The 56,962-nt window shown below is 47.5% G+C and carries 51 protein-coding genes, 23 tRNA genes, 1 rRNA gene, 1 other RNA gene, 1 pseudogene and 1 other annotated feature (1 of these 78 cut by a window edge); of the genes and pseudogenes, 12 read left to right on the top strand and 65 right to left on the bottom strand.

Going from position 1 to position 56,962, the window contains the following annotated elements:
- Both F6I03_RS00375 and F6I03_RS00370 read right to left on the bottom strand, forming a co-directional pair.
- Positions 1-452 carry the 5' portion of a carbohydrate ABC transporter permease gene (locus tag F6I03_RS00375; RefSeq protein ID WP_224788477.1) on the bottom strand. Its footprint begins 436 nt before the window's first position, so 452 of the gene's 888 nt are visible here — the first part of the coding sequence; it begins with the start codon at positions 450-452; its stop codon lies off the left edge, out of view.
- 73 nt (positions 453-525) lie between these two features.
- On the bottom strand, positions 526-1,881 hold the full coding sequence (locus F6I03_RS00370) for an ABC transporter substrate-binding protein (protein ID WP_070430991.1): 1,356 nt from the start codon (positions 1,879-1,881) through the stop codon (positions 526-528).
- Positions 1,882-2,084: 203 nt separating this feature from the next.
- Here F6I03_RS00370 and F6I03_RS00365 point away from each other — a divergent pair, with 203 nt between their 5' ends.
- From F6I03_RS00365 to F6I03_RS00355, 3 genes are all read left to right on the top strand, one after another.
- On the top strand, positions 2,085-3,632 hold the full coding sequence (locus F6I03_RS00365) for a Ppx/GppA family phosphatase (RefSeq protein WP_070430992.1): 1,548 nt from the start codon (positions 2,085-2,087) through the stop codon (positions 3,630-3,632).
- Between the two features lie 27 nt (positions 3,633-3,659).
- The gene (locus tag F6I03_RS00360) at positions 3,660-5,801 is read left to right on the top strand and encodes an RNA degradosome polyphosphate kinase (protein WP_070430993.1); all 2,142 of its coding nucleotides are present in this window, start codon (positions 3,660-3,662) and stop codon (positions 5,799-5,801) included.
- Positions 5,802-5,888: 87 nt separating this feature from the next.
- Entirely contained in the window at positions 5,889-7,517 is a 1,629-nt protein-coding gene (locus tag F6I03_RS00355; protein WP_070430994.1) for an ABC-F family ATP-binding cassette domain-containing protein, read from the top strand.
- Positions 7,518-7,570: 53 nt separating this feature from the next.
- Here F6I03_RS00355 and coaA read toward each other — a convergent pair whose 3' ends face one another.
- The 3 genes from coaA to F6I03_RS00340 all read right to left on the bottom strand — a co-directional run bounded on the left by coaA (position 7,571) and on the right by F6I03_RS00340 (position 10,528).
- Positions 7,571-8,506: a type I pantothenate kinase gene (gene coaA / locus F6I03_RS00350; RefSeq protein ID WP_070430995.1), complete on the bottom strand. Its 936-nt coding sequence runs from the start codon at positions 8,504-8,506 to the stop codon at positions 7,571-7,573.
- 12 nt (positions 8,507-8,518) lie between these two features.
- Complete coding sequence (locus F6I03_RS00345; protein WP_070430996.1) at positions 8,519-9,250, bottom strand: acyl-[acyl-carrier-protein] thioesterase; 732 nt, start codon at positions 9,248-9,250, stop codon at positions 8,519-8,521.
- Positions 9,251-9,355: 105 nt separating this feature from the next.
- On the bottom strand, positions 9,356-10,528 hold the full coding sequence (locus tag F6I03_RS00340) for a GTPase (RefSeq protein WP_070430997.1): 1,173 nt from the start codon (positions 10,526-10,528) through the stop codon (positions 9,356-9,358).
- A 79-nt stretch (positions 10,529-10,607) separates the two neighbouring features.
- Between F6I03_RS00340 and trhA the strand changes: the two genes are divergently transcribed.
- From trhA to rnjA, 3 genes are all read left to right on the top strand, one after another.
- Positions 10,608-11,282 carry a PAQR family membrane homeostasis protein TrhA gene (gene trhA, locus F6I03_RS00335; RefSeq protein WP_168160472.1) on the top strand — a complete coding sequence of 225 codons (675 nt, stop codon included), beginning with the start codon at positions 10,608-10,610 and terminating at the stop codon, positions 11,280-11,282.
- A 133-nt stretch (positions 11,283-11,415) separates the two neighbouring features.
- Positions 11,416-11,634: a DNA-dependent RNA polymerase subunit epsilon gene (locus F6I03_RS00330; protein WP_070430999.1), complete on the top strand. Its 219-nt coding sequence runs from the start codon at positions 11,416-11,418 to the stop codon at positions 11,632-11,634.
- The gene (gene rnjA, locus F6I03_RS00325) at positions 11,634-13,307 is read left to right on the top strand and encodes a ribonuclease J1 (RefSeq protein WP_150983029.1); all 1,674 of its coding nucleotides are present in this window, start codon (positions 11,634-11,636) and stop codon (positions 13,305-13,307) included. The genes F6I03_RS00330 and rnjA overlap by 1 nt, the downstream gene beginning before the upstream one ends.
- A 569-nt stretch (positions 13,308-13,876) precedes the next feature.
- Here the strand turns inward: rnjA and F6I03_RS00320 are convergent.
- The 12 genes from F6I03_RS00320 to mnmA all read right to left on the bottom strand — a co-directional run bounded on the left by F6I03_RS00320 (position 13,877) and on the right by mnmA (position 27,434).
- Positions 13,877-14,521, bottom strand: coding sequence for a response regulator transcription factor (locus F6I03_RS00320; RefSeq protein WP_070430406.1), 645 nt, complete (start codon positions 14,519-14,521; stop codon positions 13,877-13,879).
- Positions 14,522-15,571 carry a sensor histidine kinase gene (locus F6I03_RS00315; RefSeq protein WP_070430405.1) on the bottom strand — a complete coding sequence of 350 codons (1,050 nt, stop codon included), beginning with the start codon at positions 15,569-15,571 and terminating at the stop codon, positions 14,522-14,524.
- The gene (locus F6I03_RS00310; protein WP_070430404.1) at positions 15,568-16,284 is read right to left on the bottom strand and encodes a LiaF domain-containing protein; all 717 of its coding nucleotides are present in this window, start codon (positions 16,282-16,284) and stop codon (positions 15,568-15,570) included. Before F6I03_RS00310 ends, F6I03_RS00315 begins: the two co-directional genes overlap by 4 nt.
- Before the next feature lie 787 nt (positions 16,285-17,071).
- Positions 17,072-17,554 (bottom strand): transcription elongation factor GreA, encoded by a 483-nt coding sequence (gene greA / locus F6I03_RS00305; protein ID WP_070430403.1) that lies wholly within the window; start codon positions 17,552-17,554, stop codon positions 17,072-17,074.
- Positions 17,555-17,638: 84 nt separating this feature from the next.
- Positions 17,639-18,256, bottom strand: coding sequence for a uridine kinase (gene udk / locus F6I03_RS00300; RefSeq protein WP_070430402.1), 618 nt, complete (start codon positions 18,254-18,256; stop codon positions 17,639-17,641).
- A gap of 11 nt (positions 18,257-18,267) precedes the next feature.
- Positions 18,268-19,464, bottom strand: coding sequence for an endolytic transglycosylase MltG (mltG, locus tag F6I03_RS00295; protein ID WP_083290506.1), 1,197 nt, complete (start codon positions 19,462-19,464; stop codon positions 18,268-18,270).
- A gap of 208 nt (positions 19,465-19,672) precedes the next feature.
- Positions 19,673-19,954 (bottom strand): DUF1292 domain-containing protein, encoded by a 282-nt coding sequence (locus F6I03_RS00290; protein WP_070430401.1) that lies wholly within the window; start codon positions 19,952-19,954, stop codon positions 19,673-19,675.
- Positions 19,955-19,961: 7 nt separating this feature from the next.
- Positions 19,962-20,387, bottom strand: coding sequence for a Holliday junction resolvase RuvX (gene ruvX / locus F6I03_RS00285; protein WP_070430400.1), 426 nt, complete (start codon positions 20,385-20,387; stop codon positions 19,962-19,964).
- Complete coding sequence (locus F6I03_RS00280) at positions 20,387-20,653, bottom strand: IreB family regulatory phosphoprotein (protein WP_067971750.1); 267 nt, start codon at positions 20,651-20,653, stop codon at positions 20,387-20,389. The genes ruvX and F6I03_RS00280 overlap by 1 nt, the downstream gene beginning before the upstream one ends.
- Before the next feature lie 86 nt (positions 20,654-20,739).
- Positions 20,740-23,391, bottom strand: coding sequence for an alanine--tRNA ligase (gene alaS, locus F6I03_RS00275; protein ID WP_070430399.1), 2,652 nt, complete (start codon positions 23,389-23,391; stop codon positions 20,740-20,742).
- Positions 23,392-23,679: 288 nt separating this feature from the next.
- A complete protein-coding gene (locus F6I03_RS00270; protein WP_070430398.1) occupies positions 23,680-26,130 on the bottom strand; it encodes an ATP-dependent RecD-like DNA helicase in 2,451 nt (816 codons plus the stop codon).
- A gap of 116 nt (positions 26,131-26,246) precedes the next feature.
- The gene (mnmA, locus tag F6I03_RS00265) at positions 26,247-27,434 is read right to left on the bottom strand and encodes a tRNA 2-thiouridine(34) synthase MnmA (protein ID WP_371325721.1); all 1,188 of its coding nucleotides are present in this window, start codon (positions 27,432-27,434) and stop codon (positions 26,247-26,249) included.
- A gap of 145 nt (positions 27,435-27,579) precedes the next feature.
- Here mnmA and F6I03_RS00260 point away from each other — a divergent pair, with 145 nt between their 5' ends.
- The gene (locus F6I03_RS00260) at positions 27,580-28,116 is read left to right on the top strand and encodes a hypothetical protein (RefSeq protein ID WP_070430397.1); all 537 of its coding nucleotides are present in this window, start codon (positions 27,580-27,582) and stop codon (positions 28,114-28,116) included.
- A 77-nt stretch (positions 28,117-28,193) separates the two neighbouring features.
- On the opposite strand, the gene F6I03_RS00255 is transcribed toward F6I03_RS00260, so the two are convergent.
- From F6I03_RS00255 to gshAB, 3 genes are read right to left on the bottom strand one after another with little or no spacing between them, the layout of a single operon-like run.
- Positions 28,194-28,547, bottom strand: coding sequence for a hypothetical protein (locus F6I03_RS00255; protein WP_070430396.1), 354 nt, complete (start codon positions 28,545-28,547; stop codon positions 28,194-28,196).
- A gap of 10 nt (positions 28,548-28,557) precedes the next feature.
- Positions 28,558-29,688 carry a cysteine desulfurase family protein gene (locus F6I03_RS00250; RefSeq protein WP_070430395.1) on the bottom strand — a complete coding sequence of 377 codons (1,131 nt, stop codon included), beginning with the start codon at positions 29,686-29,688 and terminating at the stop codon, positions 28,558-28,560.
- 13 nt (positions 29,689-29,701) lie between these two features.
- The gene (gene gshAB, locus F6I03_RS00245; RefSeq protein ID WP_070430394.1) at positions 29,702-31,981 is read right to left on the bottom strand and encodes a bifunctional glutamate--cysteine ligase GshA/glutathione synthetase GshB; all 2,280 of its coding nucleotides are present in this window, start codon (positions 31,979-31,981) and stop codon (positions 29,702-29,704) included.
- Between the two features lie 166 nt (positions 31,982-32,147).
- On the opposite strand from gshAB, the gene F6I03_RS00240 reads away from it, so the two are divergent.
- The 3 genes from F6I03_RS00240 to F6I03_RS00230 all read left to right on the top strand — a co-directional run bounded on the left by F6I03_RS00240 (position 32,148) and on the right by F6I03_RS00230 (position 34,280).
- The gene (locus F6I03_RS00240) at positions 32,148-33,431 is read left to right on the top strand and encodes a replication-associated recombination protein A (protein WP_070430393.1); all 1,284 of its coding nucleotides are present in this window, start codon (positions 32,148-32,150) and stop codon (positions 33,429-33,431) included.
- A gap of 61 nt (positions 33,432-33,492) precedes the next feature.
- A non-coding RNA gene (gene ssrS, locus F6I03_RS00235) (6S RNA) lies at positions 33,493-33,682 on the top strand.
- A 130-nt stretch (positions 33,683-33,812) separates the two neighbouring features.
- Complete coding sequence (locus F6I03_RS00230; RefSeq protein ID WP_070430392.1) at positions 33,813-34,280, top strand: universal stress protein; 468 nt, start codon at positions 33,813-33,815, stop codon at positions 34,278-34,280.
- Positions 34,281-34,388: 108 nt separating this feature from the next.
- On the opposite strand, the gene F6I03_RS00225 is transcribed toward F6I03_RS00230, so the two are convergent.
- The 16 genes from F6I03_RS00225 to F6I03_RS00155 all read right to left on the bottom strand — a co-directional run bounded on the left by F6I03_RS00225 (position 34,389) and on the right by F6I03_RS00155 (position 47,487).
- On the bottom strand, positions 34,389-35,576 hold the full coding sequence (locus tag F6I03_RS00225; RefSeq protein WP_070626278.1) for an acetate/propionate family kinase: 1,188 nt from the start codon (positions 35,574-35,576) through the stop codon (positions 34,389-34,391).
- A 55-nt stretch (positions 35,577-35,631) separates the two neighbouring features.
- Positions 35,632-36,657, bottom strand: coding sequence for a class I SAM-dependent methyltransferase (locus tag F6I03_RS00220; RefSeq protein WP_070430390.1), 1,026 nt, complete (start codon positions 36,655-36,657; stop codon positions 35,632-35,634).
- Positions 36,658-36,731: 74 nt separating this feature from the next.
- Positions 36,732-37,016: a 50S ribosomal protein L27 gene (gene rpmA, locus F6I03_RS00215; RefSeq protein WP_070430389.1), complete on the bottom strand. Its 285-nt coding sequence runs from the start codon at positions 37,014-37,016 to the stop codon at positions 36,732-36,734.
- 22 nt (positions 37,017-37,038) lie between these two features.
- Positions 37,039-37,374, bottom strand: coding sequence for a ribosomal-processing cysteine protease Prp (locus tag F6I03_RS00210; RefSeq protein ID WP_070430388.1), 336 nt, complete (start codon positions 37,372-37,374; stop codon positions 37,039-37,041).
- A gap of 2 nt (positions 37,375-37,376) precedes the next feature.
- Positions 37,377-37,685, bottom strand: coding sequence for a 50S ribosomal protein L21 (gene rplU, locus F6I03_RS00205; RefSeq protein ID WP_067971788.1), 309 nt, complete (start codon positions 37,683-37,685; stop codon positions 37,377-37,379).
- A gap of 14 nt (positions 37,686-37,699) precedes the next feature.
- Positions 37,700-37,771: a sequence feature (ribosomal protein L21 leader region), on the bottom strand.
- 56 nt (positions 37,772-37,827) lie between these two features.
- The gene (gene citG, locus F6I03_RS00200; protein ID WP_083290505.1) at positions 37,828-39,531 is read right to left on the bottom strand and encodes a triphosphoribosyl-dephospho-CoA synthase CitG; all 1,704 of its coding nucleotides are present in this window, start codon (positions 39,529-39,531) and stop codon (positions 37,828-37,830) included.
- Positions 39,532-39,638: 107 nt separating this feature from the next.
- Entirely contained in the window at positions 39,639-41,180 is a 1,542-nt protein-coding gene (gene citF / locus F6I03_RS00195; RefSeq protein ID WP_070430387.1) for a citrate lyase subunit alpha, read from the bottom strand.
- On the bottom strand, positions 41,177-42,070 hold the full coding sequence (locus F6I03_RS00190; RefSeq protein WP_083290508.1) for an aldolase/citrate lyase family protein: 894 nt from the start codon (positions 42,068-42,070) through the stop codon (positions 41,177-41,179). Before F6I03_RS00190 ends, citF begins: the two co-directional genes overlap by 4 nt.
- Positions 42,067-42,360 (bottom strand): citrate lyase acyl carrier protein, encoded by a 294-nt coding sequence (citD, locus tag F6I03_RS00185; RefSeq protein ID WP_070430385.1) that lies wholly within the window; start codon positions 42,358-42,360, stop codon positions 42,067-42,069. Before citD ends, F6I03_RS00190 begins: the two co-directional genes overlap by 4 nt.
- A gap of 42 nt (positions 42,361-42,402) precedes the next feature.
- A complete protein-coding gene (locus F6I03_RS00180) occupies positions 42,403-43,788 on the bottom strand; it encodes an oxaloacetate decarboxylase subunit alpha (protein ID WP_070430384.1) in 1,386 nt (461 codons plus the stop codon).
- Positions 43,772-44,371: a citrate lyase holo-[acyl-carrier protein] synthase gene (gene citX, locus F6I03_RS00175; RefSeq protein ID WP_070430383.1), complete on the bottom strand. Its 600-nt coding sequence runs from the start codon at positions 44,369-44,371 to the stop codon at positions 43,772-43,774. The genes F6I03_RS00180 and citX overlap by 17 nt, the downstream gene beginning before the upstream one ends.
- On the bottom strand, positions 44,361-45,386 hold the full coding sequence (gene citC, locus F6I03_RS00170; protein WP_168160459.1) for a [citrate (pro-3S)-lyase] ligase: 1,026 nt from the start codon (positions 45,384-45,386) through the stop codon (positions 44,361-44,363). Before citC ends, citX begins: the two co-directional genes overlap by 11 nt.
- Before the next feature lie 54 nt (positions 45,387-45,440).
- Positions 45,441-45,569 (bottom strand): OadG-related small transporter subunit, encoded by a 129-nt coding sequence (locus tag F6I03_RS09900; RefSeq protein WP_371325720.1) that lies wholly within the window; start codon positions 45,567-45,569, stop codon positions 45,441-45,443.
- A gap of 15 nt (positions 45,570-45,584) precedes the next feature.
- Positions 45,585-46,703 carry a sodium ion-translocating decarboxylase subunit beta gene (locus tag F6I03_RS00165; protein WP_070430381.1) on the bottom strand — a complete coding sequence of 373 codons (1,119 nt, stop codon included), beginning with the start codon at positions 46,701-46,703 and terminating at the stop codon, positions 45,585-45,587.
- Between the two features lie 20 nt (positions 46,704-46,723).
- A complete protein-coding gene (locus tag F6I03_RS00160; protein WP_070430380.1) occupies positions 46,724-47,122 on the bottom strand; it encodes a biotin/lipoyl-containing protein in 399 nt (132 codons plus the stop codon).
- Positions 47,123-47,148: 26 nt separating this feature from the next.
- Positions 47,149-47,487, bottom strand: a complete 339-nt coding sequence (locus F6I03_RS00155) for a hypothetical protein (RefSeq protein WP_070430379.1) — start codon at positions 47,485-47,487, stop codon at positions 47,149-47,151.
- Positions 47,488-47,810: 323 nt separating this feature from the next.
- Here F6I03_RS00155 and F6I03_RS00150 point away from each other — a divergent pair, with 323 nt between their 5' ends.
- On the top strand, positions 47,811-49,187 hold the full coding sequence (locus F6I03_RS00150) for a CitMHS family transporter (RefSeq protein ID WP_070430378.1): 1,377 nt from the start codon (positions 47,811-47,813) through the stop codon (positions 49,185-49,187).
- A 150-nt stretch (positions 49,188-49,337) separates the two neighbouring features.
- Positions 49,338-50,468 (top strand): PTS transporter subunit EIIC, encoded by a 1,131-nt coding sequence (locus F6I03_RS00145; RefSeq protein WP_070430377.1) that lies wholly within the window; start codon positions 49,338-49,340, stop codon positions 50,466-50,468.
- Positions 50,469-50,546: 78 nt separating this feature from the next.
- Here F6I03_RS00145 and F6I03_RS00140 read toward each other — a convergent pair whose 3' ends face one another.
- The 29 genes and pseudogenes from F6I03_RS00140 to rrf all read right to left on the bottom strand — a co-directional run bounded on the left by F6I03_RS00140 (position 50,547) and on the right by rrf (position 56,953).
- Positions 50,547-51,218 (bottom strand): amino acid ABC transporter ATP-binding protein, encoded by a 672-nt coding sequence (locus F6I03_RS00140; RefSeq protein ID WP_070626274.1) that lies wholly within the window; start codon positions 51,216-51,218, stop codon positions 50,547-50,549.
- Between the two features lie 16 nt (positions 51,219-51,234).
- Positions 51,235-51,858 (bottom strand): amino acid ABC transporter permease, encoded by a 624-nt coding sequence (locus F6I03_RS09805; RefSeq protein WP_070430408.1) that lies wholly within the window; start codon positions 51,856-51,858, stop codon positions 51,235-51,237.
- Between the two features lie 48 nt (positions 51,859-51,906).
- A pseudogene (locus F6I03_RS09800) lies at positions 51,907-52,659 on the bottom strand (amino acid ABC transporter substrate-binding protein); the annotation flags it as partial.
- A gap of 572 nt (positions 52,660-53,231) precedes the next feature.
- Entirely contained in the window at positions 53,232-53,768 is a 537-nt protein-coding gene (mreD, locus tag F6I03_RS00130; protein ID WP_070430375.1) for a rod shape-determining protein MreD, read from the bottom strand.
- Positions 53,746-54,645, bottom strand: a complete 900-nt coding sequence (gene mreC / locus F6I03_RS00125) for a rod shape-determining protein MreC (protein ID WP_224788476.1) — start codon at positions 54,643-54,645, stop codon at positions 53,746-53,748. The genes mreD and mreC overlap by 23 nt, the downstream gene beginning before the upstream one ends.
- Before the next feature lie 154 nt (positions 54,646-54,799).
- A tRNA-Glu gene (locus F6I03_RS00120) sits at positions 54,800-54,871 on the bottom strand.
- A 15-nt stretch (positions 54,872-54,886) separates the two neighbouring features.
- Positions 54,887-54,959: transfer RNA gene (locus tag F6I03_RS00115), tRNA-Phe, on the bottom strand.
- Positions 54,960-54,971: 12 nt separating this feature from the next.
- A tRNA-Asp gene (locus tag F6I03_RS00110) sits at positions 54,972-55,044 on the bottom strand.
- A gap of 20 nt (positions 55,045-55,064) precedes the next feature.
- Positions 55,065-55,137, bottom strand: a tRNA-Met gene (locus tag F6I03_RS00105).
- An 11-nt stretch (positions 55,138-55,148) separates the two neighbouring features.
- Positions 55,149-55,238: transfer RNA gene (locus F6I03_RS00100), tRNA-Ser, on the bottom strand.
- Between the two features lie 21 nt (positions 55,239-55,259).
- Positions 55,260-55,331, bottom strand: a tRNA-Glu gene (locus F6I03_RS00095).
- 18 nt (positions 55,332-55,349) lie between these two features.
- Positions 55,350-55,438, bottom strand: a tRNA-Ser gene (locus F6I03_RS00090).
- Between the two features lie 14 nt (positions 55,439-55,452).
- Positions 55,453-55,526 (bottom strand) — tRNA-Ile (locus tag F6I03_RS00085).
- A gap of 6 nt (positions 55,527-55,532) precedes the next feature.
- A tRNA-Gly gene (locus F6I03_RS00080) sits at positions 55,533-55,603 on the bottom strand.
- 16 nt (positions 55,604-55,619) lie between these two features.
- Positions 55,620-55,692: transfer RNA gene (locus F6I03_RS00075), tRNA-Asp, on the bottom strand.
- A gap of 12 nt (positions 55,693-55,704) precedes the next feature.
- A tRNA-Met gene (locus F6I03_RS00070) sits at positions 55,705-55,777 on the bottom strand.
- Positions 55,778-55,791: 14 nt separating this feature from the next.
- Positions 55,792-55,881: transfer RNA gene (locus F6I03_RS00065), tRNA-Ser, on the bottom strand.
- Positions 55,882-55,898: 17 nt separating this feature from the next.
- A tRNA-Ile gene (locus F6I03_RS00060) sits at positions 55,899-55,972 on the bottom strand.
- Between the two features lie 16 nt (positions 55,973-55,988).
- A tRNA-Met gene (locus F6I03_RS00055) sits at positions 55,989-56,062 on the bottom strand.
- Between the two features lie 15 nt (positions 56,063-56,077).
- Positions 56,078-56,150, bottom strand: a tRNA-Ala gene (locus tag F6I03_RS00050).
- A 5-nt stretch (positions 56,151-56,155) separates the two neighbouring features.
- A tRNA-Pro gene (locus F6I03_RS00045) sits at positions 56,156-56,229 on the bottom strand.
- Positions 56,230-56,231: 2 nt separating this feature from the next.
- Positions 56,232-56,305: transfer RNA gene (locus F6I03_RS00040), tRNA-Arg, on the bottom strand.
- A gap of 14 nt (positions 56,306-56,319) precedes the next feature.
- Positions 56,320-56,405, bottom strand: a tRNA-Leu gene (locus tag F6I03_RS00035).
- 22 nt (positions 56,406-56,427) lie between these two features.
- A tRNA-Gly gene (locus F6I03_RS00030) sits at positions 56,428-56,499 on the bottom strand.
- A gap of 3 nt (positions 56,500-56,502) precedes the next feature.
- Positions 56,503-56,575: transfer RNA gene (locus tag F6I03_RS00025), tRNA-Thr, on the bottom strand.
- Between the two features lie 12 nt (positions 56,576-56,587).
- Positions 56,588-56,669: transfer RNA gene (locus F6I03_RS00020), tRNA-Leu, on the bottom strand.
- A 7-nt stretch (positions 56,670-56,676) separates the two neighbouring features.
- Positions 56,677-56,749 (bottom strand) — tRNA-Lys (locus F6I03_RS00015).
- Positions 56,750-56,757: 8 nt separating this feature from the next.
- A tRNA-Val gene (locus F6I03_RS00010) sits at positions 56,758-56,830 on the bottom strand.
- 7 nt (positions 56,831-56,837) lie between these two features.
- Positions 56,838-56,953: ribosomal RNA gene (rrf, locus tag F6I03_RS00005) — 5S ribosomal RNA — on the bottom strand.
- Between the last annotated feature and the right edge of the window lie 9 nt (positions 56,954-56,962).

Raw genomic sequence — 56,962 nt, 5'->3', positions numbered from 1 at the left:
ACAGTCATTTTGAAGGCCTGGTTGATGATCCCGATGGAAGGGTTTAACATGACCTGGAAGATCATGGCCATCCCCGCTGAAGCAATCGCCATAGGCATGGCATAGGAGGTGGAAAAGAATTTTAAATCAGGAAAAGTTTTTTGACAGAGTAAGGCGGTTGTAAAGCCGATAATAACACCCGTCGCTACAACAATCAGTACAAATTTTAGGGTGACAATAATACTATTCCAAAAACTGGCGCTTTGGAATAATTCAAGATAATTATCCAAGAATATAAATTCTGTGCTCCGCCCCATGCCGTCAGTTAAGAAACCACTGCGCACGATAGTTTGGATAAAGGGCCAGAACATAAAGAGCACTAAGATTAAAATAGCTGGAATAAGGTAAACATAGCCCTGGAGCTTCTTCCAAGTGCTCTTTTCTTTTTTTACCATAGGAATTTTTGCTTCCAATCCGATCTCTCCTTCTAAAAGAATAAATAGCTGAGAGATGCACCCAGCTATTTATGACGCGGTCAACAGTTGATTATTTATTCACTTTGTTATAGTTTTCAAGGGCTGAATTGGTTTGGTCGGCCATCCGTTTCACAGCATCAGCTGGCTTGTCCGATCCATTGAGCAGAGCTTCTAATTCAGCTTCATAAATTTGACGTGCTTCTTGGTTGACCCCTGAAATAGCGCCTTGGTCTGAAGGCTTAGAGTCGTGTAATTGGTTAATCGCTGTTTCAAATTGTGGGAATTCTTCCAAGTTCTTTTTGAATTCTTCTTCTTCGTGAGAATTCAAGTTAACGGGGAAGTAACCTGTCGCAGCATTCCATTTGGCTTGAACTTGAGGTGATACCAGGTATTCGATGAACTTCCAGGTTGCATCTTTCTTGGCGTCATCCCCTGAATCGATCATCCAAAGGGAAGCCCCTCCGATTGAGACGCCTTGGTCATCTTCAGCAGTTAAGCCAGGATAATAAGCCGTCCCAACTTCAAAACGATCATTAACTTCCGTTAGGATCTGACGTAAGTTAGCAGTAGAACCGACTGTCATTGCAGCTTGTCCCGAAACGAATTCAGGTTGGCCCCCTTCACGGCCTACGTTTGGCATATAGCCCTTCTCTTCCCCTTCATTCCACATTTCAAGGACACGTTCCATGGATCCGTTGTCATCGAAAACCACTTCGGTTGGAGCTGCTTCCCGGCCATTGCCATTATTGAACATGTCTTCGCCCATCTTGTTGATCCATTGCTCAATGTACCAACCATAGACCCCGACAGAAATTGGCATGGTCACGCCCTCTTGTTCGGTTAACTTATCCGCATTTTCAAAGATTTCTTCCATAGTGGAAGGCGCTTCTGACAAGCCCGCTTGCTCTAGGACATCTTTGTTGTAGTACAAGATTGGTGTGGATGAGTTAAAAGGCATAGAGTGTAGCTTGTCATCCAAGGTGTAATAGGCCAAGAGATTGGGTTCAAGCTGGTTCATGTCAAAGTTATTCTTGTCCACATAGTCTTGAACTGGAACCGTCAGGCCAGAGTCAATCATGAAGGCTGTTCCCTGCTCGAAGACTTGAACGAGGTCTGCCCCTACAGCTTCGCCCGAAGCAGATGATCTTAACTTGGTCAGGGTTTCATCGTAAGTCCCTTGGTATTGGGCGTTAACGAAGACTTCATCTTGGGAATTGTTAAAGTCTGCCACTAATTCGTCCAAGGCCTTGCCTGTTTCCCCACCCATACCGTGCCAGAAAACAAGTTCAGTCTTGCCTTCACTATCTGCAGAATTGCCTTGGTTGGAAGCAGAATCGCCCGCTTCGCCGCCATTGCCGCATCCTGCTAAAAGCAGACTGAGTCCTGATAAAATCGCCGTAGATTTTAATAATTGTTTAAATTTCATTTTTGATCTTTCCTCCAAAGATTTATTTAAGCTATCTGTATTGTAACCAGTCATTATTAATTCAATGTAAATTCAGCGTAAATTTTACATGAATATGTAAAAAATATGTAAATCCTCCTAGCTTTTTACTACAGACTTGCTAGAGTCTCCGTTATACTATGCTTAGACAGTGAAAAAAGTCTAGAAATGGAGTGACCCTATTTATGAAAGAAAGAATTGGCCTCGTCGATATCGGTTCCAACACCATCCGGCTGATTGTCGTAGACATTGATGACCATTTCATCCTGCATGAGATTCAAAATATCAAGATCCCTGCCCGGCTCTACCATCATTTGGACGAAAACAATATCATGGACCAAGCAGGAATTGACCTTTTGTGTCAAATTCTCGATAACTTTGCCCATGAAGTCCAAATCCTAAAAGCAGACAAACTCCTGCCCAAGGCGACGGCTGCTATCCGCCAGTCCGAAAATTACCAGGAAATTTTAGATACCGTGAAGGAAAGAACAGGCATCACGATCGATATCATATCAGGCAACCAGGAAGCTTATTATGGCTACAATGCCATCATCCATACCATGTCTGACCGTGATGCCCTTACCGTCGATATCGGTGGGGGATCGACGGAAATCACCTATTTCAAGGACAAAGAAATCCAAGCCTCCCATTCCTTCCCCTTTGGTGCGGTCTCCTTAACCGAAAAATTCTTCTCAGATAAGGACCATGACGATAAGTCTGCCATCAAAAAAGCCCGCAAATTTGTGCGCAAGCAATTTGCTGACTTTGACTTTATTAAGGATGCCAAACTTCCTATTATTGCTGTGGGAGGGTCCGCCCGTAACGTCACCCGGGTCCACCAATTACAAAATGACTACCCCTTAGCTGGTCTCCATAACTATCAAATGACTGAGGAGGACCTGGAAGAAACCCTCGACCTCTTCCTCTCCCTATCCGCTAAAGACTTGCAAAAATTAGATGGTCTCAGTTCCGACCGGGCTGATATTATCACCCCAGCCTGCTTGGTCTTCCAAGAATTGATGAGCTGTGTCCAAGCTCCTTGCTTTAAGTTTAGCCAATACGGTCTGCGCGAGGGCATCCTCTATGAATATATCGAAGACCACTACCCCGCACCCTATGACATCTTCCACATCCAAAGACAGACCATTGAGGGCTTGACTTCGACCTACCACTTCTCCATGGCCGACCATGCCCAACGTGTCGACATTGCCCGGCAAGTCTACACCTGCCTCGAGCAGAAGGACTTTATCAATTGGAACGAACAAGAGAAGCGCTTAATGATCTACGGGGCCTATCTCTATTTCTGCGGCCGCTTCATCGAGCGGGGATCGGCTTCCCAACACAGCTTCTACTTACTTTCAAATTCTAATATGAACGGCTTTGACCACAAAGAAAGAGTAGCCATCAGTCTCATTGCTTCCTATAAGAATAAGTCCCTATTCAAACAATACGCCGAAGAGTTCGAAGATGTTTTTACCGAAGAGGAACTTGACCGCATCCAGGCCATGGGCGGTTTAATCAAGTTTTCTGAGTCTCTCAATGACTCTCACTTTAACATCATAAGCTCAATTGATATGATTATCCAAAATGATACATTAATTTTACGTATTTTTTACAATGGTACGTTAATATCAGAAGTGTACCGTGCGGAAGATCAGAAGAAACATATTGAGCGAATTATTGACCGCGATATCCAGCTCGATTTCATTCCAACGACTTCGCACAATCTATAAGTTTAGACTTAGGAAGGGTTGTAAGCTATGACTGAAGACAAACAGAAAGATATTAAGAATCCCGATTACTATGACAACCGGGAAGTTTCCTGGTTATCCTTTAACTACCGCGTCCTCCAAGAAGCGGCAGATAAACGGAATCCCTTGCTCGAACGTTTGGGCTTTTTAGCCATTGGCAGTTCCAATCTCGATGAATTTATGATGGTTCGGGTAGCTGGTTTACAGGACCAATCCCATATGCAAGGGGATACCCGAGACTCTAAGAAGCACTGGACCCCTGACCAACAGCTCGATGCCATCGCTAAGGCTAACCGGGAAAATGTTGACTACCAGTACAAACTCTTGGACCGGGTCCTACGCACCTGTGCCAAACACAATATTCACTTCTCTCCAATTGATGCTTTAGAGGACAAGGAAATTGACCAGCTTAAACAATATTTTAATGAACAAATTTTCCCTGGCCTAACTCCCCTAGGCATTGATGCCTACCGTCCTTTCCCTAATTTAAATAACAAGGTCAGCAACTTATTCGTCAACCTCCAGAGCGACCAAGGGGAAGAAATTGCTATTGTCCCTATTCCCCAACTCCTCGACCGCTACTACCACTTCGAAAAGAATGGCAGCCACTATCTTGTTGACCTCCATGACATTGTCCAATACTTCGTTGGGGAACTCTTCCCTGGCTACCAAGTGCTCTCTAACTTCTACTTCAGAGTCACTCGGAATGCTGATCTGGAATTGCATGAAGAAGGAGCCCAAGACCTTCTCGTCGTTATTGAAGACTATCTTAAGAAGCGTCGGAACGGCATTGCTGTCCGTGTGGAATTCGACCAGCGGCAAGTAGATCCCGAAAGCTTCCACCAAAATGTGGCCTTCCTCATGGATGAATTACAGCTTAAGGACCGGGATGCCTACTTCCTGAATGGTCCGCTTGATTTAACTGGGCTGAACGAAGCGGTGGACCTCTTGGAAGATGCCTTCCCCGAAATGACCTTCAAAGACTTCAGCCCGGTTTATCCGCCTGAATTGGAGCACGAGGACCTCTTTAACTATATTGAGAAAAAAGACCTCTTCCTCCACCATCCCTATGACTCCTTCGATCCGATTGTTGAATTTATCTCCCAAGCAGCGGATGATCCAGCAACCATCGCCATTAAGATGACCCTCTACCGGGTATCTAGTGACTCGCCTATTGTTAAGGCCCTCAAACGGGCAGCCGAGAATGGCAAGCAGGTTACGGTCTTAGTGGAGCTCAAGGCCCGCTTTGACGAAGAAAACAATGTCCAATGGGCCAAGGTTTTAGAAGAAGCAGGCTGTCATGTGATCTATGGCAAGTCCCATCTCAAGACCCACAGTAAAATCTCCCTTGTCGTCAAACGCCAAGGCAAGCAACTCAAGCGCTATGTCCACCTGGGAACAGGCAATTATAATGATAAGACAGCGCGGGGCTATACGGATATGGGCCTACTCACCACCAATCCTGAAATCGGTGAGGATGCCACTAACTTCTTCAACTACCTGAGTGGCTATGCCGAACAGCCCGACTACCACCACCTCCACGTCTCGCCTTTCGATATCCGAGACTCCTATATTGAGGATATTAATGACGAAATCGAAATGCACAAAAAATATGGGAACGGTAAGATTATCGCTAAGATGAACTCCTTGACCAGCCTGGATATTATTCGCAAGCTCTATGAAGCCAGCCAAGCCGGTGTCCAAGTTGACCTGATCATCCGCGGCATCTGCTGCTTGATTCCAGGCATTCCAGGCATTTCCGACAATATCCGTGTCATTTCCGTAGTAGGACGCTTCTTAGAGCACAGCCGGATCTACTACTTCCACAATAATGGCCAAGAGAAGCTCTTCCTCTCGTCAGCTGATATGATGACCCGCAATATGATCCGTCGGGTGGAAATCGAATTCCCTATTCTTGACCCATCCATCCACAATGAGATCATGAACATCCTCAAGGTCTATTTTGCTGACAATACCAAGGCCCGCTACAAGCTCCCAGACTCTTCCTATGCCTACGTCCAAAACGACAAGGCCGAAGTTTCTGCCCAAGAAGAGTTCATGAAGAAGGCCCTGGCCAAGAAGTCCAGCCAGCACCCCGCCCAAGCCAAGAAAAAATGGTTCCAACGTCTCCCATTCTCTTTTAGAAAGTAGGGAAATAAACAGTAAGTATTGATTTCCTGCCTTCTTTCGTGTAATATTCGAGAGAAACAATAAATCAAAAAGCGAGGTAAAGCATTCATGTTAACTGTCAGCAATGTCAGTTTGCATTTCTCAGATCGCAAACTTTACGACAATGTGAATTTAAAATTTACGCCCGGAAATTGCTACGGCATTATTGGGGCCAATGGTGCAGGAAAATCTACTTTTCTTAAGATTCTTTCTGGAGAAATCCAACCCTCTACGGGGCAAGTCAACTTAGATCCTAATGAACGTTTATCAGTTCTCAGCCAGAACCACTTTGGCTTCGAAGACTATACGGTGATTGATACAGTCATCATGGGAAACAAAGAACTCTATGACATCAAGAATGAAAAAGATGCCATTTATGCCAAGGCTGACTTCACGGAAGAAGATGGTATCCGTGCCGGTGAACTAGAGGCACAATTTGCGGAGATGAACGGTTGGGAAGCCGAGTCTGAAGCGGCCCAATTATTGACCGGCCTAGGTATCGAAGAATCGGTCCACAATCAATTGATGAGCGAATTAGACGAAAAGGACAAGGTTAAAGTCTTACTGGCCCAAGCCCTCTTCGGAAATCCCGATGTCTTGCTCTTAGACGAACCGACCAATGGTTTAGATGCCGCATCCATTGAATGGTTAGCAGACTATCTGATTGACTACGAGAACACTGTTATCGTAGTTTCCCACGACCGTTACTTCCTCAACCGGGTATGTACCCATATTTGTGATGTTGATTTCGGTCGCATCCAGCTCTATGTCGGTAACTATGACTTCTGGAAGCAATCGTCTGAATTGGCCGCTAAATTACAGGCAGACGCCAATGCCAAAAAAGAAGAAAAGGTTAAAGAGCTCAAAGAATTTATCGCCCGCTTCTCCGCCAATGCCTCCAAGTCTAAGCAGGCCACGTCGCGTAAGAAGATGCTCGATAAGATTGAACTCGACGATATCCAACCATCTAGCCGTAAATATCCTTTTGTTGGTTTTGAACCTGAGCGCGAAATCGGTAACGATGTTCTTACTGTGGAAGGCCTCTCTAAAACCATCGATGGGGTTAAAGTCCTTGATAATATCACCTTTAACCTCAAAAATGATGACAAGGTAGCCTTTGTGAGCCGTAATGATGCTTCCGTCACTGCTCTTTTCAAGATTATCATGGGGGAAATGGAGCCGGATACGGGAACTTATAAGTGGGGTGTCACGACCTCCCAGGCCTACCTACCCCGCGATAGCTCAAACGAGTTTGATGGCCGCCAAGATACCATCCTGGAATGGCTGCGCCAATATGCCAAAACCCCAGAAGAACAAGATAATACCTTCCTGCGTAGCTTCCTGGGACGGATGCTCTTTTCAGGAGATGATGTGAATAAGCAAGTGGACGTCTTATCGGGTGGGGAGAAAGTTCGCTGCCTCCTCTCCAAGATGATGCTTTCTAAGGCCAATGTCCTGGTCATGGATGATCCGACCAACCACTTAGACTTGGAATCCATCACCAGCCTCAACGAAGGACTCATTCGCTTTAACGGCGTCCTCCTCTTTAGCTCTCACGACCGGGAGTTCCTCTCCACCATCGCCAACCGTGTCATCCACGTCAGCGGCCAAGGCATGGTTGACCGTATCGATACCGGTTTTGAAGACTATCTCAATAATGCCGATACTCAAGAGCGGGTCGACCAACTCTACCAATAAAAAACAAAAGCGTGAGAGCACGAGCATGGTATGCAAGTGATTTCACGCTTTTTCTAATATTTTTTCATCCATAATTGGTCGATATAGTGGTTACCCCGCTTGTGGATCACCATATCTGCCCGGTTGCGGGTCGGTAAGATATATTCATTAAGGTTGACCAAGTTAATATCTTGCCAGATTCGCTTGGCTTCTGCCATTGCCTGGTCTTCCCCCATCTGGCTATAGCGGTAATGGTGGTTATCCGGATTCTCTTCCGCCTTGTGCATAAGCATCTTGAAGCGCTCATAGTACCAACGTTCGATACAAGCCGTATCCGCATCCACATAAATAGATAGGTCCGAAAAGTCCCCGACAAAGACCTGCTCCTTATCATCTAATTGGAGCACATTAATGCCTTCCACAATTAAGATATTGGGATTTCGCAAGACCTGCTTGGCTCCCTTGACAATATCATAATTCTCGTGGGAATAGACAGGAAAGGGAATATTTCGTTTATTATTCTTCACATCCGTCAAAAACTGCAAGAGCTTGGGCATATCATAGCTTTCAGGAAAGCCCTTGCGGTTAAGGATTCCGCGTCTCATTAATTCCTCATTGGGGTAAAGAAAGCCATCCGTTGTAACTAAATCAACATTTAAATCAGGGAAGGCTTGGGATAAAAAGAGCCGCAACAGACGTGCGGTCGTCGACTTGCCAACTGCCACTGAACCGGAGATGGCAATCATAAAGGGAGGAATCTCAGCTTCGATACCAAGAAAATGGTTGCGCCGCCGTTGCAAGCGGGAGTAATTATCTCGGTAAATGGCAATCAGCTGGGTCAGCGGTTCATAAACCTCCAAGGCATCTGTCACGGATAATTCATCGTTAAGCGAAATAATCTTTCGCAGCTGCTTCTCCGTTAGATGAATTTCAATCGAGGGATGGACCCGTTCCCGGTAGTCCCGCCACTGAACCCGGTCAATAATATGATAGGTTTCTGCTTCAATCAAAACAATTCTCCTTTAATTTCCATCACGTGATAGCCAGTCCACATGGATCCGGGCGCAAGAAGTCTCCCCACTTAGGACCTGGTGCCAAGTTTGCGCCGAGTCCTCCTGTTCTTCTATCCGACTCGCTAGCTGGTAGGCTTGACCCAGCCCCAGTTCATGGTCATAGCTAATATCGAAAGCCTGGACCGCTCGGCTTGCTAAAAAAGTCCCAGCGACTTGGTTGATGACCCAGTTGAGGTAGACCGAGTTATTGACATGTTGGTTGGCGTCAATTTCTGTATACTGAACCCTAGCCTCTGAGCTGAGATCAGGCTCTCCTAAATTCTTTTTGAAACGATAAGGGCGTTCTGCCTTCAGCCCACTGTTCTCGGCTTGGAATTGGTCAGGTATGCGCACAATCTTGCGTGCTTCAAGATCCATCAAACTAAATTGAGACTGGCCCTTGATGACCACTTGGCCGTCAGAATTATAGAAGTGGTAATAGCGGTAGACAAAGAAACGGTTGACCTCAATAATTCCCGTTTCAAGGCGGACCTTGTCACCTAGGCGTGGCCGACTCTGGCAAGCAAAATGATGGGACAGGACAATCCAATTATAGCCCCTTAATTTATGCTCATAAGGCCAGTCGTATTCTTGGTTGGCCACTAATTGGAAGACCAAGTCCACAATGCCTTTCATGGTTACTTCCCCATTCGCATCACAAAATAATTCCGTTAAAATAAATTCCTTGCTGTAGGCTGCCATCCAAATTCCCACCCTCTCACAAAATGTTAGTCTGTTTTCACAATACTGTCATCATACCAAAAAAAATGATATCTGCCTAGGCCTAGCCTGCTAGGCAAAGCCTCCTTAGTGATCATTCTTCTCTTTTTCCTGCTCGGCCCGGATCGCTTGATAGTCCGGATCCTTCTTCCCCCGTTTGAGCCGGGCCCTGAATTCGCTCTGCATGAGCTTGCGGATGCTCTTGGCTGACAGCTTCTCATTGCGAATATCATGTTCAGCAATCACCCGGAGCACCGAGATATAAGACATAGCTAAAGCTGTTGTCACAATGGACGCCGTAGCCCCTGAGATGGCGCCACCCGCCAGACTCCCTAGGCCTGGAATCAGCTTAAAGATATTGCCCACTAAGGTCCGTCCCAAGAAGGTCGCACCTGTTGTTCCCCCGACGGCTCCCACTAGGCCCACTAGGGTTTGGTGTTCCAAAGAGACACCAAAAATGGCTGTGATATGGGCGAGCATCGAGATCTGCAGGGGCACAATTAGGGCAGCATCAGCAAAAGGAATCGGTGTAAAACCAACCCCAAATGTTGAAATAATATAACGGCGCGCCCAACGCCGCGCCAATCGTGCTTTGCGGTCCAGGTCTCCTTGTTGGGCATTGTTAAAAGCATCTTGGACGTCATGGGGGATTACAGCCAGGGTTTGTTCAATCAAATGGTCTAAACCATAAGCTGGGACAGTATAATCTGGGCTGACCGGATAGTCTTTGGCCATAATGGGGACAACAGCTTGAACCTTTAAGTTCAAGTTATCCAGGTACTTTTTGAAGTCTTGAGCGGGCTGTCCAATGGCCTGGGTTAAGACCAAGATCACCGGCATCTTATCGGCTAGTCCTTGGATAAAGGCTTTCTCCATGGGTTCGATCCGCGACGAAGAAGCATTGATGCAATAGTAAGCGCAGTGCATGGTCTCACCCTTGGCTTCTAATTGGTCGAGGCATTCATTAATTTCCCGACTCACCTGGTCTTGAATGCTGGCGTCCAATTCCAAGCCCCGAGTATCATAGAGGACCAGGGGAAGGTTGTCCTTCGTAATCTGACGCAAGTGCTTGGTGATAGGTTCACCAATCCCCGTTTCGACCAAACGCTCACGAAAGACGCGGTTGATCAGGGTTGACTTCCCTACTCCCGTCTTACCGACCACCAGAATATGGATGGGTTTCATTTTTTTGATTTCTTCTTGGGTCTGTTGGGTTAATTCCTCGATCAAAGAGAGGTCAACAGCTGATGCTTTCTTCATGATGGAATCCTCCTTGTCTTCCTTCGACTGTTTATATGGATATGATATAATATGATTAAAAATGATAGGATGTGTTAACGTGCCCAGCCAGCAAAATGTTTTCAAGGACCCTGAAATTCTCCAGTCCAAGTCTTACCAGATTACCAATGAGGTCTTCTGTGCCGTTAGCCACGGCATTGGACTTATCTTAGCCATTATTGCTTGCATTAGCCTCTGTTTCAAGGCCGTACGCCTAGAGAGCCCTGTCCACCTACTGGCCTACCTTAATTTTACACTGGCCATGTGTATGCTTTATTTTAACTCAACTCTCTACCATAGTCTAAAATTTACCCGTGTCGCCCCGCTTTTTCGTATCTTTGACCATTGCGCGATCTATCTCTTAATTGCGGGTTCCTACGCCCCCTACTGCCTCCTCGTCCTGCCAACAAAGATTGGTTGGCCTATTTTTATCTTGGAATGGCTGATCGCCGCTTGCGGTATCTTCCTCAGTTTAAGAGCGAGCGACCGCTTTAAGCGTTGGGAGACCTGGACCTATATCGCCATGGGCTGGTTGGTCCTCTTCACCGTCAAGCCACTCATTGACCACTTCCCTCTGCCTGGACTGGTCTGGACCCTGATTGGAGGAATTGCCTACACCCTAGGCACCTACTTCTATGTCAAAGATGACCAAGTTGCCTACTACCATGTGGCCTGGCACCTCTTTGTTATGGCCGGGAGTGCTTGCTTTTTTATCGCTATCCTATGCTACACTTAAGGCGAATTTGTAAAAAAAGGCCATTCTTTAGCATTCTTCACTTAGAATATGTTAAAATGTTAGAGTGGTAGAGAAGCTATTCTCCAAATTATTAATTAACAATAAATAAATATTATGTGAAAGAAGGAAAACTATGATTTATAAAGTTTTTTATCAAAAAACAAAAACTGAAGTGCCAACACGCGAACATACGCAGGCTCTTTACATCGATGCTGAATCGGTGACTGAAGTCCGCCGTATCCTCGCTGAAAAAACCCCTTACCATGTTGAGCACATCCAATTATTAGACGACGCTCACTTAGCCTATGAGCAAAAGAGTGACCGTTTCGAATTAACGGAGTTTGCTGATTAATGAAGTTAAAAATTAAAAACCATGAAACAGCTGTTTTCGCCATTGGGGGTTTAGGCGAAATCGGCAAGAATATGTACTGTATCCAATTCCAAGATGAGATCATTGTTCTGGATGCTGGGGTCATGTTCCCCGAGGATGATTTGCTAGGCATTGACTATGTGATTTCAGATTATTCCTATCTCATTGAAAACCAAGACAAGATTAAGGGCGTCTTCATCACCCACGGTCACGAAGACCATATCGGTGGTGTCCCCTTCTTGCTCAAGCAAGTCAATGTACCGATCTATGCTGGGGCCCTGTCCCTAGCCCTCATCCGCGCTAAACTAGAAGAACACCACTTACTGCGTGACGCTGAACTGCATGAAGTAGATGAAGATAGCGTCATCAAATTCCGTAAGACCCAGGTTAGCTTTGCCCGAGTGACCCACTCGATTCCCGATGCCATGGCGATCTGTGTGAAGACACCTTCAGGGAATATTGTTTTCACCGGAGACTACAAGTTCGACTTTACGCCAACCGGTAAGAAGGCCGACTTGCATAAGTTAGCCCGTCTAGGAGACGAAGGTGTCCTCTGCTTGCTCGGTGACTCCACCAACTCAGAGATTACGGGCTTTACCAAGTCGGAACGGGTCGTTAGCAGCGCCTTGAAAGATATTATCGATAAGATTGAAGGGCGGATTATCTTCGCTAGCTTCGCTTCCAATATCTCCCGCTTATCGGAAGCCATCGACATCGCCATCGCCAACCACCGCAAAGTGGCAGTCTTTGGACGATCGATGGAAAATGCCGTGCGCAATGCCCAAGAGATTGGCTATTTTGACCTACCTAAGGGTGTCTTAATTGATGGCAAGGATATTAATAAGTACCCTAGCAATGAGGTTATGATCATGTGTACCGGGTCTCAGGGTGAACCCATGGCAGCCTTGAGCCGGATTGCCAACGGGACCCACCGTCAGATCTCCATCCAAGATGGTGATACCGTTATCTTCTCCTCCTCACCTATCCCAGGTAATACCATCAGTGTAAACCGAGTAATTAACAAATTACTGGAGGCAGGGGCTGAAGTTGTTCACGGTAAGATCAACAATGTCCATACCTCTGGCCACGGCTCGCAAGAAGAACAGAAACTAATGCTGAGTCTCTTGAAACCTAAATACTTCATGCCAGTCCATGGCGAGTACCGGATGTTATCCATCCAAGCAGATACCGCTGTCAGCCTCGGGATTCCACGGGAGAATACCTTCATCATGGATAACGGAGACGTCCTAGCCCTGACGGAGGATTCTGCACGTCGGGCAGGCCATATCCCTGCCAATGATGTCTATGTTGACGGTAAGGGCATCGGCGATATCGGCAATATTGTTCTTAGAGACCGCCATAAGCTCTCTGAAGATGGCTTAGTCCTAGTGGTTGTCACTATCGACTTCGAAACAAATCAACTCCTAGCAGGTCCAGCTATCGTCTCGCGCGGCTTTATCTACATGCGAGAATCAGAAGACCTGATCAGCGATGCCCAACGCGTCATCCAAACAGCCGTCATCGGCCACTTGAACTCAGGCAACAAGGTCAACGAGAAAATTTTACGCGACAGCATCCAAAACTCGCTCCAACCCTTCTTATATAAACGAACCAAACGCAACCCACTCATCATGTCAGTCGTCATGTCTGTGTAAAACAGGGTGTGAGCAAGAGCGCTTAGACTTGAATGATTGGAGGCTCATCGAATAAGGCTGACCTCAGTCAGACGTTTCGATGAGCTGAAATCACTTCAAGTCTGCTCTTGCGAACCCGACTAAACAGGGTGTGAGGGCTGGCGCTTAGCTTTCCTTCACTGGAGCAAGTCACCAGAGCAGTCTGCAAGACTGCGGCGGAGACTTGTGAAGTGACAGGAAAGCTGCCAGACCGAACCCGACTAAACAGGGTGTGAGCAAAGGCGTCCAGAAAGGGATGACTGGAGGCAAAAGGGATAAGAGCGGCTAGCAGCCGGTCGTTCCCTTTTGCTGAAGTCACTCCCTTTTTGCCTTTGCGAACCCGACTAAAGGGTGTGAGAGCTAGCGGGAGAAATAGACCTCTGGAGCAAAGAACCAGAGAAGACTGAAAGTCTTCGGCGGGTCTTTGCGAAGAGGAGCTATTTCTGCTAGCCCGAACCCGACTAAACAGGCTGTGAGCAAAGGCATCTAGTCTATGCTCAAGCGAAATCAAAATTACTATGACAAAAAGGAGTAAGTCTTCAAATGAAGGCCTACTCCTTTTCTTCTCTCACCAGACCATGTTTAAAGGCATAGATGGTTGCTTGGGTACGGTCCGAGACTTCTAATTTAGAAAGAATATTGGAAACATGGGTCTTAACGGTTTTTAGCGTTATAAACAAAAGATCTGCAATTTCTTGGTTGGACTTACCTTCCGCAATTAAAGCGAGCACTTCCAATTCACGCTTGGTCAAGTCATCATGCAGCTGGCGTTCTTTAGCCTTGTGCTTGTCTTCTTGCATCTTCTCTGCCACGGCCTGGGTCATCACTTCTTGGCCTGCCATAACCTGGCGAATGGCTTGGGCAATTTCCTGGGCAGAGGAAGTCTTCAAGATATAGCCCTTAGCCCCTGCTTCTATAGCGGGATAGAGCTTATCGTCATCTAAGAAGCTAGTTACCATGAGAATCCGAGCTTCTGGCCAATCAGCAAGGATGGCCTGGGTTGCTTCTATGCCATCCATCTCGTCCATCACAACGTCCATCAAGATAAGGTCAGGGTGGAGGGACATAGCCTTGTCATAAGCTTCCTGGCCATTCACAGCCTCCGCTATGACCTCGATATCTTCCTGGATGGCTAAATAAGAAGCTACTCCGAGGCGTACCATTTCATGGTCATCAACAATCAATACTTTAATCATCTAAGTCTTCCTCTCTCTATCCTGGTCGAGGGCAATTTGAATCCTTACTTGGGTTCCCTGTCCCTCTTGGCTGATAATCTGTAAGTCCCCCGCCAGCTGGTCTACCCGTTCACGGATATGTTGGAGGCCATAACCTGCTCGTTGGCCGGGCTCTTGCTTGAAGCCCCTACCATTGTCTCGAAAGATCAAATAAAGCCGGTCCTGGCGGGTAAAAAGCTGGCACTCAATTTCACTGGCTTGGGCATGCCGCAAACTATTCGATAAAAGCTCTTGGACAATCCGGAAGAGATTATTCTCAATTTCTTTATCCAAGTCTCCCACATCAAAGCGCCTGACAAAACGAATGGCTAACTTCCCTTCTAGCTCAGCGAAGAGGTGCTGGATGCCCTGAGCTAAGCTGCGATTTTCCAAGGCGATAGGACGAAGATGAAGCAGAAGGGCTCGCAATTCATTCTGTGCATTCTGAGCCAGCTGAGCAATTTTCTGACGCAGGTCAGCTTCAGGCCCAGCCGTTTGTTCAGAGACCTGGTCGAGCGTCGCTAGCAGCATCGTCATCGCAAAGAGTTCCTGGCTAACGGAATCGTGGAGCTCTCGAGCCACGCGTTGGCGCTCAGCTTGGATAATTTCCGCTTCCGTCTTCCCGATGCTCGCCTGGTCTAGCTGGAGGTGAAGATTCTGCTGCTGGAGGCGTTCAGCTTGGTTATAAGCTTTTAACCGGTCCAGACTCGCCAGTAAGTCAGGGCTCAAATAGAGGTTCTCCTTCAAGTTCAGACGATCTAATTGGTGAATATGGCCTTGACTGAGCTGGTTGAGATAATAAAGCAATAGGTCTTCATCGCGAAAAATTAAGCCATACAAGCATAGGGAAAGGACAAAAGCCAAACAAGCTGGCAATAAAAGAAAGACCAAGCTAGCTGGCAAATCCTGCCAAGTCCACTGGATAGGAGTCAGCCAGCCTAGTTCCAAGCAAAAGTAGAGGATTAGGGCAAATAAGGCATAGGCAAAGATCAAACAAGCGATAAAAATGGAAAATAAACGTCGCCATTTCATAGGAAGACCACCTCTACTTCTCCCCAAAATTGGGTCAAGTCAATAATCACTTCCCGGTCATCATCCAAGTCATTATCCGTCCTTAAGGTCAAGCGTTGGTTGTTCAAGCAATAGGTCTGCCCCTGCCAAGTCAACTGGGTCCGATAGGCTTGGATGTTCAATTGGCAAGCCTGGGCTTGGGGGAGCACCAATTTAATCCGACCATGAAGCTGGCTAACCGCTAGCCACTGCTTACCTTTGACAGGTAGTTTCTCAGTCAGATCAATGAAACGGTAGGCATGGAGGGAATAATCATGGAAATTATTCCAATCATATGTCTTAACTGGAACTGTCTTGAAGCCAAACCAATCATCCAATTGAAAGAAAGCCCCTTGCCTTTGACCGATTCCCTCTTCTCCCTGAATCAATTGGAAGTCACTTGTATCCCGTCTTTCTTTCTGCCAGAGTTGAAGGCCAATGATCAAGCCAGTGAGCGATAGGATCAACCAAAAATGCGCCAGCTGGAACAAGGTCAAACAGAGGATAAGCAAGGCCAAAAAGAACAAGGGTAGACGGATATAGGCTGGCCATGTCTTCCCTGCCGGTAGCTGGAAGAGCAAGGCCAACAAACTAATCGCTAAGAAAAATATGAGAAAAATACCCAAGGCTTGAGAAAAATCATAAAGAAGCAGGCCCACAATAAAAACGGCCAATAACTGGCAAATGAACTTCAAAACCATCCCTCCTTTCTTTCTATTATAACAAATCCTGAGTCCAAAGAATAAAAAAAGCTGGAAGCTAAGTCCCAGCCTTCAGCCCCCTTTGTCGTTAGCTTTGCTTTCTTAATCCACACTCGAAAGTTCTGTTTGTGTGTTGAATGCCGCTAACCCACCCTGGGAGGCCCTATTGATATGTTGGTGGCTGCAAAAACACAATCGGGCGCTCTGTTTGTGCCCTGCCTCTTGCTAACCCACACTCAGACGCTCTGATTGAAGCTTGGCCAATTGTTTGAACCAGACAGCAGCCCTCACACCCTAATCGGGTTCGGTCGCGCAGCCTCCTTGCCACTTCACAAGTCTCCGCCGCAGTCCTTCAGACTGCTCTGGTGACTTGCTCCAGTGAAAGGAAGCTAAACGCGCGCCCTCTCACCCTGTTTAGTCGGGCTCAGGCTGGCAGAAATAGCTCCTCTTCACAAAGATCGGTCGAAGGCCTTCAGCCTTCTCTGTCTCTTTGCTCCAGAGGTCTATTTCTCCCGCCAGCCTTCACACCCTGTTTAGTCGGGTTCGCAAAGGTAGAAAGGGAGTGACTTCAGCAAAGTGGAACGACCGGCTTGCAGCCGATCTTTTCCTCTTTGCCTCCAGTCATCCCTTTCTGAACGCCTTTGCTCACACCCTTTTTAGTCGGGTTTGCAAGAGCAGACTTGAAGTGATTTCGGCTCATCGAAACGTCTGACTGATGTCAGCCTTATTCGATGAGCCTCCAATCATTCAAGTCTAAGCGCTCTTACTCACACCCTTGTCTTTACTCAGCTTTTTCTACTGCGGTTATTTTCAGGGCGAGTTCGCCGCCTGGGGTTTCGAAGCTGACTTGGTCGCCTACTTTTTTACCGATTAAGGCTTGGGCGATAGGTGATTCGTTGGAGATCTTACCTGACAGGGGATCAGCTTCAGCCTTACCGACGATGGTATAGGCTTCTTCATCGCCGTCAGGCAATTCAACGAAGCTTACCTTACGACCGATTGACACTTCATCGCTAGCTAATTCATCAGGATTAATGATTTCAGCATAGCGGATCATTTTTTCTAATTTAGCAATTTGTCCTTCGACAAATGCTTGCTCGTCCTTGGCTGCCTCATATTCAGAATTTTCTGAGAGGTCCCCATAGGAGCGTGCAATCTTAATCCGACTAACCACTTCTGGTCGTTTATTTACTTTTAAATCTTCTAATTCTGCTTCAAGGCGTTCTTTGCCTTCGATTGTCATTGGATAGCTTTCTTCTACCATGAATCTTACTCCTTCATCAATTAAATTAAAAATCAATAGCAATAGGGTACCACTTTCGTGGCCCTATTGCAATATAAGAATGGCTTATTTTAAGATATCTTTTATTTTAGTTTGTAATAAGTCGATGGCGACATAGTTCGAGCCACCTTCTGGAATAATCAAGTCAGCAAACCGTTTAGTTGGCTCGATAAATTCCTCGTGCATGGGTTTAACCACAGACATGTACTGGTTAATGACAGAGTCTAAAGACCGTCCCCGTTCGGCCATGTCACGCTTAATGCGGCGGATAATCCGAATATCCGCATCCGTATCGACAAAGACTTTAATGGTCATCAAGTCTCTTAATTCAGGGTCATAGAGAGAAAGGATGCCTTCTAAGATAATAATCTTCTTAGGTTCTACATGGACAGTTTCCTGGCTTCGATTGTGTTCAGCGAAATCATAGACCGGCATATCGATGGCTTGCCCTTGACTCAACTGGCTGATATGTTCCTTCAAGAGTTCCATATCGAAAGCCAGAGGATGGTCATAGTTGGTCTGCTGACGTTCTTCCATGGTCAGATGGCTCTGGTCCTTATAGTAGGCATCTTGCGGAATATAGACGATTGAAACGTCTTTAAATTCTTCCATAATGCGATTGGTAATAGTCGTTTTTCCGCTCCCGGTTCCCCCGGTAACGCCGATAACGATTTGTTGTGTCATAATGTCTCCCCTTAATTGCTTGTACTTGGTGCTTGTGATTGACTCTGGCTCGTCGCTTGACTGGTCTTAGGTTGGGCGAGCTTAGCATCCTCTTCGCTCACGTGTTCGTCCACTAGCTTGAGGTGGTCTTCATAGGTCTTGGAATAATAAACTTCACCCGTTGATAGGTCAGCCACAAAGTAATAGTAGTCATTTTCTTTAGGGTTGAGTACCGCCTTGAGCGATTCAGCCCCTGGGTTGTTATAAGGCCCGGGTCCTAAGCCTGGGTTCTTATAAAGATTATAAGGCGAATCAACCTGGGTATCCTTGATGGTCACATAAGACTTGTGCTCCCCTAAGGCATAATTGACCGAAATATCAGATTGGATAGGCATCTTATCCGCTAAGCGATTATAGAAGACCCCTGCAATCATGGCCCGGTCTTCAGTCGTAGAGGCTTCTGCTTCGACTAAAGAAGCCAGGGTAAAGATCTCATTCACGGATAAGTCAGAAGCTTGGAAGGCTGGCTTGTTGCTTTGGTAGAACTTATTCGTCTCATCTACCATCTGGGTCACAAAGGCTTCTAGGTCCTGACCTTCCCGCAACTGATAGGTAGCAGGGAAGAGGTAACCCTCCAATTTATAGCGAACATTATCATTTTCACTGACATCGGCTAAGAGTTCCGGATAAGTGGCTAGGAGCTTTTGGAAATACGCTGGACTAGTCACTAAGGCCATAAAGTCTTGGGCTGAGAAGGGCGTATTCTGCTCAATAATAGTCGCCATGGACTCAATGTCAGTTCCTTCTGGGATAGCGATCCCTGCTTCCATCTCCTTGGCACCCTGGGCCAGGTTTTCAGCGGCCTGGGCGAAGCTAGAATGGGTCTGCATCTTATAAGTTCCCGCTTGGAGGTTATCGATGGGGTTGAGACGCAGGTAGAGGCGGAAGATATCATCATTAAAGATGACTTGCTTGTCCTCTAATTCCTGGGCCACACTAGCCTGGCTAGCGCCTTGGGGGACTTCAATGACAATATCCTTAGACGGCTTAAAGCCCCCTGTCGATGCCATGACGCCAATATAAGCCGCAAAAGCCAGGACAATCACAATCAGGGTCACAAATAAAGAAGTGATTAAGCGGTTGGTTACAGACTTCCGCTTGGGCCCTTGCCCTTCTAAGTGTTCCTGTTCAGCGCCTTCTCGAGGCTGCCTTCTTGTTCTTTTTCTCATGTGAACGCTCCTATTCTCTGTTCTCTAATCGATTCGTGTCAGTGTGCCAATCACCAGCTAATCCTCGGACAGACCCTGTCGCCTGCCACATGATAAAAAAAGAGGCTGGCTTGACGCTGCCATCTCTCAGCCTCTTCTTTTCAATGCGTCTGTTCACCTAGCCCCACTACGCAAAAATCTCGCAGCGCGATAGAGGCTCTAGGCTAAATTACAGTTCATCAGATACAAAGGTATTTAAAACTTCCTCTACCATATCCCATTCTTCATCACTTTCGATAGGATAAAGGCTGCCGTTTAATTCATCATCATTCTCTTGGTATGAGAAGGCTTGAATTTCTAGCTCATCACTATCTCCTGAACCTGCTGGATAGAGGAGGACATAGGACTTGCCAAAATCATCGGATTCAAAAGTAAAGAGAATCTCATAGAGGCTCTCATTGCCATCTTCATCATAAATCGTAATTAATTCTTTATTGTCTTCACTTGCCATAATTTTCTCACGCTCTTTCTTGGTCTAAATAAGTCTGTAAGATAAGAACCGCGGCCAGCTTATCGATGACCTGCTTGCGCTTCTTGCGACTGACATCGCCCGCTTCAATGAGCATCCGCTCTGCCTGCATGGTCGTCAAGCGTTCGTCTAGGTAGACCACTTCCAGGCCAAATTCTTGCTTGACTAAATCGCCATAAGCACGCGAAGCTTCAGCGCGCGGACCTTCTGAATTATTCATATTTTTGGGCAGGCCAATCACGACTTTGCTGGCTTGGTAACTCTCAATCAGTTGGCCCAAGCGCTCTAAGCCAAATTCTTCTTGGTCTTCATTAATCGGGATAATTTCTAAACCTTGGGCAGTCAGTCCAAGGGGGTCGCTGACAGCGACCCCCACAGTTCTTGAACCAACATCTAATCCTAAATACCTCTTCATTAGACCTCGCGCCCACTCTTTTCCATATAACTGCGAATTAATTCTTCAATAATTTCGTCACGTTCATGATAACGAATTAGGTTGCGGGCCTGGTTATGACGAGGAATGTAAGCAGGGTCTCCTGATAAGAGATAGCCTACAATCTGACTACTTGGATCATAGCCTTTTTCTACAAGTGCATCATATACGATATCCAGTGTTTCACGAACATTTTTTTCTTTGTTTTCATCAAACTTGAATAGAACTGTTTCATCTTTGACACTCATACCTTATCGCACCTCCAAATCTTTTAACATCATTTTAACCAAAATATGACAGAAGTACAAGAAGCTTGGTCCTATGTAATCAAAACTTAAAGTTGGGTTAACAAAGTTTTGACTTCAGCTAGGGCATCGGGAATCCCGGCTGGGTTCTTCCCACCGGCTTGGGCCATGTCTGGACGGCCCCCACCGCCCCCATTGATCTTAGGTGCGATTTGTTTAATAATTTCCCCTGCTTTAAGGCCCTTGTCAATCAAGTCAGCCTTAACAGCAACTAAGAGATTGGCCTTGCCCTTACTTGACGTAGCCAGCACCAGGAGGTCAGAGTCTGTTCTTTGTTTCCATTCATCAGAAATCTTGCGCAAGTCGTCCATCGAGCGGTTAGGCAGTTCTTGGGCAATCAAACGAATACCCGCAATGTCTTCCACATCTTGGAAAATATTCTTAGCTGCTTGGGCATTGGCCTTGGCATGGAGGGATTCAATTTCCTGGCTCATTTCCTTATTCTGTGCTTCAAGCTGCTTGATTCGGTTCAAGATACCGTCTCTTTCCTTGGCCTTGCTTTCTTGGCGGATATCTTCCAGCAAGCTTTCCAGGCCTTGGAAGTACTCGATAGCTGCTTTAGAGGTCAGGGCTTCAATCCGGCGCACGCCTGAACCAACCCCACTTTCGCTGATAATCTTGAAGAGACCAATTTCAGCAGTGTTTCTAACATGGGTCCCCCCGCAGAGTTCAATCGACCAATCCGATACCTTAACCATACGGACTTCATCGAGCTTGTCATACTTGTCTGTAAAGAGGGCCATAGCCCCTTCTGCCTTAGCGGTATCCGCATCGGTAATCACAGTTTTAACAGGAATACTGTCATAGATTTTTTGGTTGACCCGGTCTTCAATGGCTTGGAGCTGGTCAGCTTCGATATGGCCAAAGTAGGTAAAGTCAAAGCGGAGGTAACGGTCGTCTAAGAGAGAGCCCGCTTGGTTGACCTGGTCGCCGAGCACATCCTTCAGCGCCTGATGGAGCAAGTGGGTAGCGGTGTGGTTCTTGCGGATCAAGCTGCGACGTTCCTTGTCTACGACGAGACGGACTTCTTGGCCCAGGTCTAGGGCTTGGACCGTTTCAATTTCATGTAGGTTTTGGTCATTTGGAGCATGTTGGACATCGGTCACATGGGCCAATAATTCGCCGGCCGGGCTATAAATAGCTCCCGTATCTCCCACTTGGCCCCCACGTTCACCGTAGAAAGGTGTCTTATCAGCTAGCAGATAAGCGACGCTATCAGCGGGAACATGGTCCACTAATTGGTCCTGATAGACCAGGGCATTAATCTGACCCAGGCTTTCGCTTTCTTGGTAACCGGTAAATTGACTTGGCACGTCCAAGTCCGACAGAATAGTGGATTGGACGGCTAAACCGCCCATTTGCTTACGGGCAGCCCGAGCCCGTTCACGTTGGGCTTGCATTTCTTCATTAAAGCCGGCTTCATCAATCCCCAAACCTTCTTTTTCCAAGAGTTCTTCGGTCAATTCGAGGGGGTAGCCATAGGTATCATAGAGTTTGAAGGCATCTTGGCCCGAAAGCACTTTTTCATTATTTTCTTTAAGCGTTTTGACCATATCATCGAGGATAGCTTGCCCTTCTTCAATGGTTTCTTGGAAGCGTTTTTCCTCCTGACCAATGATGGTTTCGATGAAATCCGCTTGCTGGCCAATATTCGGATAATGGCTGCCCATGACCTCTGCCACTACAGGGACCAGCTTAGCTAAGAAAGCTTCTTTAATACCTAGCTGCTTAGCGTACATGACAGAGCGGCGGATTAAGCGGCGGAGGATGTAACCGCGTCCTTCATTCGAGGGTAAGGCGCCGTCACCAATAGCAAAGGTCACCGCCCGCACGTGGTCCGCAATCACTTTGAAGGCTGTATCGCTAGCCGCATCTTCGCCGTAATGGTGACCAGCCGTCAGCGGTTCGATAGCCTTAATAATAGGGACAAAGAGGTCGGTTTCAAAGTTTGTTTCCGTATTTTGGATCACACTGGTAATCCGTTCCAAGCCCATGCCCGTATCAATATTCTTTTGTTCTAGGGGTTGGTAAGTGCCATCTGCCATGTGGTTGAATTGTGAGAAGACAACGTTCCAAATTTCTAGATAACGTTCATTCTCACCACCTGGATACATTTCAGGATCATCATCTGCTAAGTCTTGGAAGGCCTCTCCCCGGTCAAAGAAAATTTCGGTATCAGGGCCACAGGGACCAGCACCTAGGTCCCAGAAGTTATCCTCCATTGGAACAAAATGATCTTCACTCAGTTGGGTGGTTTCCCGCCAGATTTTTAAGCTCTCTTCATCATCTGGGTGGTAGGTCATGTACAGGCGGTCCTTGTCTAAGCCCAGCCACTTATCGTCAGTGAGGAATTCCCAGGCCCAAGGCAGCATTTCTTCTTTGAAATAGTCACCGATAGACCAGTTCCCTAGCATTTCAAAGAAGGTTTGGTGGCGGGCTGTTACCCCTACATTCTCAATATCATTGGTCCGGATACACTTCTGCGCGTTGGCAATCTTCGGATTTTTAGGTTTTTCGGACCCATCCAAATAATGCTTGAGTGCGGCCACACCAGAGTTAATCCACAAGAGCGTTGGATCGTCTTGGGGCACCAATGACGCACTCGGATAGATATCATGGGCCTTACTTTCCCAGAAATCTAAGAATAATTGGCGAATTTCTGCACTAGTTAATTGTTTCATCTTATCCTCCTAAAAAAATAACGGCGCTATTACAATAAAGGGCGCTTAGAACGCGGTACCACCTTTATTGTAATATCACCGTCTTTGATATTACCACTTCATTAGCTTGTTAACGCGAGCGCGGCAAACTTTCATTTGCGAGTTTAAGAAGAGAGCGTCCAAAAGGGGTGAACGCTTGCACTATCCGTTCTCGCTACAGGTCCCATGGATAAATTCTTCTCTAGATTTCAAATCATTAATGATTATAAGGCCTCTAGGTCGATCCTGTCAAGTGAGGAGCGGATTCTTCTAGAAGTCATAAGGGCTGACCCCTGCCATCCCAATCATGGGATCGATCTGCTGGCTAGTGACAAGGTCGGGTGTTAGAAGCTTTGGACCAGGGGCCGTCTCTGCAGCCACGATCGGAGCGGAATCTCCCGCCTCTGGTGGGCGGTCCGCTGGCTTCTCTGCCGGCTCACTTGCCGGCCTTTCCTTCCCTGCCCGAATCAATAAGAAGTCATAGAGCTGGGTCTGCCGGCTTGCTCCCTGGTGTTGGATAGCATGGGCGAAGGCAGCCTCTTCCCCGCACATAATCAAGGACTGCTTGGCCCGAGTAATGGCGGTATAGACCAGGTTGCGCTTGAGCATGCGCTGGTGCTGGTGGACCAAGGGAAGGATCACGATGGGAAATTCCGATCCCTGGGCCTTATGGATAGAGGTACAGTAAGCCAGGGCGAGCTGCTTCCAGTCCGTTCGCGCATAAGTCACCTCGACCTCATCGAAGGCTACAACAATTTCGTCAGACTTCGACGCCGTTTCCTTGGCGAAAAAAATGGCTACAATTTCACCCATATCGCCATTAAAGACATTTTTTTCTGCTTGGTTCTGGAGCTGGAGGACCTTGTCCCCTACCCGGAAAATCTTCTCAAAGTAAACGACTTCTCGCCTGTTATTGTCGGGATTCGGATTCAAGCGTTCCTGGAGGACTTCATTGATGTGATCAATCCCCGCTTCCCCCTTATACATCGGGGCCAGGACCTGGACATCACGCAGGGGATAGTCCTTGGCTAGGGCCCGTTCAGCAACTTGGGCGACGATTTCTGGAATTTGCTGGCTTCGCGCCTTGATAAAGGACCGGTCAGCATGTTGGCGGGTCAAATCAGGCGAGAGCAAGCCCTGCTTGATTTGGTGGGCCAAGTGGGTAATCGAAGAATCATCACTCTGCCTAAAAATTTCGTCCAATTCTCGGGCTGGAGCAACCTGGGCCCTTAAGATATCGGCGAGAACTTGACCTGGCCCGACTGAAGGCAGCTGATCCTCATCCCCCACAAAAATAACCTGCATATAAGGCGGAATACTCTCCAAGAGCTGGTAGGCCAGCCAGGTATCCACCATGGACAGTTCATCCACAATCAAGAGGTCAGCTTCTAGCATGGCGCCAATGCCTTCCAGACCCTCATCAGATTCATCCTTGGTCAGACCCAGCAGGCGGTGGAGGGTTGAGGCAGGAAGACCAATGACTTCAGACATCCGCTTGGCTGCCCGTCCAGTGGGGGCTGCGAGGGCAATGGGGAAACTATCTTCGACATAATCTTCCTCGGCTAGAGATAGCTTGTGGAGCTTGGCATAAACCGCAACAATTCCTTTAAGGACGGTCGTCTTCCCCGTCCCTGGCCCCCCTGTCAGGACATAGAATTTAGAGCGGAGAGCCTCTTTAATCGCTTGCTTTTGCGCCTGACCGTATTTGATATTCCATTCAATCTCGACTTGGTCTATGGCCTGGTCTATGGCTGCCTGGTCTAAGTCTTGGCCTAATGGGGAGGCAATCATATCCGTTAACCGCCGGGCAATGGTCTCTTCTTGAACAAAGAGATGGGGCAAGGCCACCCGGCTCGACCCCTCAGGACAGACTAGGAGGCCCTCTTCCAGGAGTTTATCCAAACTGGACTGGACCGCTTGGCAGGATACCCGGTCTTGGTAGAGGCCCATATTGGCCTGGTCTGTTGCAATCTGAACCAGCTGGTCGGCTTCCACATAAGTATTGCCTGATTGGTAACAGATTTCATAGAGGCAGTAGTCTAAAGCGCCCGCTAAACGCTTGGGGCTATCATAGGCCAGGTCCAATTTGGCTGCCAATTGGTCCGCCCGCTTGAAGCCGAAGCCCTCAATTTCACGCACCAATTGATAGGGATTCTCTTCAATCACTTCCACCGCCTGGTCCCGGTATTTTTCGTAGATCCGAGCAGACAGACTGGAGGAGAAGCCCCACTCCGACAGCTGCATCATCACCCGTTGGCTGCCTTGGTCTTGCTGGATCAGTTCTACCAACATGGTCCGTAATTTCTTAGACAGGCCCTTGACCTCCTTCAAGCGGTCGGGTTCAGTCAAGATCACATCGATAGCTTGGCTCCCAAGCACTTCAACGATCCGACTAGCCAAGGTCTTGCCGATGCCCGGAAACTGGGCAGAAGAAAAGTAACGAACCAAGCCATTCTTACTGGTAATCTTAACCGGTTCAAAAGATTGAACCTGAAACTGGAGACCATATTTAGGGTGTTCCACGAGCTGGCCATTGAATTGATAGGCTGTTCCTTCTTGAATGGAGACAAAGTTCCCTGTGACAACAATTTTCTTCTCTGAGTACATGGTATTGGTTTCTTCTACAGAGATTTGCATCACCTTGTAATAATTACTGGGGTTCTCAAAAAAAATCGCTTGGATCTCCCCAATGATATAGTCTGGGCTATCTGTCTGGCTCACCTGCCTCCTCCTTTCCTTGTCTCTTGATCAAACTTTTAACATACGCCTAACATTATAACATAAGGCCCTGGCATTGGAAAAAGCCCCAGCTGACTGACTGGAGCTTAATATCAAGGCTATTGGTATTGGAGGCGTTGGTCGCCTTGGTAGGCGGCATCGATGGTCCCCCCACCTAGACACTCTTCCCCCCGGTAAAAGACAATGGCCTGGCCAGGCGTAATCGACCGGGCAGCTTCCTTGAAAGTCACCTTGGCTGTACCATCTGCTTGGATTTGGACGCGGACAGGCAGGTCTTGTTGCCGGTAGCGGGTCTTAGCCGTACATTCAAAGTCCGTCTCTGCCCAGTCATCCTGGGTGAAAGAGAGGTCAGAGGCTGCCAACCAATCCGCATAGAGCATAGGATGGTGGAAGCCTTGGCCGACATAGAGGACATTCTTGGCCTGGTCCTTACCGATCACAAACCAAGGCTCATTGCCCTTGCTCGTGCCGCCAATGCCCAAGCCCTTGCGTTGGCCAATGGTATAGTACATGAGCCCGGCATGTTCCCCCATGACCTGACCATCTAAAGTCAGCATCTTACCAGGCTTAGCGGGCAAATAATTGGAGAGGAAGCTCTTAAAATTCCGCTCACCGATAAAGCAAACACCTGTTGAATCTTTCTTATGGGCGGTGGCCAAGTGATTATCTTCCGCAATCTTACGGACCTCCGCTTTCTCCAAATGGCCAATCGGGAAGAGGGCCTTCTGCAATTGCGCTTGGGACAACTGGTTGAGGAAATAGGTTTGGTCCTTATTCGCATCCTGGCCTCGCAGCAAGTGGACAGAACCAGCCTCATCCCGGCAAACTTGAGCATAATGGCCCATCGCGATATAGTCCGCTCCCAGCTCTTCAGCATACTGCAAGAAGGCCTTGAATTTGATTTCTTTATTGCACATCACATCAGGATTAGGGGTCCGGTCCTTCTTATACTCATCTAAAAAATAAGTAAAGACCCGGTCCCAATACTCTTTCTCAAAGTTAACCGAATAGTAGGGAATTCCAATCTGTTCAGCTACCTTGGCAACATCTTGGTAGTCTTCGGTGGCTGTGCACACACCATTCTCATCCTTCTCGTCCCAATTCTTCATGAAGAGGCCGATGACATCATAGCCTGCCTCTTTCAATAAGAGAGCGGAGACGCTGGAATCAACACCCCCAGACATCCCAACAATGACACGTTCTTTTTTAGCTTCTGACACAAGATCACCATCTTTCTTTATATATTTACGATTGAAGGTCGCATTTGTCTTGTGTAACATCTTCATATTTTACGAGCTCCGAGGGGAAATTTCAAGTCAGATTATCCCAAGCCTTAAAACTAGCAAATCGATGGACAAATAAGGGCTTTCATGTTATAACACTCCTAGGGGTTAAACTGCACCATGTAAAGAAAGAAGGCAAGAATGTCATATGTTAGAAAGTATTAAAATAAACAACGAAGTCATCGAATTGCTCCAATTCCTCTGGCAAACAGTAGCAGCTGGTAATAAGGTGAGCGATTCCTATATCTCTGATATTGTATCCAATCCTGCCATGCAAGCTGTTTATACGGACGACTTCAGCCAAGAGACCGCCCGTATGGTGCTTTCGGCTATCGTTAATAAGGAACCTTTGGCAGAAGCAAGCCCAAAAGCCAAAGAATTCTACGACTTTAATTTCTTCAATGCGGATGATCCCGGTAATGTCGAAATGATGCTCCCCATTGTCAAACAATTAAATGTTAACCAATTGAAAGAAGAATTTCAAACGGAGACGGCCTATAATCAGTTGGTCATTAATTTTGTGGGGGCCTATGACATCAGCCATATCACTGAAGGAAATACCTTAACCATCAATTTCTTTAAACTCAATGTGGATTGGTCAAACATGGACCAGGCCTTAATCGAAGGCCAAAGCCTTGAAGACTTTATCCAAGACAGGGCCAAAGAAATCCTTAACAAGGACTAAGTAAAGACAAAAGAGACTGGCGCTCATTCCACAAGCGTCCAGTCTCTTTTTGTCTTCCGAGAGGCCGATGAGAAAGTTTAGTCTTCATCAGCAAGTTTTTCTATGATCTTGTACTGCTCCATATCCTCTAAAATAAAGGCTAGAGGCTCAATAAAATCAGCCATCCCTTCAGACTTAAACACATTGACCGTTTTCAAGCCTTTTTGATTGGTGACATTCATTTTAAGACCGCTTAAGTCTTTATCAACAGTAATCTTTAAGCGAACAGCCCGGGAACTGGCAAAGTCGGCTTTGACTTCTTGGTCGTATTGGAAGTTACCCGACTTACTTTCGACAAAGTTATAGTCACGCAGGCTATACTTCTTGCAGTCCGGATGTAACTGATAGACTTGGGAGCCCCCAGGTAATTTTGCTGTTTTTGGATAAGCCATAGAAACCTCCTTATGATTCAAAACTGGCTAGCAGGTCGAGCACTTGGTCGAGATCGGCTTGAGACGTTGCGGGATCAAAAGATAAACGCAGGCTTTGACGAATGCGATCATCCGCTTCCCCATAGAGGTTCACCAGGACACGACTAGGCTCCAAGCTCCCCGCGCTACAGGCAGATCCTGCCGATAAATAAACCTGGTTGAGGTCACATTTAATCAGGGTTTGGTCGCTCGGATGACCAGGCCAATAGATATTCAGGATATTGGCTAATTCGGCTTGCTCAGGGCCATTGATTCGAAAGTCGAGCCCCCTAGCCTCTGCTCCATCAAGAAAATATTGGCGTAAGCTTTGTAATGTCGCCATCCGCTCAGTCAGATTGTCTTTGGCCAAGTCAACCGCCTTGGTTAAGCCAGCGATTAGCGGATAACTCTCCGTGCTAGCCCGCTTACCATGTTCTTGGCTTCCCCCGGGTAAGAAAGAGGTAAAGTTATCCTTACTATTGCGGTAGTAGAGGAAACCAATTCCCTTGGGCCCATGAATTTTGTGAGCAGACAGGGCCAAGGCGTCGATATGGAAAGCTTCCACATCGATAGGCACTTTCATATAAGTTTGCACCGTATCGCTATGGAAGAAGATTCCTTTTTCCTGGCAGATTTGGCCAATTTCTTCAATAGGCTGCAAACTCCCTAATTCATTATTGCCGTGCATAATGGAAACCATAATAGTATCTTCTCCTATGGCTGCTTCAACCGCCTTGGGATCAATATGGCCTTCTGCATCGAGATCCAAATAGGTCACTCTAAAGCCCTGGTCTTCCAAACGGCGCATACACTGGTAAACGCTGGAGTGTTCGACCTTGGATGAAATAATATGGCGTCCTTTGTCTTTTAAGCGGTCTGCCGTCTCTAAAAGAGCAGTAGTGTTGGCTTCTGTCCCGCTCGAGGTAAAGATAATATCTTCAGCTTTGGCATTGAGCGTTTCTGCAATGGTCCGCCGGCAAGCTTCGATTTTATGACGGACTTCCCGCCCCAATTGATAGGTAGACGAAGGGTTACCAAAATCATTGCTAAAAGCATCCGCCATACAAGCGACAACCTCTGGATGGACTGGAGTAGTTGCTGCATAATCTAAATAAATGGCCAATTCCTATTCCTCCTTAATATTTAATCGTTTTTTCAGGGAAAAGATAGGCGAGCAAGTCTTTGGAAATGCGCCGCCCCTTCCCTTGAGCTGGGTAGATATGCATCATCATCATCGGATTAAAGTTTGCTTCAATCAAGGCATAGTTATCCACCTGGACCGCTTGCTGGCGGTCCTCAATCATCAGGTCGAGGCCCGTCACCTTGACGTCCAAAGCCTGGGCCATCTGGCTAGCTAATTCTAAGTAGGACGGATCCATGTCATCCGTGACATCAATCGATTCTCCGCCAGTGGAAATGTTGGAATTCTCTCTGAGTTGAACAATTTCACCTGGTGCTGGCACACTCTCGAAGTCATAGCCATAACTTTCTAGAACCAAGGCAGCTGACCGGTCGAGGCTGATCTTTTCAAGTGGGGTCCGGTGGTTTTCGCCTCGCTGGGGATCCTGGTTCTTCAGGTCAACCAATTGGCGGATACTATGCTGGCCATCGCCCTTGACAAAGGCTGGCACCCGGAGCAAGACGGCTAGGCAGTCCCCATCTAAAACAAAGAAACGGTACTCGGTTCCCTCAACGAAGGCCTCGACTAAGACCGTGTCATCATAGGCAAAGGCAATGTCAAAGGCTTCTTTGAGTCCTTCCTGCTTGGCCCCTTCCTTAAAGATCGAGATGCCCAGCCCCATATTGGTTGATTTGGGCTTAACAACAACTTTCTGCCCTTCAAAGCGGCCGGCTGCTGCCTGGGCTGCTTCTAAAGAAGTGAAGGTCTGACTCTTAGGAACCGTGAAGCCAGCAGCCTGGAGCAAGTCCTTGGTCACGACTTTATTCTCCATTAAATAATAGGAAACCATGGTATCCTTAGAGGTGATATTAGCATTCTTAATATATTCCGTGTGGTCGCGGTAAGTCAATGCAATGAGCTGATCGTCCCGGTCTAAGATATCAATGTGGAAGCCTTGCTGGATCGCATCAGCTAATAGAATTTGCGTCGACAATTCCATATCTTCAAAGCCCGACAGAAGATAAGGTTGGCGCAAGGCCGCTTCCTTATTGGCTTGGGCATGGGCTAAGTTATGCTTGAGCCAAGTCTCGACTGTCGGATTATTTTGAACCAGGCGCCCACTTGGGGTCAGACTCGGATCGACCAGGCGTTGGCGCATCTTGTCGAGGAGGGCTTGCAGCTTGTCTAGGGCAGCTAGGCTTTCTGCCATGTCTGCCATGCCGTCCAAGAGACGGAGCCCTTCTTCCTGGTAGGCTGTTTGACTGAGCGCCTCTTCCTCAGCAACAGCTAACTTCATCTCATAACCCTGGTATACCTCTGGCATCTGACAGTCCATGTCAGCCCATGCCAGGTAGAGGATGAAATATTTCATGAAGCTAATATCATCGAGGCTGATCCCGTAAGCTTCATCGGCTTGGATATCGAAGAGGCGGAATTCAAGGTACTTGATCCCCGTATCCAAGAGGCCGCGCGCTTGCTTAGCTCCACGTAGGCGCACATTGGAATAGAATTCTTTCTCAGCGATCAGACGGCCGTCATTGACGTTGGCTTCCAACTCTTTGACATAAGCTGGCAGGCTCTCATAGGTATAGGTCACATCTTTCTTATTCACATAGCCCAAGTGGGAATTGCGGATACTCCGAATAGGCCCTGGAAAGATATCTTCCGCTTGATTATAGAAAGATTCATGGCCATTCGGTGTGGCACCGAAGAGGTAGACCACCAACCACTCATAGCGCAAGAAATTACGGGCCAAACGTAAATAAAAAGCGGTCGTAAAATCTTTTAGACTGTCATAGCCTTGGTCATCTTCCTGGTAAAAAGCAGCCAGCAAGTCCTGGTCAAAGCCAAAATTAAAGTGGATGCCAGAAATCATCTGGACCTTCTTCCCATAAGCCTTGACCAAGTATTCCCGGTAGGCAACATCTTCAGGCTTATCCAAGTCTGCCACTTGGATGGCTTCGTCCTCTGGTAAAACGGGTGGCATGCTGGACGGCCAGAGCAACTCGTCGTCTGCCATCGAACGGAGAGCGACTTCATGGATGGCCTGGAGCCAGTGATAGACCCCCTCTTCCGAAAAAACAGGAGGGGTGACCAATTCCAATTGGGATTCCGCAAAATCTCTTTGGATATACTGATTATCGGGACTGCCGTCAATGACAGGCGGATGGGGACTTCTCGCTAAGTCGCCATTAGTTTTGATACGGTGGCCTTCCCGCTCAATGCCTAGGGAGACATGCTGGAAGGCTGGTTTTAGTTCGGGGTGTGCATTAAGGAAAGCTTGAAAATGAGGCATACACAGCTCCTTCTCTCTTTTATAAATTTAGATAGACTATATGACTATTTTAGCACGGGCACCGGGGAATCGCACATATTTATGCTTAATTTAATTATTTTTAGTAAGTAAATTCCTTTCACTAATGATCTAAAGTATATTAGAATAGACTAAAGGAGGTAATACTATGGCCCAAGCCAAAGCCCCACTCGCCTATCGGATGCGGCCCCAAAAAATCGAAGATATTCTCGGCCAAGACCACTTAATAGGCCCTCAACAGATTATTCGACGGATGGTAGAAGCCAACCGTCTCAGCTCAATGATTCTCTATGGCCCACCGGGAACAGGTAAGACCAGCCTGGCCCATGCGATCGCCGGATCACTCGGTATTCAGTTACGCCAACTCAATGCAGCAACGGATACCAAGAAAGACCTCCAACAGGTAGCTGCCGAGGCCGAGATGAGCGGGCAGATCATCCTGCTCCTAGATGAGATCCACCGTTTAGACAAGGCCAAGCAAGACTTCTTACTCCCCCATCTCGAGAATGGACGCATTATCCTGATCGGAGCAACCACCGAAAACCCCTATATCAGTATCAACCCGGCCATCCGCAGTCGGACCCAGATCTTCCAGTTGGAACCGCTCAGCGCCGACCATATTAAAGAAGGTCTCAAACGAGCCCTTAAGGACGAGGACAGGGGCCTAGGCAAAGTCCCGGTAAAAATAGACGACGACGCCCTAGACCACCTAGCCCAGGCAGCCAATGGTGATATCCGCTCGGCTCTCAACGCCCTGGAATTAGCGGCACTGTCCAGTCCAGAAGATGACCAAGGCAATATCCCCATCGACCTGGCTAGCGTGGAAAACTGCATCCAGAAGAAATCTTTCAGCCACGATGCGGATGGGGACCTCCATTACGATGTGATCTCTGCCTTCCAGAAGAGTATCCGCGGCTCAGATGTGGATGCGGCCCTCCTCTATGCCGCCCGCTTAATGGAAGGTGGCGACTTAAAGGTCCTTTGCCGGAGACTCCTCATTACCGCCTATGAAGATATTGGCCTAGCTAACCCCGAAGCTTGTCAAAGAACCCAGGCAGCCGTCGATGCGGCCCTCCAAGTGGGCTATCCTGAAGCCCGGATTCCCCTTGCCAATGCCATCATAGACCTGGCCCTATCCCCCAAGTCTAATTCAGCTATCAAGGCCATCGATGCCGCCCTGGCCGATGTCCGCCAAGGCAAGGCCGGGCTGGTTCCCAAACACCTGCGCGACGGCCACTATGCCGGCTCTAAGGCACTCGGTCACGGTCAAGGCTACCGCTACCCCCACGATTACCCTAACCATTGGGTGGCCCAAGACTACCTGCCCGACACCCTCCGTGGGAAACACTACTACCAAGCCGGGCAAACCGGTAAGTACGAACAAGCCTTGGGCCAAATGCAAGCCTATCGGGAAAAGTTAAAAAAGCAATAAGTTAAAACTTTCAGGCGTAATCGCTTGCATTTTCTATGATCTAATGATAAATTATAAGAGAAGAGTTCTGAAGTGTACGTGTTATTCCTTTAATGTGTTGACCGAACAAATTTTACTATCTAGGGATTCGTGAACTCCAGTGGAGGACACGCCCCATCACGGGGAAGTCTGAAGCTGGATAGCGAAACCCACCTGCACTTAAGAGAGCGGGTTCAATACAGATAGAGCACACGGCACCTGTCGGAGCTCTTTTTTTGTGCTTTTTTGCCCTTTAGCTCCCTTTATGAAAACACTTATGAAATCTTATATCTGCAAGAATGGAATCGGTTTAATTTTTCTCAAAAGATGGTATAATAGAGGTAAAGAAGGAGTGTGATCACTATGTATCAAGAGTATTCACGTATTTTAGCCCCTATCGATGGTTCGAGAGAAGCTGAATTAGCTTTCAAGAAAGCGGTCCACGTGGCCAAGCGTAATGATGGTGCGCTTATTATCGCTCATATTATTGATACACGTGCTGTCCAGACCCCAACCGGCTATGAAGGCGCCTATACCAACGAGTTGGTCGAACAAGCCTCTAGCGTCCTTAATGACTACAAGGCCTATGCCGAAAAAGAAGGCGTCCGTGAGGTAGAGACCATAATTGACTACGGGTCCCCTAAAGTACAGATTGCTAAAGACCTAGCCCTAGAGAAAGAAATTGATCTGATTATGATCGGGGCCACAGGTTTGAATGCGGTGGAACGGCTCTTCATCGGTTCCGTTTCTGAATATGTTATCCGCAATGCCCCTTGCGATGTCCTCATTGTCCGGACTGATCTTGAAAATAACGAATACCATCGCAAATAGAAGCCGTTAAGAGATGAGCTCTAGTAGCTTGTCTCTTTTGCTTTCAAAGAAAAAGCGCGTCCTCTGACTAATTGTTAGTCAAGAACGCGCTTTTAAAGCCTTAAAAGCTTAAATGTTACCTAATCGTACGGTATCACGGACAATCATTAATTCTTCATCAGTTGGGATCGTCCAGATAGCTACCTTAGAATCATCCGCTGAAATCTTCGCTTCATCACGGGTATCATTACGTTCGCTATCGAGCTTGATGCCAGCCCATTCCATGTTCTTACAGATTTCTTCACGGAAGGAAGCTGAGTTTTCACCCACGCCGGCAGTAAAGACGATAATATCGGCGCCACCGAGAACAGTCAAGTAACCCCCCACATATTTACGTACACGGTCATAGTAGATATCTAAGGCAACTTGGGCACGCTCATTACCTTCAGCTGCAGCTGCTTCCACATCACGCATATCTGAAGAGACACCAGAAATACCGAGAAGGCCAGATTTCTTATTCAAGATGGTGATCATTTCATCCATGCTGAGGTCTTCTTTTTCCATGATGTATTGGAGTAAGGAAGGGTCAACGTCCCCTGAACGTGTCCCCATGGTAATCCCTGCAAGAGGGGTGAAGCCCATTGAGGTATCCACAGACTTGCCGCCATCAACAGCTGTAATGGAACCGCCATTACCGATATGGCAAGTAATGATCTTCAAGTCTTTGATATCCTTACCTTCTAGTTCAGCAGCACGTTCCGCTACATATTTATGAGAAGTCCCATGGGCCCCATAACGGCGAGCTTGGTGTTTTTCATAGTATTCAAAAGGCACAGAATAGAGGTAAGCCTTTTCTGGCATGGTGGTATGGAAGGAAGTATCGAAGACACCAACAGTTGGTTTACCAGGTAGGACTTTTTGGAAGGCACGGATAACCTTAGCTTCTGCTGGGTTATGTAGAGGGGCAAAATCAGCCAATTCTTCAACCTTTTGGATATCTGCTTCATCAAGTAAGGCAGAATCCTTAAAGTGTTCGCCCCCTGCCACGATACGGTGGCCAGAGCCTGCAATTTCGTCGAAGCTTTCAATCACTTGGAGTTCTTCTAATTTTTTAAGTAAGTGGTTAATCGCAACTTCGTGGTCTTCAATATCGAGGGTTTCTTCATGCTTTTCCCCCTTGAATTTAATCGTTACGATGGAATCATTTAATCCAATCCGTTCAATTAAGCCTGATGAAATGACTTCTTCAGAAGGCACTTCATAGATTGAGAATTTCAAGCTTGATGAGCCTGCATTAATTGCAAAAACTTTTGACATACTTTTTCTCCTCACATAAGTTTTTATTATGGTACAACTAGGTACGACACTTTTATTATAACACGTCTTGGCTCCACTTGCTAAAACTGTCTATAAATTTCTCCATATTTTCTTGGTCTTTTAGGTCAGGTATATCACCAATGAGGACGTTTTCAGCTTGTTTGGCTCTTGGCCCCTGCTTTTGCACCAGGAGAACAGACTTGCGGGCCTTGGTCTGGCGGAAGAGCCCCGCCGGTAGATTCAAGAAGGCCTGGAAGTAGCCACTTTGAGCAATAGCTTGGACCAATTGAGCCGAATAGTCTTCCTGGAGGATCTGGGTGGGTACAAGGAAGATGCCCCATGCCCCCTCTTTCATATAGTTCAGACTCTGTTCGATCATCAGATAATGGGCATAGGCATGGGGGCTTCCCTGGTCCATGGTATTGGCTTTAAAAGCCTTAGCCCGTTCATCGAGCGGGTAATAGCCAACGGGCAGGTCAGCTACGACCAAGTCTACCGGTTCCAAGAGCAGGTTCTGGAGGACATCCCCGTAGTAGAGTTGGGCTGTGCGGTCCATAAATTTAAAGGATTGGTCAGCGATAGCCAAGAGTAAGTCATCATTGTCATAGCCTGCTGATGCCACATGGTAGCCAGCCTCCTCCAGGCCTCGCTCTAGCATCAAGAGGAGGTTGCCGGTCCCTACTGTTGGATCAAAGAGCTTAAGCGTCTCCTGCTTGGCCTGCCCCCCTGTCTGGAGTAAGCGATTCGCAAAGTAGGTCAATAAGATGGCAATCCCTGGTGGCGTCATCTGGTGGTTGGCTTGGAGCTGGTCCTGACGCTCAGCCTCCAAAAAGATTAGTTGGAGGACTTGTAGGCGCTCGCTCGCTGAAAAGTCCGTCCACTTGATTTGGTCATAGAGTGCTTGGATCTTTTGGGCAGTCTCAGCATCCGGCTGGCCATCGACCACCTGGAGGACCCCATTGGCAATATTTTGTAGGTTCTCATGCCAGGCTTCCGTATAGGAGAAGTCTAGGGCCTCCATCATGACCTGGTTGGCTTGGTTGAGCTGATCATAGGCTGCTTGGATATGTTCAGTTGACACGTTAACCCTCCTTAATAAAAAAGGTCGATTCCCCTTCCTTCAAAGTAGAATCGACCGGATATGTTTGTTCGTAATTAAGCTTCTACTGGGTAAACAGAAACTTGTTTCTTGTTCTTGCCTTTGCGTTCGAAGCGAACCACGCCATCCACAAGTGCAAATAATGTATCGTCGCCACCGCGACCTACATTGATCCCTGGATGTACTTTAGTTCCGCGTTGACGGTAAAGGATCGAACCGCCAGATACTTCTTGGCCATCAGCACGTTTAGCACCTAAACGTTTAGCTTCTGAATCACGACCATTGGAAGTTGAACCGCCCCCTTTTTTGGTGGCGAAGAATTGTAAATTCATTTGTAACATGTGAGCTTCCTCCTTTATTAACTTATCCTTGGACATATTGGACATAGTCTGGATAATTACTTGCGATATCCTCCTTCAAGGCCAGTTGGCACTGCTTGAATAAGATATCAGCGAGTGCTCTTTGTTCAGCTGTCAGTCCCTGGGGAAGTTCGACATAGAGATAACCCGCCTCAGGATCGGATTCGACCAGGCTTTGGATACCTACCATGCGCTCAAGATTATTGACTAAAGCAATGCTTAGGGCCGAAACCCCCGCACAAATAACATCTTTTCCAGGATCAGCAGCTAGGGCATGGCCAGAAATCTCCATGCTCACAAAGTGCTTGTCTTGATTTTCTTTAAATTTAACCTTAATCATGCTTAAGCATTGATGCTGTTGATGGTTAATTTAGTGTAAGGTTGACGGTGACCTTGCTTGCGACGTGAATCTTTCTTCTTGATGTATTTGAAAGTTGTTACTTTCTTTTGACGGCCGTGTTTTTCAACTGTAGCTTCAACACTTGCCCCATCAACAAGAGGGGTTCCCACTTTAACTTGGTCGCCTCCAACGAAGACAACTTGGTCAAAAGTGACTTTTTCGCCAGCTTCAACGTCTAATTTTTCAACGTAGATTGTTTGGCCTTCTTCAACTTTAACTTGTTTTCCACCTGTTTTGATAATTGCGTACATGTAACGCACCTCCTTAAATAACTTAGACTCGCCACGGTAAGCGGCTTAAGCACTTGAATGCTTACGATGAGCGGTTGCAGATCTGGTGGTCACAGAAATACAACGCTATAATAATACCATTTTATCGAATCAGGGTCAAGCCTTATTTAAAAATAATTCGTGCCATTAATTTTTCCAGGTAAAGCGCCACCGCGACCAGATCAGCGGCCCCCCCAGGGCTGACATTGTAGTAGATACAGGCCTGGTTGAAGGCCTTAAGTTCTTGGATCAATTCGTGGTCAGACAGGTCTCGGTCGAGGAGCTGGCGGCTAGTCAGGCGTAGCCAGTGATAGCCTTCTATCCCCCCTCTTTTGAGAACATTGGTATCTTCAACCCGGGCCATCAGGTAAAGCAAGAGTCGGTGTTCGGCTGTTCTTGGGTGTATGGACCGCATCGCCTCCAGGAAGTCTAGGCCAGCCATGATTAAAGTCGGATAGCCAGCTTCAGCTTCTTGGCGGATTCCCTTAATCCCATAGTCTAAGAACATCCGCTCCCCGTGGGTCAAGTGGTCCTTTTGGTCAAGCTTTGCCCAGTCCTTACTTATCAGGCCCTGGGTCATATTTTGAATCATGGTCTGGATGCTTGCCATCACTTTTCTTTTATCGTCAGTATAGCCTAAGCTTTTTTCTTTTTTAAGGTCAGCTGCTTTGACTAGGTCGATATCGCCATGGGTAACGATAACAGCTGTCGTCGCCGCGAGAAAGATCCCCATGGAAAAAACAATTCCTTTGTGGGTATTGACCCCAGCCGTGGCTTGGAACATATCCTTCTCCGCTTCAATCCCTGCCTGACGCAAGGCTTGGAAGAGAGTCTTAGGACTCTGGTCGTCATAACCCAACTGGGCAGCCTGGATAAAATAAGGAAAAAGTGCTGTTGAACTCTCGACAAAGAGCCTGGGCGTCATATCATCATGGGCCCCATTGTTCCTTGGGTCCACTAAACCTGGCTTAGGCCAGAGCATGACTTCTCGCAAGACCCCCTGCTCTGCAAATTGGGCTAGGAGCAGGGTCTCATCCTTGGACTTGATGGCCTTCGATTGGGCAAGGCTAGGCTTGAGCCCTTCTTCAAGGACCAGGTCATCAGCTGCTCCAGTCGTTTTCGCATTGGTCTGTTGGCTCTCTCTTTCCACAGCTAAACGAATATGTTTTTCTGAAACTGAGAGATGCTTACTGATCACCTCTTCTAGCTTATCAAAGCGCTGTTCCTTCATATATTGGTAAATCACCCAGTGGTCATCTAAGGCCGCTCGACGCCGTTGACGGTCATTGATCGATAAGGCCCGAAAACGGCTGAGGTATTCATACAAGGTCGAGACAATACTCTGCAGGCGGGGCATCTGGGCATGGGCATAGATATATTCATTAAAACCCTTCCAGGAACTCGTCAGCCCCTCCAAGCTGGCCCCACTATAAGCGGCTTCCCCCCGGTTCAAAATTGCTTCTAATTCAGCAAATTCTTGGTCACCCATTCTTTTGGCGGCATTGATGGTAGCGATGGTATCCAAGCTTTTCCTTAATTGGTAGATTTCTGCTATATCTTCTGGCTTGATATTCTTCACAATATAACCATGTTGGGGGATATACTCCACCAGGCCTTCTTCCTCCGTCCGGCGCAAAGCTTCCCGGATAGGGGTTCGGCTAATATTCAAGGAATCGGCATAAAGCTTCTCATTGATCCGCTCACCGACAGGAATGGTCCCATCGAGAATCACCATTTTAAGCCCTTCATAAACAATTTGACTGAGTGTCTTCCCACCCTTTTGACTTTCTGTCCGGCAATACTGGACTAAGCGATCTTTTCCTGCCATCTTATCACCTCTTCACCTCTCTAAAAGCATGTTCTTGTCTTCATTATAAATGAAAAACCTAGCAGAAACATCTGCTAGGAAAATTAAATTTATTTTTTTGCTTACCCTTATTCTTTAATCTTCTTGATTGTATCAATAATGGTGCCATCACGGTATTCTACGAGGGCAACCACCTCATCATCGAACTCGAGATCCTTAGGTGTCCCCACTAAGTCATAGGCCTTTTCTTTTAAGGCCTCAATCGTTGTGAGCTCAACACCGGCTGCCTCTAAGCTTTCAATCAGGTCTTGACGCTTAGGATTAACGGCAATCCCATTATCGGTCACCACAACATCGACGGTTTCACCTGGTGTGGTGACAGAAGTTACCCGGTCTTTAATCGAAGGAATCCGGCTCCTTACCAGAGGTGTCACAATAATCGTCACCTTGGCCCCGGCAGAGGTATCAGGGTGTCCGCCTGGTGCTCCTTGGATCATACCATCTGAACCTTGAACCACATTCACATTGAAGTCTGTGTCCACTTCCAAAGCCCCTAGAATAACATAGTCGAGGTAGTTAACATAGGCTCCCTTGTTGAAAGGATTGGCGTATTCAGAAGTTGAGATTTCAAAGTGGTTAGGTGTCTCGTGAACCGAGGCCACTGAAGCGGTATCAAAGTCTTGGGTATCTAGGATAGCCCCAATGTAGCCTTCTTTTAGGAGATTGACCATTGGTTCCGTAATCCCACCTAGGGCCCAGCCCATCTTGATGTCTTTAGCATCCATGTAGGGCTTGAGGAAGCGCGTCACTGCGAGTGAAGAGCCGCCTGCCCCCGTTTGGAAGGTATAGCCGTCTTCAAAGTAAGGGGTATTGACCACCACTTCTGCGGCACTCTGGGCGATCTTCAATTCCCGTGGGTCATCTGTCAGGCGGATGGCACCGGAAGCGATCTTATTAGGGTCACCGACTTCATCGATTTCCACCACATAGTCCACATAAATAGAAGAAATACTAGCTGGATGGTTAGGTGTTGGGACGAGCGTATCGGTTAAGACAACTACCTTGTCAGCATATTCAGCATCCACATTGGCATAGGAGAGGACACCACATTCTGACCGCCCCCCCTTACCGGAAGCATTCCCTAATTCATCAGCAGAAGGCGCCCCGATGAAGGCCACATCGATGTGGACTTGACCGGTTTCGATGGCGCGGACCCGGCCTCCGTGCGTCCGGATCATAGCAGGATGCTTGAGCTTACCGGTAGAGATTGCTTCCCCAACTTCATCTCTTACCCCTGAAGAAGAAATCCGCGTAATGGTTCCATCTTCAATCATTGGCACAATATCCTTGGCTGCCTTACCTAGACTGGAAGCGCAGACATAGAGGTCTTTGATGCCCATTTCATGGATAGCCTTCATCACGGTTGGCATGGTATAGTCACCATTCCGGAAGTGGTGGTGGAAGGAGATCGTCATCCCATCCTTGAGGCCAGTCTTTTCAATGGCTTCTTTTAGCGAAACTAATTTGGATTGGTCAGAGCAGACATTGGCCCGTGTTTTGGGTGTTGCCTTCTGATAGTCATAGCCTTGGCGGTAGTCGACCCCTTGGTAAACTTCGACCCCGTCTGCTAGTAATTCTTCTGGTATGTCACGTCCTACTGCGTTTTTCATGCTAAATCCCCCTTATAGACCCCGGATGCCTTGGCAATATCCAGTGTACGCTGGGCACCTTCGACCATGGCGACATCCACCATCTTACCGTCAACGACCAGGACACCGACACCCTTACGTTTATTTTCCTCAAGTTCCATAATGATATTTTCGGCATGGCGAATTTCTTTGGCACCGGGTGTAAAGACATCGTGCACCGGTGCAATTTGCTTAGGACTGATTAAGGACTTGCCGTCAAAGCCCATATCCTTAATCAATTCGGTCTCTTTAACCAAGCCTTCAATATTATCGACATCGGTATACACCGTATCGAAGGCCATAATACCGGCTGCACGAGCGGCCATAAGAATCATAGACCGCGCCACGAATAACTCTTCCCCGCCTTCCGTGACTTGGGCGTGGAGTTCCCGGCGGTAGTCCCCAGCTGATAGGGCAATCCCCATCATCCGCTCAGAAGCCTCTGCAATCTCCTTGGCATTGAAAACGGCAGTTGGTGATTCGATAGCTCCCATGATCATGGTAGAGCCCTTTTCAACGCCGAATTCGTCTTCAGCTTTTTCAATGAGTTCTTCGACAATATGAACATCTTCCGCACTTTCCGTCTTGGCAATCCGAATGCCGTCGCATCGGCCGGCAACTGCGGCCCGGATATCCTCTTTATAATAAGGGGTATCCAGCGGGTTGATCCGAACCCAAATTTCAGTTTCTCCATAGTCCAAATATTTTAAGGTATTGTAGAGTTGGATACGTGCAGAGTCTTTTTCATTTTCTGATACGGCGTCTTCCAAGTCCAAGATCACACAGTCTGGTCCATAGACATATGGATCCTTAACTAAAGAAGCACGCTGGGTATTCAGAAACATCATTGTTCTTCTTACTGATCTTCTCATAGTTTCGTCCCCCATGGTAATCCTTCACTTTGCTTGACTGATCTAAAAATAGCGGTTTGTACCCGTGAACGGATGGTACAATCTAAAGCCCCATGGTCATCAGCATAGAGCTTGATCCCATCCACTTCTAATTGGTCTAAAACCTCTTCTATAGTTGCCTCAATGGCTTCTCCAAATTGGGCATAGACCGTTGAATCCACCTGAATTTGGCGGTCATCAGCGGGTTCGACAGTGACCCGGACATCGCTTGACTCGATCGTCCCTGCCTGCGCTTTATCTTGTAATTCCATAGCGTCTTCCTCCTTCAATTATTTTAACTTAATGATATCAGATTACATTTGAATGGTCACATCTTGTACCGGCACATCGTACCAAGGATCCTGCCGCTTCTTCAAGAAATGTTCCGCCTGTGCGGGGAAGGCCACATAGCTCAGTACATCCTCTTCTGTCTGGGCAAAGTCCTGACTTTCCTGACGGGCAGCTTCCAGACCTGGTTCCAGCAAGTCAGCGGGCCGGCCTTCAATCACTTCCTCCTGGCCAATAATCTGCTCACGAATTTCTTCTGCGATTGGAGCAGGCGACTTGCCGTAGAGTCCCTTGACATAGTCCTTAATTTCATTAGGAACCATCTTATAGCGTTCACCCGTTAGGACATTCATAACCGCTTGGGTGCCCACCATTTGTGAGAGAGGCGTTACCAGTGGTGGATAGCCCAAGTCTTCCCTTACCCGGGGTACCTCTTGGAGGACTTCTTCATACTTATCAGCCTGGCCAGCTTCCGTTAGCTGGGACAAGAGATTGGACAGCATCCCTCCTGGTACCTGGTAGAGCAAGGCCCGGGGTTCTGTCTGCATCACTTTAGGATTGATAATCCCTTCTTCCCGGAATTCATCCCGAATCGGAGCAAAGTAATCGGCAATGCTTTCTAAACGGGCTGTATCCAAGCCGTCCGCATAGCCCAGCTCCTCTAGACTAATGTGTAAGCTTTCCGTAGCTGGCTGGCTGGTCCCGCCGGAGAAGGGGGAGATAGCCGTATCAATAATATCTGCTCCAGCTTCCACAGCCTTGAGATAGGTCATTTCTGAAATGCCTGCTGTCGCATGGGTATGGATATCCAAAGGCAGGTCGGTCCGTGCCTTAATGCCCGTCACGAGACTTTCGGCCCGAGCCGGAGTGAGGATACCTGCCATATCCTTGAGGCAGATAGAATCCACACCCAGAGCCACTAAACGGTCAACCAAGTCAAAGTAATAAGCATCAGTATGAACTTCAGAAATTGTATAACAGATCGTCCCCTGGGCATGGCCTCCGTACTTCTTCACCGCGCGGATGGCGGTTTCCAAGTTGCGGACATCATTTAAGGCATCAAAAATTCGGAAAATATCAATCCCATTCTCGATAGCTTTTTTAATGAAGGCTTCTACCACATCATCCGGGTAGTTATGGTAGCCTAAGAGGTTCTGCCCCCTTAAAAGCATTTGTAATTTAGTCTTTTTGACGACTGAACGGATCTGGCGCAAACGCTCCCAGGGATCCTCATTCAGATAACGGAGGCAGGCGTCAAAAGTCGCCCCACCCCAACATTCTAAGGCATAATAGCCAGCTTGGTCCATCTCTTCGAGGATAGGCAACATCTGTTCCGTCCGCATGCGTGTCGCGGCTAAAGATTGGTGCCCATCTCGGAGAACGGTCTCAACAATTTTAATTGGTTTCTTCATCGTGTATTCTCCCATCCTCTACAATCATCTTGGCAATGGCCTGGTAGATTTCCTCAAAATCATGCTTGCGGCTCCTAGCACAGAGGTTGGCATCTGCTTGGCAAACAAAGCATTGGCGCTTAGGCAGGCCGACTGCTTGCCGGCTCAAGCTTTGCTGCTGGCCGTTTGCATCCAGATAAAGGCAGTCAATGTCCATTAAGCGGCCTAGCTCCTGGTCTTCCTCTAGCTCTACTAGCTTGGACTTGAGCTGGTCGACCGGGCGATCGATAAGGGCAAAGTATTCCTCACCTGCCAGAGTATGGCGGCTGTCCTCCTTGAGCAGGCTCTCAGGAAAAGCCTGCAGGCAGTATGCTCGCAGGTCCGACTGCGCCAAGTCAAAGACCTGGTCGCTGAGGGGACTGCGCTTATAGGGCCCCGGCATATTCAACTTCAAAGCGACCAAGCTCGCCCCTGCTGGCCCCTGCTTTAACCAGGATTCCTGGAGCTCTGCCCGGGCCTCCCGGGCATCCAAGGCATCCTCTAGCTGGCACAAGGGCCCAGTTTGTAAGGCTTGGCTTAGGCTTTGTACCCGATCAATAGTCATGGCTCTGGCTCAGATCCTTTCTTTCAGCAAGCATGGTCTGACCTGCTTGCGATGCAACAAAAGCTCGGCTTGCTGGCGGCAAGTAGGCTTGGGCAGCCTCCAATTTCCCGTCGAGGAGCAGGGCCCGGACCTTGGAGGCAGAGATGACATCCCCAGCCTGGTCCAAATGCCGCCTGGGAATAATTTGGAGCTTGAGCTCAGGGGCAAAGATCTCTGCCATCACTTGATTATAGCTGTCTGTCGTTGGGCTTAAGGGTTCTTCGCCGACAAAGCGTTGGCTGATGCCTAGGCTTGGAGCGATTTTTTCCTTGAATAATCGAGCATCAACAGCTGCCTGGGCCTTCACCGCAGATTGGTCGGCCTTAAGGAAGTAAGCTGGAAAAGTCGCCTGGGAAACCATATAGTGCTTGGTCTCCACCACATAGACCTGGTCCAGGTCAGCCGTTCCTTGGCGGACTAAATTCAGCCGGGTCGCCTTATCGAAGAGCGATTGGTCTTCAGATAGGACGAAGACATAAAGCCCATCCACCGCTTTAAGAGCTTCTTCAATTAGGTAGCGGTGTCCCTTGGTAAAAGGATTAGCATTCATTACCACCGCCCCTAGACGCTGGCCCTCGCTGAAAGGCGCTTGGGCCTTCAGATCAGCCAGGTAAGCCGCTAAACCTGCCTGGGACCGCTCCATGAAAGCAACATCTTCCGTCTCGACTAAAAGCTTAAAGCCCAAGTGCTCAAAGCTCTCTCTTTTACTGGCCTTGGTAAAGACGAGCACCTCTTCATAGCCAGCCTGGTAGATCTCCGTTAAGAGAAAGGAAATCAACTGGTGGAAGGCAGCCCCGCCAGCATAGCTATGACGGATGGCTAGGCACTTGAGAATATTGGCCTGGCGGGAAGCTGTCCCAACCAAGTCTTCCCCGTCAAATAAGCCGTAAGTCGCGTCCAAGTTTTTCTCTTCCTTAAGCCCCGCACAGTCGAGCAAGTCTAACCACAGGGCCCGGTCATAGCTTGACCGTTTCACTCTAAGTTTTTGTATTTTTAAGTCGATCCTAATCAGTCCTTCACTATTTAACGATTACTCATCTTCTGGTGGGAAGACTTTGAGTAAAACCTTGACGGCTAGATAGAGGAAGGCCATGACTACAAAGATACCTCCCCAACCTAGTACAAGGATTTGAAATGCATGTGCAAAATTTTCATTCATGGGTATAACCTCCCTCTACATGCCAACAAAGTAACCTAGAATCAGGCCACCCGCAACGACCGAACCGATTTGTCCGGAAACATTGGCTGAAATTGAATAGTTTAAAACGAAATTCTGTGGATCTTCCTCTGTTGCCATCTTTTGAATAACCCGAGCAGACATAGGGAAAGCTGAGATCCCTGCTGCGCCGATCATTGGGTTGATCTTTTCTTTACGGAAAATATTGATCAGCTTACAGAAGAGGACGCCCCCAATCGAGTCCATGATGAAGGCAACCAAACCAAAGGCAATAATCATCAGGGTCTGCAAGTTGAGGAAGGCTTCTGCCGTCATGGTTGAGGCAATGGTAATCCCCAGTAAGATTGTAATCAAGTTGACCAATTCATTCTGAGCCGTGTCGGAGAGGCGGTCTAGGACCCCACACTCCCGCATCAGGTTACCGAACATTAAGAAACCAACTAGTGGTAAGGACGCTGGAGCAATCAAGCCAGCCACAATGGTAATAATAATCGGGAAGAAAATCTTAGTGGTCTGTGATACTCCTTCTGACCGGTATTTCATCCGGATCTGACGTTCTTTCTTCGTTGTCACCAATTTAATGGCTGGTGGTTGGATAATCGGCACCAGGGACATGTAAGAATAAGCAGCAACCGTAATGGGCCCTAAGAGTTCAGGGGCCAGCTGGTTGGAAACAAAGACGGAGGTTGGTCCATCTGCCGCACCAATAATCCCGATTGAAGCAGATTGTGGGAGGGTAAAGCCTGCTGCTAGAGCCACAAAGATGGTAAAGAAGATCCCAAACTGGGCTGCTGCCCCAAAGAAGAGCATGGACGGATTCTGCAGCAAGGGACCGAAGTCTATCATAGCGCCAATCCCGATAAAGATTAAGAGCGGGAAGAGTTCCGTAGCAATCCCAAAATTAAAGAGTTCATCTAAGACCCCGACTGGGCCCCCCGGTTGGGTAATCATCCCTGAGAAGGGAATATTTACTAAGATTGTCCCCAAACCCATGGGAATTAGAAGTGTTGGTTCATATTCTTTCTTGATCCCTAAGTAAATCAGCGTCACGCCGATCAGCATCATCACAATCTGCTGCCAGGTGATCGCCAGGAATCCCTGTAATAAAGCTTCCATAATCTGTCTCCCCTTCTATTCTATTCCACAGTGAACAAGGTGTCACCGACATCAACGGCTTGGCCTTCTTTAACCAAGATAGAGGTCACTTGGCCAGCCTTAGGCGCTACAATTTGGTTTTCCATCTTCATGGCATCCAGCACAACCACTGCTTGGGATTCAGCGACGCTGTCTCCTGGTTGAACTAAGACATTCAGGATAGTACCTGGCATTGGGGCAGTGACTTCTTCTCCGGCACCCGGTTGGCTTGCAGGTGCAGCTGCTGGAGCAGGCGCTGGCTCTTCAGCCGCTGGGGCTTCAGGGGCAGGCGCTGGACTAGCTGGTGCTGGATTGGCTGGCGCTTCAAAACCAGGGGTGAGTTCTTCCATTTCTACCATATATTCTTTATCGTTTAAACGGACACGGAATTTTCTTAACATAATAATTTCTCCTTTATTTTTGACTTTTATGAGATGCGTTCGATACGTTTGACACGGTAGTGGCTATCTTCCTGGTCATGGGCAAGCACACAAGCCGTCAGGATACCAGCTAATTCTTGGTCCAGATCGATGGCTTCGATGGACTTAATCCTAAAGACAGTATCAGACCGTGGCCCCGTTACACAAGCTGTAGCGATCGCAGCTAGGGTACGCGCTTCTTCAGGATCTAAGCCGCTCCGTTCAATCCAATCGTCAGCTGTCTTGACTGGGGCTGGCTCAGGGGCAGCCTGGCTTTCTGGCTCAGCGGGCTCAGTAGCTGGCTCATTACTTTGAAATAAATGCTGAATACGTGAAAATAATCCCATAAGCTCTCTCCTTTCTTATCACTTCTTGTTAACTTGATTATAACGAAAGTTTTCAAGGCATGTTGTTTTTTCGTTGTATTTAAACAGAAAGCTTTTGTGAACGTTATCATAAATGTTCTTTAGGTGTTTTATCCCTCTTTGCTATTGAAATAGCGCTTTCAATCCTTTATCATCTAAATTAAATTAAGTATTCTTCATATGAAGACTTGCCAAATGAAAAAGATATCATCTATAATGGTCTTTATGTGAACAAATGAGCAAAGGAGGTTTGTTGGTTTTTATTGTATAAAGAATACTGATCATAAGATCTAGGAGGAAATGATATGTTAACTGCCCTAAGTTATTTGATGATTATCGTCTTTATGTTTGTCATCATCAAAAAGAAAATGTCGCCCTTTACGGCTTTAATTGGTATCCCTTTAATTTTTGCTTTAATTGCAGCTGTAGCTGGTCTCTTCCCGGTTCCTAATCCGGAAGTTGAAGATGCCTTTATTAATAACCCGAGTCTCTTCGAACGAATTACATCCCTCGGGGAATTCGCTGTTGATGGTGTTGGTCAAACAGCCACGACAGGGATTATGTTACTCTTCGCTATCCTTTATTTCGCTATCATGCTGAATGCGGGGATGTTTGATCCGATTACGGAGAAGATGATCCGCTTTGCCAAAGGGGATCCTGTCAAAATCCTCTTTGCCACAGCCTTCATCTCCATGGTGGTTTCCCTCAACGGGGATGGGACGACAACAACTTTAATCGTATGTACGGCCTTCATCCCAATCTATAAGAAACTCAACCTGCGCATGATGAACCTGGCTGTTTTGATTATCCTAATGAATACTATTATGAACCTCTTACCCTGGGGTGGCCCAACGGCCCGGGCAATCTCTGTACTGAGCTTAAATGACCAAGAAGTAATCCGGGCCCTAGCCCCTGGTATGGTGGTTGCTGCTATCTATGTCCTCGCCCTATCCATCTTCTTGGGTATGCGTGAGCGTAAACGGGTCGGTATCCAAGAACTGACAGAAGAAGATATTCAATTGTTAACCGCGGCTAAGTCAGATGAAGAACAGGCGATGAAACGTCCTAAGCTCTTCTGGGTTAACCTCATTATGACGATCACCTTGATCTTCTTCCTGGTTTCTGGTTGGTTCCCAGCCCTCTTCCTCTTCTTAACCGGAACGGTGCTGGCCTTGATTATTAACTACCCTGACCTCAAACAACAAAAGAATCGGATCCAGGAAAATGCTGGGGACGCTGTCCAAGTTGTTATCCTAGTCTTTGCAGCAGGGATCTTCATGGGCCTCTTCACAGGTACCGGTATGGCTGATGCCCTAGCCCAAAGCCTCACGACGATTATCCCTGAAAGCTGGGGACGAGCATGGGGATTGATCACTGCCTTGCTATCAGCACCAGGCACTTTCTTCCTCTCCAACGATGCCTTCTACTACGGCGTACTGCCTGTCCTCTACCAAACTGGGACTCAATACGGTTATACCGCATTGGAAATTGGGGTGGCTTCCCTACTCGGTCAAGCCTTCCACTTACTCAGTCCACTGGTTGCCTTCATCTACCTGCTCTTCAACTTAACAGGAGTGGATATGGGCGAATGGCAAAAAGAATCCGGTAAATGGGCACTCGGTATCTTTATCATCTTTATCGCCGTTGCCGCGATTACTGGCGCAGCACCTATCATTAAATAGGCGTCCACTAAAGCTAAACACTCAAAAAGCGTGAAAAAATTTCACGCTTTTTTTGTGTCTTTTACTGAAAAAGCCCTTCTTTTTTGCCATCCTGTCTGATTCATGGTATATACTTAAGATGAGTCAAAATACATTAAAGGAGGACAAGACATGTCTGAAAGTCAAGAAGAACTCTCTTTTTTGGATAAAATTCTCGATGCCATTAAAGAAATTTTTGCTCCAATTCTTATCGGTCTAACAGCAGCAGGTATTCTCCAAGGGATTACCATCCTCTTGCATAGCTTTTCTTTAATCCAGGAAGGCAAAGCGGAGTATATTATCCTCAATTCGATTTCCAATGCTGTCTTTTATTTTCTTCCTATCCTACTCGCCCATTCTGCGGCCAAGGTCTTTGGTGCCAACCAAATCCTGGCCATGGCGACAGCGGCCTTCCTGCTCCATCCGGAAATCACCAGTGAACTGGCCAATTATGATGGGAGCGCTGACTTCTTTGGTATCCCCCTTCCCCCAGGTAACTATCCGAGCTCAGTGATTCCCATTATCCTGATCACCTTTGCCCAGGCCTATATTGAGAAGTTCTGGTACAAGGTCATTCCAGAAATCGTACGCGGGGTATTTGCTCCCGTCCTCGTCTTGCTGTCAACCTGTATACTCGGGATCTCGGTCTTGGGCCCGCTCGGAACAGTCCTAGGCGACGCTTTAGTGGCTCTGGTCGACTTCCTAAGCTCCAGAGCGGAATGGCTAGTCCCTGCCCTTCTAGGAGGCTTTGGCCTCTTCGTGGTCATGTTTGGAGCCCACTACGCCCTCTTCCCAGTCGTAACGCAGACCATTGCAGCAACCGGTACGGATACTTTCTTTAACCCCGGTATGCTAGCAGCCAACATGGCTTTGTCAGGAGCCGTCCTTGCTGTCTTCTTCAAGACCAAGCACTCTGGCTATAAGCAATACAACTTATCCGCCTGTGTAACAGCTGCTATGGGGGTTTCCCAGCCCGGACTCTACGGGGTAGCCATCCCCATCAAATCCGTCTTGATTGCTTCCATTCTCGGTGGCTTGGCAGGAGGCCTCTATGCTGGAATTAGCCAGGTTTATGCCTATGCCTTTGCCAACCCCGGTATCGCAGCCTTACCGATCTTTATCAGTCGAGACGGGGACATGTCCAACCTGGTCAATTGCTTGATTTCCATTGCGATTTCCTTTGGTGTGGCCTTTGCCCTCGTCTACTTCCGTCCCTTCAACGATTTACCTGAAGAAGACGTCAATGAGATTGTGGCTGACTAAGGCCTCATTTCCACCCGCATAAAGTTTAAAAGCAGGACCTAGCTCCCAATAGAGGAGATAGATCCTGCTTTTTATAGTTTATTTAAAGTCGCTTGAAGAGATGATTCGTGTCCCGTATTCACGACCGAATTCCGTATCGTGGGTAACAATCAGAACCGCCTGGCCAGAATCCGCGAGTTCTTGGATCAAGGCGCCCACTTGGTTGGCCGACTCCCGGTCCAAAGCTGAGGTTGGTTCGTCAAAACAAATCACATCTGGATTCAACATCAAGGCCCGGGCAATCGCCACCCGCTGTTTTTGGCCCCCAGACAGAGTTGAGGGTTTGACCTCTGCCTTATCGGACAAGCCAACCTTGGCTAGGAGGTCCAAGGCCTGGGCCTGGATGGCTTCAGGACTGGCTAGTTTTTGCGCTAAAGGCGCCTCCATCAAATTTTCCAGTACCGTAAAATTGGGAAATAATTGGAAGTCCTGGAAGACCATGCCGAGGTTATTCTGGTAGGCGCGTTGGTCGGCCTTACTTAAATAACGGGCGCCGCCTTCACTTGCTTGGCAGAGGTATTGGTCATTGATGCGGATACTGCCTTGGTCCGCTTTTTCTAAGTTATTAATGAGACGCATAAAGGTTGTCTTCCCAGTCCCTGACTTGCCGAGGAGGATAACAATCTCCCCTCCTTCAATTTGGCAGGTGAACTGGTCAATAATTTGGTTCTTGTTATAGGCCTTGGAGAGCCCTTCTACATATAAAGCCATCTTGTGCTCCTTTCTACTACCAGTCGATGCGGCCTTCGAGTCGTTTGAGGAAGAAGGTTACCACGGCTGTAAAGAGTAAGTAAATTGCCCCGCAGAGAAGATAAGGGGTCAGCGTCGCGTAGGTATTAGCGGCAATGGAACCTGCCCTTAAGAGTTCTCCCAGACCGATCACATAGACAAGAGAGGTATCCTTGACTAATGAAATCACTTCATTACCGACCGATGGCATGACGATCTTCATGACCTGGGGCAGGATAATCCGTCTAAAGCCTCGGACGTGGCCGATCCCTAGGACATTAATGCTTTCAAACTGGCCATCTGGCACAGAGGAAATCCCCCCGCGGAAGATTTCAGTAAAGTAAGCGGCATAGTTAATGACAAAGGCGAAAATAGCTGCAGTAAAGCGGTCTAAACTCAAGCCAATATAAGGTAAACCAAAGAAGAAAACCATCAATTGTAACATCAATGGACTGCCCCGCATCACAAAGACATAGGCCTCAATCAAAGCTTGCAACCACTTAGGCCCAAAGACCCTGAGAATAGCGATCAAGAAACCGATAGGGATACTGAGTACTAGGACAACAATAAAGATCAGGAAAGTCATCTTGAAGGCTGACAGTAAGGAAGGGAGAACTGTCATCACGAGAGAGTTCCCCCGGTCAGCCGTCTGGTCACCAGCGAACCACTTATCATAAATCTCATCGTAAGTGCCATTCTCTTTCAACGTTTGGATACTCTGGTCAATCGTTTCCTTTAACTGGGTATCTTCCTTGCGCAAGGCCACCGCCATGGGTTCGACATATTCCTCATTGACGAAGTATTTGTACTGGCCTTCTGGACGCTGCTGGAGGGTGTAGAGCCCATAGATGGTTCCAGTCGCAATGGCATCGATCCGTCCCGCATCTAAGTCGGCAAAGACTTCATTGTAAGACGGATAAAGCACAGGCTGGCCATCTAAGCGCTGGTAAAGATTATTGGGCCAGGTCTTCATTTCTTCCGCTGTGGTTGAGCCACTTTGGCTACCAACTTTCTTTCCAGCTAAGTCTTCCAGGTCATCGATGGGATCATCGGCACGGGTAATAATCATTTGCTTACTATCAATATAGGGTTCGGTCAGGAGGAATTGCTTCTCCCGCTCAGGGGTAATCCCAAAACCATTCCAAATCATATCGATATTCCCCGTATTCAACTCGGTCTCCTTCATCGACCAGTCAATGGGCTGAAAATCAATCGACCAGCCATTGAGCTCAGCCACTGCCCGAGCCAGGTCAATATCGAAACCGACTAAATTTCCCTCATTATCCCGAAAGCCCATCGGGGAGAAGGTATCATCCAATCCTATCACATAATGGTCTGCCTTGGCCTCCACAGGGCTTGAGAAGACAGTGAATAAGGGAATAATTAGAGCTAGCAGCCAAGCTAGACTGCTTAATTTTAGCATTTTTTTCATGGGACTCATCCTTTCTTTATTTGATCATAATAAAAACGTCCTTTAGTCAATCGCTAAAGGACGTGGAAGACGTGGTGCCACCTTTATTCGCTAGACATTCACATGCCTAGCCTCACTATGTCAGACGAACTGACACAAGGATTAACGCTCCCCCACGGCCAGCCATTTCCGACTGGCAATTCAAGGTTGTGCCATCTAGGGGACCCTGCTAGCTCTCAGCTTACCTAGCTCTCTGTGGAGGTCATTCTAGATTTCTTCCTATCACTATCATTGTTATCTATTAATAAAAAAATCCTTTCGTATGATACGAAAGGACGTCAATTACGTGGTTCCACCTTTATTCATAGCCTACTCACATAGACTATCTCAGCGTGTAAAATTTACACTTGATTAACGCTCAAACACGGGTAAGCTACCAGCTCATGGGTGTGTAGACATCAGACTTGGATTATTTCCAGCAAACATAATCTCTCTTGACAAGTCTCAGATGACCTCTTCCAATCATTGCTTTTATTTTTACTTAGTCCTATTATAACGAAGTCTAAAAAATTTGCAAGCCTTTTTTATTTATTAATCCAATCAGCAAATTTCTCCAAGCAATAATTCAAGATAAAAGCCATCAGCCCATTGAATAAGATGGAAGGTAGAAGATGCTGGAAGAGAAAGATCCCGTACTGGGGTTTTTCTAAATTGAAGATGGAAAAAATAAAATAAATCAAGTGGCCATAGCTCATATAGACAATCATGGTCCAAAACCAGACACTATAGAAATTAATGCGGAAGTGTTGGGCAAAATACCGGGTCGTAAAACAAATTAAAGGCATGATAAAGAGATTAACGCCCAATACCCGCGAGTAATACGTATCGAAAATAAAACCTAAAACGATAGCCGATATGTAAAGGAGGTTGACCCGTTCACAATAAATACTGAGAATAGTCAGCGCAATGATAGTCAGTGAGGAGGTCATCGAGTAATTGACCTCACCTAGATTTTTCAAGAGCATGACCTGAAGGGAGCCATCCAGTAATAAAATCAGAAATAAGAGAATGGGCAAGGCAAAGCGGCGACGGAAATAATTAGTCATTGCTTGAATCTTCATCTGAAGCCTCACCTTCTTCTTCCTCAGCAGCCTCCCTAGCTTGCTTAGCCTCTTCATCTTGAACAACAACGAAGACCTTGCGAATATCATCGAAGTCTGCAGCTGGCTTGACGCGAACCTTCTGAGAGAGTCCAAATTCGTCCATCTTGGCGTCAACCACTTCACCAATGATAATCCCTTCAGGTGAGACGCCGCCCAGGCCCGAGGTCGTTACCATATCCCCTTTGTTGATTTTAGCATCTTGGGCGACCTGACTGAGGATGAGTTCCTGTTCTTTGCGGTCAAACTCTTTGATAACCCCATGGACGATCTGGTCCTTAATTTGGATACTTGCAGCTACTTCCATCGACTTATTAGCTGTTGAAGTTAATAATTGAACTTTAGAGCTCGTCGGATTGACTTCCACAATTCGGCCAATCAAACCGCTAGCACTCATCACCGACATGTCCGTTGTCAGACCATTATTCGAGCCCAAGTCAATGGTAATATAATCCACCCAGAAGTCAGGAGAACGCGCAATCACATTCCCTCCGATCACTTTCTTATCCACTAGGGTGGGTTTAATTTCTAAGAGATCATTGAGTTCTTTATTTTCAGCTTTTAAGCTTTCATTTTGCACCTTTAAGTCTTGGAGGACACCAATTTGTTTTTTCAAGGATTGATTTTCTTCATAGGTATTTTTTAGGGAACTTATCGAATCCCCAAAGTTCATAACGAAATTGCCTGGCGACGATACGGCTCTGCCGACGACAGCTGTTAAGTCATTCATCCAGGAAATAGGCTTAGGGGTTTCATGACTACCAAAGACCGAGAAAAATATTAAACTCAGGGAGGTCATGATACTCACAAGCAGCACTATCAATTTTCTTTTTTTCAAAAACTGCCGCAAACTTATCTTTCCCTTCAATTCAATCAAATTTTGTATGCTATTACATTACATAATTATAGCTAACTTTAGGCTAACAATCAATAAAGCAAGAGAAATCCCAATTAAAAAAATAAAGGTTGGGAGATCTCCCAACCTTTAACAATGACCCGTACGGGATTCGAACCCGTGTTACCGCCGTGAAAGGGCGGTGTCTTAACCGCTTGACCAACGGGCCAGTTTTAGCATGTAATGGTCCAAGACAGAGTCGAACTGCCGACACCTTGAGCTTCAATCAAGTGCTCTACCAACTGAGCTATTGGACCTCAAAATAAAAACGGTCCGGACGGGATTTGAACCCGCGATCTCCTGCGTGACAGGCAGGCATGTTAACCCCTACACCACCGGACCAAGTATATATATGCTCGCAATTGCGGAGGCAGGACTCGAACCTGCGACCTCCGGGTTATGAGCCCGACGAGCTGCCAACTGCTCTACTCCGCGATATTAGTAAAAGGAGGATAAGGGATTCGAACCCTTGCGTGGTTTGACCCACCTGACGGTTTTCAAGACCGTTCCCTTCAGCCGGACTTGGGTAATCCTCCATATATATCAAAGTTAAGCAATGACCCGTACGGGATTCGAACCCGTGTTACCGCCGTGAAAGGGCGGTGTCTTAACCGCTTGACCAACGGGCCTAAGTTAATAACACAAAACGGAGAATAAGGGATTCGAACCCTTGCGCGGCGATAAGCCGCCTAACGATTTAGCAAACCGTCCTCTTCAGCCTCTTGAGTAATTCTCCATATTAAGTTGTAATGGGCCTGAATGGATTCGAACCATCGACCTCACCCTTATCAGGGGTGCGCTCTAACCAACTGAGCTACAGGCCCATATAAAGCGGGTGACGAGAATCGAACTCGCGACAACAGCTTGGAAGGCTGTGGTTTTACCACTAAACTACACCCGCATTGATAAAAAAATTACGGTCCCGACGGGAATTGAACCCGCGATCTCCTGCGTGACAGGCAGGCGTGATAACCCCTACACCACGGGACCATTAAATTTAAATTGCGGAGGCAGGACTCGAACCTGCGACCTCCGGGTTATGAGCCCGACGAGCTGCCAACTGCTCTACTCCGCGATATTATTAGTAAAAGGAGGATAAGGGATTCGAACCCTTGCGTGGTTTGACCCACCTGACGGTTTTCAAGACCGTTCCCTTCAGCCGGACTTGGGTAATCCTCCATATTTTTTAAAAGGTATGGACCTTGTAGGACTCGAACCTACGACCCGACGGTTATGAGCCGTCTGCTCTCACCAACTGAGCTAAAGGTCCAAGTCGTTTAAAATAATAGCGGCGAAGGGGATCGAACCCATGACCTCCCGGGTATGAACCGGACGCTCTAGCCAGCTGAGCTACACCGCCAATATAAAATTTCAATGGAGAATAGCGGAATCGAACCGCTGACCTCCTGCGTGCAAAGCAGGCGCTCTCCCAGCTGAGCTAATCCCCCATCTATCGGGAAAACAGGATTCGAACCTGCGACCCCTTGGTCCCAAACCAAGTGCTCTACCAAGCTGAGCTATTTCCCGGATGCACCCAGCAGGATTCGAACCTGCAACCGCCTGATTCGTAGTCAGGTACTCTATCCAGTTGAGCCATGGGTGCCTATAAAAATGTAATGCCGAGGACCGGAATCGAACCGGTACGGTGTGTAACCACCGCAGGATTTTAAGTCCTGTGCGTCTGCCAGTTCCGCCACCCCGGCGCGGATTACCATGTCTGGCAAAAGCGGAATACGAGATTCGAACTCGCGACCCCCACCTTGGCAAGGTGGTGTTCTACCACTGAACTAATTCCGCATATGCCGGCTAAAGGACTTGAACCCTCGACCCTCTGATTACAAATCAGATGCTCTACCAACTGAGCTAAGCCGGCTCATTAACTTAATGCGGGTGAAGGGACTTGAACCCCCACGCCTTGCGGCGCCAGATCCTAAATCTGGTGCGTCTGCCGATTCCGCCACACCCGCATATAGATGATCCGTGGGAGGCTCGAACTCCCGACCCTCTGATTAAAAGTCAGATGCTCTACCGACTGAGCTAACGAATCATAAGTTATGGAGAATGAGGGGATCGAACCCCCGACATCCTGCTTGTAAGGCAGACGCTCTCCCAGCTGAGCTAATTCTCCAGATATTGCACGGCAGCGTCCTAGTCTCACAGGGGGCAACCCCCAACTACATTCGGCGCTAAGAAGCTTAACTGCTGTGTTCGGCATGGGAACAGGTGTGACCTTCTTGCCATTACCACCGCACAATTTTTT

The sequence above is a fragment of the Aerococcus sanguinicola genome, from assembly GCF_008726925.1.
Lineage (GTDB): Bacteria > Bacillota > Bacilli > Lactobacillales > Aerococcaceae > Aerococcus.
This window is presented reverse-complemented; position numbering and strand designations above follow the sequence as displayed.

Coding starts and splice junctions, on each gene's coding strand:
- F6I03_RS00190 (WP_083290508.1), bottom strand. CDS start 42,070: ATGAGAAGATCAGTAAGAAGAACAATGATGTTTCTGAATACCCAGCGT.
- udk (WP_070430402.1), bottom strand. CDS start 18,256: ATGACACAACAAATCGTTATCGGCGTTACCGGGGGAACCGGGAGCGGA.
- mnmA (WP_371325721.1), bottom strand. CDS start 27,434: ATGAAGATGTTACACAAGACAAATGCGACCTTCAATCGTAAATATATA.
- F6I03_RS00355 (WP_070430994.1), top strand. CDS start 5,889: ATGTTAACTGTCAGCAATGTCAGTTTGCATTTCTCAGATCGCAAACTT.
- F6I03_RS00210 (WP_070430388.1), bottom strand. CDS start 37,374: ATGATTAAGGTTAAATTTAAAGAAAATCAAGACAAGCACTTTGTGAGC.
- F6I03_RS00290 (WP_070430401.1), bottom strand. CDS start 19,954: ATGGCAAGTGAAGACAATAAAGAATTAATTACGATTTATGATGAAGAT.
- F6I03_RS00345 (WP_070430996.1), bottom strand. CDS start 9,250: ATGGCAGCCTACAGCAAGGAATTTATTTTAACGGAATTATTTTGTGAT.
- citX (WP_070430383.1), bottom strand. CDS start 44,371: ATGACTATTGATCGGGTACAAAGCCTAAGCCAAGCCTTACAAACTGGG.
- alaS (WP_070430399.1), bottom strand. CDS start 23,391: ATGAAACAATTAACTAGTGCAGAAATTCGCCAATTATTCTTAGATTTC.
- F6I03_RS00155 (WP_070430379.1), bottom strand. CDS start 47,487: ATGGGATTATTTTCACGTATTCAGCATTTATTTCAAAGTAATGAGCCA.
- F6I03_RS00365 (WP_070430992.1), top strand. CDS start 2,085: ATGAAAGAAAGAATTGGCCTCGTCGATATCGGTTCCAACACCATCCGG.
- F6I03_RS00160 (WP_070430380.1), bottom strand. CDS start 47,122: ATGTTAAGAAAATTCCGTGTCCGTTTAAACGATAAAGAATATATGGTA.
- F6I03_RS09805 (WP_070430408.1), bottom strand. CDS start 51,858: ATGACAGTTCTCCCTTCCTTACTGTCAGCCTTCAAGATGACTTTCCTG.
- rpmA (WP_070430389.1), bottom strand. CDS start 37,016: ATGTTACAAATGAATTTACAATTCTTCGCCACCAAAAAAGGGGGCGGT.
- gshAB (WP_070430394.1), bottom strand. CDS start 31,981: ATGCCTCATTTTCAAGCTTTCCTTAATGCACACCCCGAACTAAAACCA.
- F6I03_RS00225 (WP_070626278.1), bottom strand. CDS start 35,576: ATGTCAAAAGTTTTTGCAATTAATGCAGGCTCATCAAGCTTGAAATTC.
- F6I03_RS00240 (WP_070430393.1), top strand. CDS start 32,148: ATGGCCCAAGCCAAAGCCCCACTCGCCTATCGGATGCGGCCCCAAAAA.
- F6I03_RS00330 (WP_070430999.1), top strand. CDS start 11,416: ATGATTTATAAAGTTTTTTATCAAAAAACAAAAACTGAAGTGCCAACA.
- rplU (WP_067971788.1), bottom strand. CDS start 37,685: ATGTACGCAATTATCAAAACAGGTGGAAAACAAGTTAAAGTTGAAGAA.
- F6I03_RS00360 (WP_070430993.1), top strand. CDS start 3,660: ATGACTGAAGACAAACAGAAAGATATTAAGAATCCCGATTACTATGAC.
- F6I03_RS00150 (WP_070430378.1), top strand. CDS start 47,811: ATGTTAACTGCCCTAAGTTATTTGATGATTATCGTCTTTATGTTTGTC.
- F6I03_RS00260 (WP_070430397.1), top strand. CDS start 27,580: ATGTTAGAAAGTATTAAAATAAACAACGAAGTCATCGAATTGCTCCAA.
- citD (WP_070430385.1), bottom strand. CDS start 42,360: ATGGAATTACAAGATAAAGCGCAGGCAGGGACGATCGAGTCAAGCGAT.
- F6I03_RS00140 (WP_070626274.1), bottom strand. CDS start 51,218: ATGGCTTTATATGTAGAAGGGCTCTCCAAGGCCTATAACAAGAACCAA.
- rnjA (WP_150983029.1), top strand. CDS start 11,634: ATGAAGTTAAAAATTAAAAACCATGAAACAGCTGTTTTCGCCATTGGG.
- F6I03_RS00315 (WP_070430405.1), bottom strand. CDS start 15,571: ATGAAATGGCGACGTTTATTTTCCATTTTTATCGCTTGTTTGATCTTT.
- F6I03_RS00320 (WP_070430406.1), bottom strand. CDS start 14,521: ATGATTAAAGTATTGATTGTTGATGACCATGAAATGGTACGCCTCGGA.
- F6I03_RS00180 (WP_070430384.1), bottom strand. CDS start 43,788: ATGAAGAAACCAATTAAAATTGTTGAGACCGTTCTCCGAGATGGGCAC.
- F6I03_RS00340 (WP_070430997.1), bottom strand. CDS start 10,528: ATGAAGAAAGCATCAGCTGTTGACCTCTCTTTGATCGAGGAATTAACC.
- F6I03_RS00230 (WP_070430392.1), top strand. CDS start 33,813: ATGTATCAAGAGTATTCACGTATTTTAGCCCCTATCGATGGTTCGAGA.
- mltG (WP_083290506.1), bottom strand. CDS start 19,464: ATGAGAAAAAGAACAAGAAGGCAGCCTCGAGAAGGCGCTGAACAGGAA.
- F6I03_RS09900 (WP_371325720.1), bottom strand. CDS start 45,569: ATGAATGAAAATTTTGCACATGCATTTCAAATCCTTGTACTAGGTTGG.
- F6I03_RS00280 (WP_067971750.1), bottom strand. CDS start 20,653: ATGAGTGTCAAAGATGAAACAGTTCTATTCAAGTTTGATGAAAACAAA.
- F6I03_RS00145 (WP_070430377.1), top strand. CDS start 49,338: ATGTCTGAAAGTCAAGAAGAACTCTCTTTTTTGGATAAAATTCTCGAT.
- F6I03_RS00165 (WP_070430381.1), bottom strand. CDS start 46,703: ATGGAAGCTTTATTACAGGGATTCCTGGCGATCACCTGGCAGCAGATT.
- ruvX (WP_070430400.1), bottom strand. CDS start 20,387: ATGAAGAGGTATTTAGGATTAGATGTTGGTTCAAGAACTGTGGGGGTC.
- F6I03_RS00255 (WP_070430396.1), bottom strand. CDS start 28,547: ATGGCTTATCCAAAAACAGCAAAATTACCTGGGGGCTCCCAAGTCTAT.
- mreD (WP_070430375.1), bottom strand. CDS start 53,768: ATGAAGATTCAAGCAATGACTAATTATTTCCGTCGCCGCTTTGCCTTG.
- citF (WP_070430387.1), bottom strand. CDS start 41,180: ATGAAAAACGCAGTAGGACGTGACATACCAGAAGAATTACTAGCAGAC.
- F6I03_RS00370 (WP_070430991.1), bottom strand. CDS start 1,881: ATGAAATTTAAACAATTATTAAAATCTACGGCGATTTTATCAGGACTC.
- greA (WP_070430403.1), bottom strand. CDS start 17,554: ATGGTAGAAGAAAGCTATCCAATGACAATCGAAGGCAAAGAACGCCTT.
- citG (WP_083290505.1), bottom strand. CDS start 39,531: ATGGCAGGAAAAGATCGCTTAGTCCAGTATTGCCGGACAGAAAGTCAA.